Below are 57,671 nucleotides of genomic sequence, written 5' to 3'. Positions count from 1 at the left end.
TGGCCGACTGGTTTCAACGATCGCCGTGGCTGTTCGCGATGCACTACTACGTCAGCGAAACGCTCACCTTCATCGACACTCACAACGCAGTCGGCACATGGCGCTTGTGGCAACTGGCCCTGCGCGACGATGACGCACGCGCCGTGATGCTTGGCGCCGTCACCGAAGAGAAGTACGTGTGCGAAGCGTCGGGTGACTGGCTGGTGCGGGAAATGCGATTTACGCAGCTTCACATGCTAGAGCCCGGCGCCCAACCGTTCCCGCTCGCGAGCGATTTCGCCTCGCTGAATGCGAAGCGTGTGAGCGAGCAAAGGACATTGATTCGACAGGATACGACGGAAGAAACATGACAAGCTTACAGACAGACGCCTGCGCGGCGGAGAGCCTCGCATCGGACAACGACGCGCAAACAACGGGCGGCCGTTGCAGCAGCGAAACGCGAGCAACAGGCAAGGTGGTTCCGCTGTGTGCACATCGCGACGACGCAGCATCCGCTGCGGATCTAACGTACAGCCGGATACCGTCGATCGCGGAGAACCAGTGTGTCGTGCGTTCGAACGAATGGGTGAATCCGGAATACAAGCATCTCGTGTTGAGCGCACCAGACCTCGCGTTGACCGTACGCGCCGGACAGTTTTTCCATCTGGCGTGTCCGCCTTCGAACGACGAAGTGCCGTATTTGCGCCGGCCGATGAGCATCTACCGCGTAGCACCAGAGAATCAGCGCATCGAGTTTCTTTACAAGGTGCAGGGCGTCGGCACGCGCGGCCTCGCGCAACTGAACAGGGGCGACACGCTCGACGCGCTCGGACCGCTAGGCAAAGGCTTCGATCTTCCTGCGACGACCGGCGCGGCTCACGTGCTGCTGCTGGCGCGCGGCGTCGGCCTCGCGACGATGGCGCCGCTTGCGCAAGAAGCGATTGCGGCAGGCGCCCGCGTGACAGCCGTGCTGAGTGCGCGCAGTCCTTCGCTGGTGATGTCGGCGGACTATTTGCGCGACGCAGGGGCCGACATCGTCATCGTCACCGACGACGACCAGACCAGCGACGTGGTTCAGGTCGAGCACCTGATCCGTCGCCTCCACGCGTCCCGGCCTGTCACTTTTGCAACGACGTGCGGGTCGAACCGGTTGCTGTCGATGCTTCAACGCGTTGCTGCGGAATTGCAGATTCCCGGCCAGATCGCACTTGAGCAGCACATGGGCTGCGCGATCGGCGCGTGCTATGCGTGCGTGCGCCCGTTCCGCAAGTCCGCCGGTTCCGACGAACTGACCTATCGCCGCGTGTGCTTGGACGGTCCCGTCTTCGATCTTCAGGAAACGACATCATGGTAGACCTCAGCGTCAAGATCGGCTCGCTCACACTTGCCAATCCGGTCATGCCCGCGTCCGGCACCTTCGCGGAAGGCACGTCTCGGGTGTTCGACCTCGACTGCCTCGGCGCGATCGTCACGAAGACGATCACGCAGGATATCCGCGAAGGCGTGCCGCCGCCGCGCGTCGCCGAGTTTCGCGACGCCACGCTGTTTTCGATCGGCATTCCGAGCAAGGGCAGTGATTACTACATCGAGCAGACTGTGCCGTTCTATCGCCGCTACACCCCACCGCTGGTCGCAAGCATCTCGGCGAACACGATCGAGGAGTTCGGCACGCTGGCCGCGAAAATCGCGGTGCCGGGCGTGGCCGCGATCGAGGCGAATGTGTCGTGCCCGAATCTGAAAAAGGATGGCCGCGCGTTCGGCATGGATCCGGAGGCGACGTATCAGGTCGTCAAGGCAATGAAGGAAGCGTGCGGCCTGCCGGTCTGGGCCAAGATGACGCCGAACGCGGGCAATGTGGTCGAAGTCGCGCTGGCCGCGGAAGAGGCGGGCGCGGATGCGCTTGTCGTCAGCAACGCGATTTTGGCGATGGCGATCGACGTCGAGACGTTCCGGCCGCGCGTCGCGAACGTGATGGGTGGACTGACCGGCGCGGCAACCCGCCCGATCATGCTGCGCATCGCGTACCAGTGCGTGCAGGCCGTCAAGATTCCGGTGATCGGATGCGGTGGCATCGGCACGGCAGCCGATGCGCTGGAATTCCTGCTGGCCGGTTGCCGCGCCGTGCAGGTCGGCACGGCCAACTTCGTGTCCCCCACCGCGATGCCGCGCCTGATCCACGATCTCACTGCTTATTGCGAGCGGCACGGCGTATCGAAACTGTCCGACCTGATCGGCGCTGTACGGATGCACGAACCTGTCAAACTTCAACAGAAGGCGGCCCTATGAACGCGATTCACGAAATCAAGGCGGCGTCCGCAGGCGACTACGTCCGTGAGGACGACGGCTGGTATCGGTTGGGGGCGATGGAGCAGGTGTTCGGCTCGCGCGCGTGTCGCGGGATCGAACTGGAGGGTGTCAAGGTCGGGCTGTTTCTGATCGATGGCGATGTGCACGCGCTCGACGATATCTGTACGCATGGCGCGGCGCTGCTGAGCGACGGCGAATTCGACGGGCATGAAATTGAATGTCCGCTGCATGCAGGTCTTGTCGACGTGCGCACGGGCAAGGCGTTGTCGGCGCCGATCACGCGGGATACGCGCCGCCACGAGGCAAAAATCGTCGGAGACGAACTGTTCGTTCGTCTGCAAGCATGAAGCACGATGACATGGAAACGCGGATTGCGTCGCGCGATCTTGTGCGTCCGCGAATCGCGGTGATAGGCACGGGCGGCACCTTTGCCATGCATGGCCGCCACCGCTTCGACTGGATTGAATATGCCGACAGCGGCGTGATTCATCCGATCGACGATCTGTTGGCGCGGCTCGGTGAACTCGCGCCGGACGTCGACGTCGTGCCGATTCCGTTCCGCAGTCTGGGCAGTGTAGCGATTACGCCGAAGGACTGGCTGGAGCTCGCCGCGCTGATTCGCGATACGGCCGCGGCCGATCCGTTGCTGACAGGCTTTGTCGTCACGCACGGCACGGCGACGCTTGAGGAGACGGCCTGGTTTCTTGACCTTGTACTGGCCGTCGAGCAACCCGTTGTGCTGACTGGCGCGCAGCGCCCCGCGAACACAGACGGCAGCGACGCCGCGGCGAATCTGCGCGGCGCGGTCGCGCTCGCGGCGGCCCCGGCTTCGCGCGGCGCCGGCGTGCTGGTGACAATGGGCGGATTGTTTTTCGCGGCACGAGACGTGACGAAGGCGGCCAGTTTCGAGCTCGCTGCATTCGAAGCGCCCCCATACGGACCGCTTGGCCGGATCGACGCCGACGCCAGCGTGGTGTGGCGTCGTCGCGCGTTTCGTGATGGGCAACGGGGTTCGGCATTTTCTGCGGTGCTCGATCACGCCTCCATGCGTGCGTTCACGCTGCCGAGGGTCGATATCGTGACATCCTACGCAGGCGCCGACGGCACGGCGATCGACGCTTTCGTTTCGGCGGGGGCCCGTGGCATCGTCTGCGCGGGGCTTCCTCCTGGGCGGCCGGCCGCCGGCGAAATGCGCGCGCTCCGGGACGCTGTGCAGGCGGGCGTGGTGGTCGTTCAGGCGACGCGCGCGCCGCGCGGCGTGGTACCGGTGCAGCGTTTTCTCACGGTTGACGGAATACTGGTCGGTGGCGATCTGGCGCCTGCGAAGCTGCGCATTGCGCTGATGCTTGCGCTGGCAGCGGATCATTCGGGCGGGGCTGTGCCTGACCGGGTTGCGAGCGTCGATGTCGAGCGCTTGCAGGCCTTTTTGCTCGACCTATGACGACGCGTTCCTTTTCCTACGTACAACACCTACGTTCAGGCAATCATGCAATTCTCCTACCTCGTAACGTTTACGCACCCAGACGCGAATGCGCGTATTAGCGACGCGGATTTGCAAGCCATCGCCGATTGCATTCGGACTACGCCTGCCATGAGCCGCGCGCGCTTATATACGCCACAAAGCGCGAAAGACTTCTACACCAACGACGGCCCGTCGCCGATTTTCGCGTTCCAGCTCGACTTCGAAAAGCTCGCGGCGCTCGAAGCCGCAATATCCGCCGACGGGCACCTCCAGCAGATCGCTCGCACGGAATTCGAAAGTCTGAAGCCGTCTGCAGTCGAACAGCAGGTCATGGCGCGCCGGCCCTATCCGGTGCTTGACCCTGAGGCCAAGGTGCCGGATGGCGCGCTTCCCTGCCAGTTCCTGGTTCACTATCCGGGGCTCGCTGAAAACTTCGACGAGTGGCTTACTTACTATCTGGCGCGCCACCCGCAAATCATGAAGTTCTTCGACGGTGTGCGTGAGATCGAGATTTTCACGCGGGTCGATTGGGTCGATGCTATGCCGTGGTGCAAGGTTCACTACATGCAACGCAACAAGCTGATGTTCGATAGCGCCGAGGCGATTACCCGTGCTATGAATTCGCCGGTAAGACATCAGATGCGTGCGGATTTCGAGAAATTCCCGCCGTTCGAAGGGAGCAATATCCATCATCCCATGTCGGCGAGAACCTTCTTTGGTGAGACCCGCTAAGGCGACACCGTGAGCGCCGTTGAAAACGCGTGCGATGCATTATTTCAGGTCGTACCGCGTGGTGTGCCGCCGGAATGCGCTTCGATCAGTTCGCGCATCCTCCAGCACACATTGCCGTTGTTTCGAAACCAGGGTCCCTAGAACTTCTTCCGGATCCCGACGAGAGCCATGAACTGACTGTCGTTGCTGGACATTGCCGTTCCATTGAGAATCCACGCATGAGCCGTACCTGCGGCCCGCTGGTAGACAAGGTTGCTGTACAGGTCGACTGTCTTCGACAGGAAGTAGTTGACCCCCAATGCGCCCTGGTTGTAGTGCGTATTCCCACCTGCGGCAACGGTACTTCTCTGTGTGGTGTAGAGATAGGCTGCAGTTAACACCGTAGCGGGCGTGAGCTGATAGCGTAGGCTCGTTTCGTAGTTGCTGAACTTCAGTGTGCCGCCGACGGTCGCGTCGAAGTCCGCATGCGTATAGATGATGCTCGCGAGCAGCGCGCCGAACGTATACGTGCCGCCGGCGCCCCATACCGTGTGCTTCGCAATGCCGCCGGCAGCAATCGTCGGAAGCGCGCCATACGTGTTGTCCGACGCTTCCGCACCGGCTGTGCCGTAGCCTGGTTGATTGACCGTAAAGAAGCCCGCATCGAGGTGGACCGGACCGTTCACATAGTCGGCGCTGCCGCTCCATAGGCGGTTGGTATTGATCTGGCCGGCGAGGTTCGAAAACGCATACAGGACCTTCGCGGTGAAACCGGCGATGGTAGGTGTCGTGTACTTGACTGCATTGTTGGGCCTGAACGTGCAGTTCATGTCGTCGTTGTCATACGGATGGAACGTATAACCCGACATGTAGAGGGCGGCCATTTCGTTGCCCACGTCTTCCTGGAACGGCATGTATTGGCGGCCGGCTGTCACGGCTCCCCAACTGTTGTTGACGAGGCCCACGTACGCGCTGCGGCCGAACATCCGGCCGCCTTGTCCGAGCGCACCGTTCTGAATGTTGAAGCCGTTTTCGAGCCTGAAGGTGGCTTGCGTACCGCCGCCGAGGTCTTCGAAGCCGAGCAGGCCCCACCGGTTCGCCGACATGGCGCCGGGCAGCGCCTGAATGCCGTGATTGATGTGGCCGTTGGTCGAACCCTGGTTGCTCGTGTAGCCAATTGCCGAATCGACGAGCCCGTACAGGGTGACGCTGCTTTGCGCGTGTGCGGTGCCTGCGATGGAGCCGAGCAGGGTAGCGGTGACTAGAACTTTCCTACACATTTTAAACATCCTCTTAAAGTGCTGCGTAGATCGCTCGAAATGTTGTTAGTGGTGTTCGATTTCCCGAGGCGATTCGTTGACGAAGTTGATTTCCAAACGCAATTGGTTATTTTTTAATAAGTATTACTAATATTGAAGCGTGTGATACGAGACAGCGAATGAAAACTTATCTGGTTTGTCTTTCTCCTTTGGTTTCGGCTAAGACTTCTTGTTGTCCGGAGCGATTACGTTGGTGAGCATCGGGTAGTGGCAAGCTCGTCCCGAGAACGCCGGAAACCGTCCATTGTCTTCCCGCATTCGCGCACGAACGGGCGACGTCAGCGCCTCGGCGAGCAGTTGCGACGAAGGGAAGGTCAGCATGTTTCGCTGCATGTAGTTCACGCGCGTCCATGGCATCGACTCACACCAGTCGACCCGGGTGAATACGTTGACCTGCCGTACATGCGGGTAGTCGAGCATGATCTGAGGGTGATGGGCGACGTAGTAGGAAAGCCAGTCGTTGAAATTTTCCGCAGCGCCCGGGTAATGCACGAGATAGCTGCACAACGCCGGCTCTGCGGGCGTCGTCTTGAGCGGGAGAAACGTTCGGGTGAGCATGGCTTGATGCGTGACCAGGCTTGCGCCCGGCGCGAGCCAGTCATCCGACTGAGCAAGCCCCCAGAGATGTCCGCCCGCGGTGACTTGTGACTCGAGTGCCTCGATGCTGGCGAACTCGAGCCGCAGCGCGAGCAGGGGCGAAGGACCGTCGTCGTGATAAGTCGTGATCTGAGCAGGCGTATAGAGCTCGGCCTTCATCAACTCAGGCGTCGCGCGGATGGCTTCCTGAATGAGCTGACAATGTGCCGCGCTTACTCGAGCGTGCGGGTCGTGCTCGTTAGTCGCCGTGATGAAATAGGAAAATGTCATGGATCAGGTCAGGTCAAGTGCGTAAAAGGATTGCGGTTGGGCGCTAGGTAAGGGTTCCCTTTTCCGTCCTTTTCTTTTCCGTCCTTTTACGCAGCGGTGGCGCGAGTACCGATTCGGGAATTGGACAGACATAGGGACGTCCGCCAGTGAGGCACGCATGTTCTGCCTGAGCTGCGTCGATATGTGACGGCTCCGTCAGCAGATCCAGCGCGGTCGCCGCGAGTACCTTTGCCGCGTGCAGCATTCCTTTATGTGCAGCGGGCAGTTTTCCCTGCGACACCAGTTGCCACGTGTGCATGTTGGTCCCCACCGCGTAGCAAGCGCCGAGGTACTGGGTTGTCGGCACGACCCAGCTCACGTCTCCCACATCGCTCGATCCAGTCAACGAGCCCGGTTCCTCGTTCAATGGAAGCGGCGTGTCGGCGAGTCCATGGGCACCAGCGGGCCCGCGATAGGCGTCGAGACATTCCTGCAAATCACCCGCGCTGATGTTTCCGGCGAGCCGCGTGACGAAATCGCGATCGGACTGGTCGAAGGGAGGAGGGCCGAAACGCTCGAGGTTATCCATGATCAAGGCTTCAATCGTTTCGTTGCGCAGCACGTCCGAGCATGCGCGATCGACTTCGACCTCAACGGTTGTTTCGGTCATCAGCGCAGCGCCCGCGCCGATTCGTCGAACGCGCTCGAATAGCGCCCACGCCTGCTCGATGTTCGGCGCGCGGACCACGTACAGCACTTCGGCACGGGCCTGAACAACGTTTGCAGCGAGGCCGCCGGCATCGGTGATCGCGTAATGGACGCGAGCCTCGGCGGGCATATGCTCGCGCAGGAAATTCACCCCGACGTTCATCAGTTCAACCGCATCGAGCGCGCTGCGTCCGAGATGGGGGGAAGCCGCTGCGTGCGAGGCCACGCCGGTGAAGCGGAAAAATGCCTGCATCACCGCCAGCGATTTGTACTTGAAAATCCCCGAGAACGGGCCGGGGTGCCAGGTCAATGCGAAGTCGATATCATCGAATACACCTTCGCGAGCCATGTAGGTCTTGCCGGCGCCACCTTCCTCGGCGGGACATCCGAAGTAACGGACGACCCCAGGCAAATCCTGGGAAAGGAGGTAGTCGCGCGTGGCTACTGCGGCCAGCATCGCACCGACACCAAGCAGATGATGACCGCATCCGTGTCCGCTACCTCCGGCACATACCGGGCACGCTTCTACGGCCGCGGCTTGCTGGCTCATGTTCGACAACGCGTCGTATTCGCCCAGAAACCCGGCGACGGGTCCTTCATTCCCGGCTTCCGCAACGAACGCCGTGGGCAGACCACCCAGGTTTCTCGTGATTCGAAATCCTTCGCGCTCAAATAACTCGATCTGCGCTTCGACTGAGCGAAATTCTTCCCAACGGGTCTCGGCAAGATCCCAGATCCGATCCGCAAGATCAATGAAGTCGTCACGCTTTGCTTCGACGAACTGCTCGACGAGTCTGATCCGTTGGTTATCTTCGCGCTTCATCACGCGTTACCCCCGGCGTATTGGTGCGGAAACGCCCCCCGAACCGAGCCTCTTTGCGTTCGGCCGTCTTTAGCGACGGGAGGAAGCACGTCGTCCGGAATGGGGCAGATGTAGGTTTCACCCGCCGATTGCTCACGCAATTCCGCCTTGGCCTGTTCAAGCAATGAAGGATTCGCGTAGAGCGCTGCGGCGGTGGCAGCCATCACCTTCGCGATCTGCAGCATGCCTTTGTGCGCGATCGACGATTTGCCTTGGGCGACCAACTGCCACGAATGGAACGGCGTGCCCAACGCGAAGCAGGCGCCGAGACAGCGGGCTGTCGGCACGACCCAACTGACATCGCCTACGTCGGTCGACGCGGGCAACAACGATGGCATCGATGCAGCGGGTAGGACCCCGTCATGCAGAACTCCCGTGAGCCGATGGGCGCCGAAAATCGACAAGCTGCCCAGTGCTTCGGCGGGTGAAATGGCGGCGTGCATGCGCGCGGCAAAATCGTGATCGACGGTGTCGAACGGCGTCGGACCGATTGCGAGCATGCGCTCGTACATCAGATCGGACAGGACCTTGTTGGGCCTCATATTCGACATGGCCTTTTCCACCCGGCATACGACGGTGGTGTCGGTCATCATCGCGGCGCCGTCCGCGATCTTGCGCAGCCGGTCGAGTAGCGAATGGATCGTGGAGAGTTCAGGTGCGCGCAATTGATAGACGACCTCGGCACGAGCTTGAACGACGTTGGGCGCCGTCCCACCCGTATCGTGCAGCGCGTAGTGAAGGCGGGCATCGCTCGGAATGTGCTCGCGCAGATAGTTGGCGGCGACATTCATCAGCGTGACGGCGTCGAGTGCGCTGCGCCCCAGGTGAGGCGCGGCCGCCGCGTGTGCGGCGAGACCGTTGAACGTGAAGCGCGCATGGAGGGTCGCAAGGGTGGTCATCGCATCGATGGCGAGGACGCTGGCAGGATGCCAGGTAAGCGCGGTGTCGAGATCGGCAAAAGCGCCGGCTCGCGTCATGAACGTCTTGCCGGCTCCGCCTTCCTCAGCGGGGCAGCCGTAATAGCGAACCCGGCCCGCACGCCCGGACGCGTGAAGCCAATCCTTGATGGCGAAAGCGGACATCAGCGCCGCGCCGCCAAGCAGGTTGTGACCGCAACCGTGTCCGCTGCCGGCATCTGGTGCCGGTTGCCGGGTGGCGGAGTTGGCGACCTGGCTGAGGTGAGGCAACGCGTCGTACTCGCCGAGAAAGCCGATGACCGGGCCGCCGTCGCCGGCTTCGGCGACAAACGCAGTAGGGATACCCGCAACGTCTCGCGTGATCCGGAAGCCATGCCGCTCTAGCTCGCGAATTTGCAATTCCGCCGACTCGTACTCCGCATAGGCCGTTTCAGCGAGATCCCACAGCCGGTCGCTCAGGTGCACGCACACATCACGGTACGATTCGATCCGCGCGGCAATCTCTTGATCGAGTTGATCGAAATTCACGTGCTCTCCGGTTCGATTGACGCACGAAACCCGTTGCCGTTCGACCCGTAATCGAAATGACATGCCAGGCCTCGCAGTCGAATGACGAACATGAATAAATAATTCGGCTGGATCGACGGACTGCTAGATTCCCGCTTTGGCGCGGAATACGCTGTTGCGTCCCATCGTTGCGCGATGTCGCATGTAAAGCGTCAGCACGGCGAGCAGCGAAATAGAGTTTGCGGCGAGCAGATACCAGGCCGGCGACATCGGGTCGGCCGTCCTCGCGGCGAGCCATGCCACTACCACCTGCGCGCTGCCGCCGAAAATCGTGGTCGGCACGCTGAAGCAGACGGACACGCACGTGCTGCGAATCGCGTTAGGAAATATCTCGGGAATGAAGCACAGTTGAAACGGCGCCATCAGCACGCGCAACAATGTCAGCAGCGCAACCATCGAAAGAAAGGTGACGGCCGTGCCGTTCTGGGTGACCCACACGAATGCCGGCACGATCGCCAGTACCGTCAAAACCTGCGGCAGTACCATCCACTTCGTATTGGGAAACCGGTCGTAGATCAGGCCGGCGGCCAGCGATGCGAAAATTCCCACGCCGCCTGTGATGAGGCCGACCAGCATCGAGGTCGACGTGGGCAGGTGCAGTACGCGCAGGCCGTAGGTCGTCATGTAGTACCCGACGACATATACCGTGATCGTCGGTCCGATTATTACGGCACACGAAAGCAGCAAATCGGAAAGGTGCTTGCTGACAATGGTGGATACGAGCTCACCCGTACCTTTGACCGCAGACTCGGTATTGAGGGTTTCGCTCAACTGCGTCCGGATATACAGTCCGATCGGCGCAATCAACAGACCGATGACAAACGGTACGCGCCACCCCCACTCCTCGAGCGCCGCCGGCGACAGCATCGACGACACGACGTAGCCGACCAGCCCGCCCAGCAGCGAAGCCACACCTTGGGTCGCGAGCTGCCAGCTCGTATAGAAGCCGCGCCGGTTCGACGACGCCATTTCGAGCATGTACGTTGTCGCGGGTCCCATTTCGCCGCCGGCAGAAAACCCTTGTAGCAGACGGCCGATGACGACGAGTATGGGCGCCACCACGCCGATCGTCGCGTACGATGGTGTGAACGCGAGGATGGCGGTGCCGAGTGCCATCAAACCGATCGTCAGAGACAGCGCCGCCTTGCGTCCCGAACGGTCCGCGTAGGCGCCGATCACCAGGCCGCCGATCGGGCGTGCGACGAAGCCGACGCCGAACACCGCGACCGATGCGATCACCTGGCTCGCCGGAGAAAACGCCGGGAAAAAAGCCTTGCCGATGAATACCGCAAAAAAGGCGTAGACCGTGAAGTCGAAGAATTCCAGGGCGTTGCCCACGACCACCGCAATGAAGTCGAGGGTCGATGCTGTGCGGACTGTCGGGTGCTCACACCCGTTTGCTTGATTTGACACACCCGTCTCCGAATTGGGTTAGCGCCGGCACGCTTGCCGTGCGATTGAAAAAATAATGACGTTCTTTTTTGGTATCGTCAACGTGTCAAAAATTTGCTTGGCTTTCCTGAACGATTGATGATTCGGAAAGCGCGCACGAAGCAATCTGGCGTCATGCTGTCCGGCATGACGAGAATGGATTGCGTCAAGGAGAAACCACTCGCTGCGCAGCGAGTGATTGCTGCCTACAGCAGGCACTCGACAGAGTGAAAGAGCCGGCGCTTGAAAGGATCTTCGGATGCCATGGAGGTGCGGATCACGCTGGTCAGACACTCCACAAAGTATTTGGCGGCATTGCTGAGTGGTGCGGCGCGCCGGTATATAAGACTGATCTCGGCTTCGGCAATGGAGTCGACCAGCGGAAGGACCGTCAATCGTTCCTTGCTCACGAGCAGTTCAGCGAGCGGCCATGGCATCAGCGTCAACATGTCGGTGCTTGCGACCAGCCCAAGCGCGATCGCACTGGAATGCGATATATGAATGCGTGGTTCGTAGACGCGGCAATATTCGGTGAACGCATTGGTCGCGGCGAGTTCGTCGACGGAGGAGTCGCGGTTCAGAATCCACTCGGCGTCCTTCAATTCATGCAGCGATCGACACCCTGCCAGACGATGTTCCGTCCGGCCGACTACCGCGTAACCGGTGCGAAACAACGGGACATGGGTGAACTCCTCCGTTTGCCTAACAGAGCTAGCCCTTCCAATCGAGATATCGAGCGTTCCGTCACGCAATCTTGGTATCGACACGGTTGCCAATCCTTCGAAGAATTCGATCTTTACCTCGGGCATACGCGTCTGGAACAGGCCGACAACCTCTCCAAGCAACGTTAGACCGACCCACGACACCGCTGCAATCGACAGGGTGCCGTCCCTCTTACCGGATAGCCGCTCCATTTCCTGCCGCGCTCGCGCCAACTGTCCGACTGTCAGCCTTGCATGCCCGAGCAGCGTCTGACCTGCTTCGGTCAGCGTCACACCCGTAGCCTCGCGTACGATCAGCGTGACATTCAGGTCTTCCTCAAGCTCACGTATCGCCTTGGTAATGGCGGCCGGCGAGAGGTCCGTGGCGCGGGCTGCGTTCCGGATACTGCCGGTGTCGGCGATCGCAACAAGTGCGCGGAGTTGATGTAGCTTCATGGTCAATGTATGACACCAAATTTTTTCAGGAGGAGACAACCGGGAGTCAACGGCAACACTTTCATTGAGTTGTTGGCCGCTTATCTGTCGACATACTCTACGCCAGCAGAAAGTGGAAGAATTTGCGCCGGCTTACCGGCGCGAATCTTTCGAAACGACTACCGATCCTGAGAGAATGGAGGCTATGTGGAGCACGCAGCACAGGTGAAGCGTCTCGTCGAGGCAAAGCAGCAGCGATACGTTGAGCTGGCAAATGAAATCTGGTCGTACGCCGAGATGCGCTACAGCGAATATCGCTCTGCCGAACTGCACGCGGCGCTACTTGAAGAAGAAGGGTTTCGCGTGACGCGTGGCGTGGCCGGACTGCCGACGGCGTTTGTGGCGGAGGCGGGCAGCGGCGGCCCGCTGGTCGGATTTCTGGGCGAGTACGATGCTTTGGCCGGGCTGAGCCAGGAAAGCGGCGCGCTGGTCTGCGTACCGGCCGCTGACGGCGTCAACACCAATGGGCACGGCTGCGGCCATCACCTGCTCGGCGCGGGCGCACATCTCGCGGCAGTTGCCGCGAGAGACTATTTTGCTGCCAACAATATCGACGCCACGGTCAGGTTCTACGGTTGCCCCGCCGAAGAAGCTGCTGCCGGCAAGACCTTTATGGCGCGCGCCGGATTGTTCGACGACCTCGACGTCGCGTTGAGCTGGCATCCCTCGGTAGCGAATTCGGTGTTCATGAACGCCACGCTCGCGAACGTACAGGCGTATTTCCGCTTTCACGGCAAGGCCGCGCACGCGGCTCTCGCGCCGCATCTTGGGCGCAGCGCGCTGGACGCCGCAGAACTGATGAACATCGGTGTCAACTATCTGCGCGAGCACATGCCGGATCAGGCACGTGTACATTTCGCTTACATCAATTCCGGTGGCATTTCGACCAACGTGGTGCCGGTACTCGCCGAACTGCTTTATACGGTGCGCGCACCGCGCAGCGAAGAAGCGCGGGATCTGTTCGAGCGTGTCAAACAGATCGCGGCCGGTGCCGCATTGATGACCGGCACGCGTCTCGAGATCGTTTTCGACAAGGCGTGCTCGAACGTGCTGCATAACGACACGCTCGATCAGGTTCTCGACCGGAACATGCGGGCGCTCGGCGGCTTCGACGTCAGCGATCGCGACGTCGAATTCGCGAGGCAGATTCAGCAGACCATTTCGTCTGATGATTTCGAGAACAGCGCTCGTCACTTCGCGGCGGCGCTGCGTGACCCGCGTCCGATCGTTACGGACATCCAGCCGTATCGTGCCGACATGGCGCGCCCGGTGACAGGCTCGACCGATGTTGGCGATGTCACCTGGGTCGTTCCGACCACGCAATGCCTGACGTCCTGCTTCGCATGGGGAACAGGTTTTCATTCGTGGCAAATGGTCTCGCAGGGCAAGGCGACGCTGGCTCACCGAGGCATGTTGCTGGCCGCGCAGACACTGGCTGCCACGGCCGTCGATCTGGTCGGCCAACCGGATGTGCTGCGCGCAGCAAAAGCGGAGCTTGACGAAAAGCGCGGGCGCAAGCCTTATGATTGCCCGATTCCGCCGGAAGTCTTGCCCCCGCCGGCGCGTACCCAAGCGACCGCCTGAACACCGCAGGCCCGGCATATCGACCCAGGATCATCCGTGCGCACTCTCAAGCTTTCCGGGCAAAGCGGGACGCTGCGATTCCATGACATTCCAGGGGTAGGCACGCCGCTAGTGTTTATCCACGGACTTGGCTGCGCGTCCTCGTGCGACTACCCGCAAGTGATCTCGGATCCGGCATTGACGAGGCGGCGCAGCATTCTGGTCGATTTGCTGGGATCCGGGTATAGCGACCGGCCTGAGTGCTTCGGATATCGTGTCGAAGACCATGCTCGAATCGTCGTCGAACTCATTCGGAGTCTCGACACAGACGTCGATCTCTTCGGTCACAGCATGGGTGGGGCGGTCGCGATCGTTGCGGCTACGATGGCGCCTCGCCGGGTACGCCGTCTGGTTCTCGCAGAGCCGAATCTTGACGCGGGCGGAGGATTGTTCAGTCGCGAGATTGCGGCCTACTTTGAATCTGACTATCGGTTGTACGGCCACGCGCAAACGGTCGCGACCGCGTCGAGAGAGGGCGATCCCGTTTGGGCGGGCGCTCTCGCGATCTCCTGTGCCAGAGCAGTCCATCGTGCGGCGACATCGTTGGTAGAAGGCGATTCAGTGGCGTGGCGTGAATTGCTGTTGCGGCTGGAAATGCCGCGTTCAGTGATTTTCGGCGAGCGCTCGCTGCCGCATCCCGACGCGGTTAGCTTATCGAGGATGGGTATCGTGGTCAGTATCGTGCAGAACGCGGGGCACTTCATGATGCGGGACAATCCGGCGGGCCTGGCGTTTGCCATCAATGAGGGCGTGTCTGCCGGGGATTCGGACGATCCTTGCGAATAGCTTTCGAGAGTTTGACGCATTTCTGTCGTTGCAGATTCGCACCTATACTTGGCTGAGCGAGGCTGACGCAACCTCCTTTAGCGCCTCGCCAGGAGTGTGGATCATGAACATGCCTCGGATTGTGGTGTCGGTTGCCGCTGCGCTGGTTCTTCTCCCTGGGGGCGCGTTCGCGCAAACATCGAGCGATAGCGCTGTGGCCCGGACGAAGGTGACGCAGGAACTCAGGGAACTGGTCGCGATTGGATATCAGCCCGACGCAGTACGGTATGACTATCCAAACGACCTCATTGCCGCAGAAAAGCGTCTCGACGCCAAACGCGCAACCCGGGGTATTTCCACCGTTCCAGCGCAGTAGTGGGAATACAGGGTTCGGCACGCATGCGGTGCTTTTGGCGATTGTTTATAAGGATTACAGATTGAATTGGCGAGCTGGAAAATCGGACTTTAATCTGATCGGTTGGACGAGCTGAGCGTGCCACCCAAAATCCGCCAGATTGATAGCGAGAGCAAAATTGATGAATTTGACACATGTCCGTCGCGAAACCTAGACTCGCCTGCATACATTTCAGGCGGGGACGACATGGGCAACATCCACATGCCAGCTGCGATTTGCAGCCAGGCGCCGGGGAGTAACACCACGAGACTTACCCTGCCGGAAATGCTGGCTGCTCGTGCAGCCCGAAACCCGCACGCACCGCTTTTCTCTGATCGCTCGACGCAATGGACCGGCGCCGAGGCACTCGATATCGCTACGCGCCGTGCAGGTTCGCTGGCCGCTCAAGGCGTGGGACGCGGTGACCGTGTGGCGCTGCTTTGCACGAATCGCAGCGAGTTCATGGAAATCATTCTGGGCTGCGCGTGGCTCGGCGCGATCGCAGTTCCGATCAATACGGCTTCGCGCGGCTTGCAACTCGAACACATTCTGCGCAACTCTGGCGCACGGCTGGTCGTTGCCGAAACTCATCTCGTCGACGCCGTTTACGCACTCGATCCCGGCGACCTGGCAGTCGAATCTGTATGGCTGATTGGGCAAGAGCCGACCGCAGCGCCGGCATACAGCGTTCGGTCTGTGCCGTTGCCGCTGCGGAGTGAACCGGTCGCAGCCGCAGAGCTTGCCGATAGCGATCCGCTCGCGATTTTGTACACGTCGGGGACGTCGGGATTGTCAAAGGGCGTGATCTGTTCGCACGCGCAGTTTTATTGGTGGGGCAGGCACACGGCAGATTATCTCGGCGTCACGGCCGGCGATGTGCTCTATACGTGCCTGCCACTCTTCCATACGAATGCACTGAACTTCTTCTTTCAGGCGCTCACGCACGATGCCGAGCTTGTCGTCGATCGTCGCTTTTCGGCGAGTGGTTTCTTCGACGCGCTCGTTGAGACCAAAGCGACCATCACATCCGTGCTGGGTGCGATGGTGCCGATTCTGCTCAGCCGCGCTGTGTCTCCGAACGAACGCGCACATAGGGTGCGCATTGCGCTAGCGCCGGGCGTGCCGGGCCAGTTCCAGCATGAGTTCACCGAGCGTTGTGGAATTGCATTGCTGGACGGTTACGGTTCGACGGAAACGAACTTTGTGATCGGCGCCCACATCGACGCACAGCGTCCCGGCTTCATGGGCAAACTTACGGAGGGTTTCGATGCGCGCGTCGTCGACGAGCACGACCATCCTGTCCCGGACGGCGAGGCTGGCGAGCTGATTGTCCGGGCGGACGAGCCATGCGCGCTCGCGAGTGGCTACTTCGGCATGCCGGAGAAGACAGTCGAAGCGTGGCGCAATCTGTGGTTTCACACCGGGGATCGCGTGGTACGCGAAGCAGACGGCTACTACCGTTTCATCGACCGGCAGAAGGACGCGATCCGGCGGCGTGGTGAGAACATTTCGTCCTATGAAGTTGAGCAGGCTCTGCTGAGCCATCCATCGGTTGAAATCGCCGCGGTATTCGCTGTGCGCTCCGAACTCGCCGAAGATGAAGTGATGGCCTCACTCGTGCTGTGCGATAACGCGACGCTGGAGCCACTGGACCTGATCCAGTACTGCGAGCCACGTCTGCCGTACTTCGCCGTGCCGCGCTTTCTTGACTTCGTGCGCGAGCTGCCGAGAACGGAAAACGGCAAGATCCAGAAATACAAACTGCGCGAGGCCGGTGTGACAGAGAGCACGTGGGACCTCGAAAAATCCGGCTACCGGCTCAAGCGTTCCTAGCGGCATAGCCTGGCGAGCTACTCATCTGCACCATCAGCCTGGCGCGTTCACGCTCAGCTGTTTCGCAGTCAATAAGTCGTCGCACCAGCCCAATATCGTGCCGCGCTGCGGCATACCGGAGGCAGTATGGCAAGCACGCAAACCTTTCCCGCGCCTGACGTACAAGCCGTCAGCGGTGGGATCGATCAGAAGTCGTTGCGGCGCATAGTCATGGCGTCGGTCGCAGGCAACGCGCTCGAATGGTATGACTTCTTTCTCTACAGTACTGCGGCCGCGCTGGTGTTCGGCGAACTGTTTTTTCCGAAAGGCACCGACCCGTTGATCGGAACGCTTGCCGCGTTCGCAGGCTTTGCCGTCGGTTTTGCCGCGCGGCCGTTCGGCGGCGTACTGTTCGGCCACATCGGCGATCGCTACGGACGCAAGGGCGCTCTCGTGTGGACGCTATCGATCATGGGCGGCGCGACGTTTTTGATCGGCCTGTTGCCGACCTATGCCCAGGCCGGGCTGTGGGCGCCGGCGCTCCTTCTCGTGCTGCGCGTGCTGCAAGGTGTCGCGTCAGGCGGTGAATGGGGCGGTGGTGTATTGATGATCAGCGAGTCGGCGCCGCCAGAAAAGCGCGGCATGTACGCCTCCTGGAGCCAGATCGGTGTGGGCGGCGGCTTTGTGTTGTCGGCCGCGGTTTTCTTTCTCGTGCAAAAGCTGCCACACGACACGTTCATGAGCTGGGGCTGGCGCGTGCCGTTTCTGCTATCGATTGTGATCTTCGGTGTCGGCGTCTACATCCGCTCGAGGTTGCCGGAAAGCACTGAATTCGCGAAGGCAGCGGCGGCGGGCAAGACGACGCACACGCCCGTGCTCGAAGCGATCCGCCGCCACCCGAAGGAGTTGCTGATCGCAATGGGCCTGCGCGTGGCCGAGAACGGCGGCTCTTATATCTTCCTTGCTTTCTCACTTGTGTATGGGAAGTTCATCGGCGTGCCGAGTTCGGTCATGCTCGCGGGGGTGATGGTGTCGATGACCGTCGAGCTGGGCATGATGCTGGTGTGGGGTCGGTTATCCGATCGCATCGGCCGCAAGCCCGTGTACATGATCGGCGCGGTGGGGCTAATCGTCATTGCGCTGCCGTTCTTCTGGCTAATCGACACGAAGGTGCCGGGGCTCATCTGGCTCGCTTTCTTGCTTGCCAATGGCGTGTGTCATGGTGCGATGATCGGGACCCAGCCGAGCCTGATGGGCGAACTGTTCAGCACGGAGGTCCGTTATTCAGGCATGGCGCTGGGCCACGAGATCGCCTCCGTATTCGCGGGCGGCCTCTCGCCGCTCGTGGCCACCGCGCTGCTTGCGAAGTACCACGCCGCGTGGCCGGTCGCGCTAATGCTCATGGCGATGGGTGCGATAACCGTCGTGGCGCTTCTCTGTGCGCGGGAAACAGCGCAACGCTCCGCACGCTAAAGGGGAGATCGATCATGCAGTCACGCGACCATGCCGGGGTATTGCTTTGCGGCGGGGTGGAAGTTCCCTATCGCCGCCAGGCGCCGGAAGGCACGACAGGCGATCTGCTCGCGGAGGCGTTCTCCGCGGCGCTGGCGCAATCAGGCTTTGCCGCCCATGAAGTAGACGGGCTGGGAGTGGCATCGTTCACCCTTGCTCCGGATCACGCGATCGACGTTGCCTGGCGCCTTGGGCTCTCGCCACGCTGGTGCATGGACGACTGTCACGGCGGCGCCAGCGCAATCAACCTGCTGCAACATGCAGTGCGCGCGATCCAGTGCGGCGACGCCAACGTGATCGTGCTCGTATCGGGGGATCGCTTCGAGCCGGCAGATTTCAAGCAACTCGTCGACCATTACAACCTGACGACGCGCACCTGGCTGCGACCCCTCGAAAGCGGCGGGCCGAACGCGCTGTTCGCGATGATGACGCAGTTGCATGCGCAACGTTACGACCTGTCGCGCGCGGATTACGGCGCGCTGTGCGTTGCGCAGCGGGCGTGGGCATCGCGCAACCCGCAAGCCGTCTATCGTGCGCCGCTGACCGTCGAGGCGTATCTGGATGCGCCGCTTATAGCTGAACCGCTAGGACGCTTCGACTGCGTGCCGGTCGTCAGCGGCGCGAACGCGATCGTTATCGCGCGAGCCGACCTCGCGAAGCACGACCGGCACGTCGCGGTGCGTGCGCTGCGCTGCAGCTATAACCCCGATCACCAGATGGGCGATGGATTGCAGACGTCGCTTGCCGCACTTGCACCGACTCTGTGGCGCGACGCAGGCATGACGCCCGCCGACATGGATCTCGTGTCCGTGTACGACGATTATCCGGTGATGGTGCTCGTTCAATTGGCGGACCTCGGCTTCGCGCCGGACGGCGACATGCGTGCGCTGATCGCGCGCATTGCGTCGGAAGAATTGCCGGTCAATACGTCGGGTGGACAACTTTCGGCAGGGCAGGCGGGCGCGGCTGGTGGAATGCACGGGCTTGTCGAAGCCCTGACACAGTTGCGCGGTGAGGCCGGCGAGCGGCAGGTAGCGGGTGCCCGGCGGGCGCTCGTCAGCGGCTATGGCATGGTCGAGTATCGCTACGGTATGTGTGCGAATGCGGTGGTGCTTGAAGCTTTCGATCGAGGCGCGCAATGAGCATAAAAGTTTTCCGCTGTACGCACTGCGGCACCACGCTATTTCCGGCTCGCTACCTGTGCCCGTCTTGTGGGGGCGCCGAGTGGTCGGCGCTCGACGCAGAGGGCGGCACAGTGAAGGCGGCGACCGCCGTTCGGCACCGAGTGGGCGCGGATAACAGCGCTGACATCCACCTGGCGAGCGTTGCCACAGAAGCGGGACCGATTGTCATCGCGCGTCTCGACTCTCCTGTGGAAACCGGCGATGCAGTCAGTCTCGCGCTGGATGCACAACACCGGATCGTTGCCCGACGCGGTTGACATGCCGCCGCGCGGCCGCTTTCGCGAGGCGGCGCGGCGTTACTAGCCGTTCAGTTACACCACCCTAAAAAACGCTCACCGGGAATTGGAGAATTCATGAAAAAGCTGCTTGCCTGTTCATTCGGTATCCTATCAATTTGTCAGGTGGCGCATGCGCAGAGCAGCGTCACCATCTACGGCATCATTGACGATGGTCTCACCTGGTCCAGCAACCAGGGCGGGCACAGCGCGTGGCAAATGCAAGGCAGTATCTCGCAAGGCAATCGGTGGGGGATGAAAGGCGTCGAGGACCTCGGCGGCGGCACTTCCGCGCTGTTCCGGCTGGAGAACGGCTTTAACGTCAACAACGGCGCGCTTAGCCAGGGCGGGCGCGAGTTTGGCCGCCTCGCTTACGTGGGACTGTCGAACGACCGTTACGGTACGCTGACGCTCGGTCGCCAGGGTGAGGCGATTGGCGACTATATCGGCGCGCTGTCGGCTAACGGAACCTTGCCCGGCGGGATACTGTTCCCGCATCCGGGGGATCTCGACAACAACGGCATCGACTTTCGTCTGCAAAACGCGGTTAAGTACGTGTCGCCGACCTTCGCGGGTCTCACAGGTGTCGGCATCTACAGTTTCGGCGGCGCGCCGGGCAACTTCGCCAGCAACAGCGCGAAGTCGTTTGCACTGCAATACGCGACCGGCAATCTCCAGCTCGTCGGCGCGTATACGTCGATCGATCATCCGGCTACGGCAGTGCCGGACGGCGTCTGGACAGCCGGAAACACAGTGGACGGCAACTACGGTCTCGCGGCGGGCAGCTACAAGGTGTTCGGTGTCGCGGCGTCCTATGCGATGGGACCTGCGCGCATCACGGCGGACTGGACCCACACACAGTTCGGCAACCTCGACCCCAGTCTGGGTGCGAAGATCGGTGGGCACGTGACCTTCAACATCGCTGAAATCGTGGGCAGCTATATGATCACCCCCGCGTTGCAGCTCGGCGTCGCGTATAGCTATACCGAAGGCAACGTGTCCGCAACCGGGCAAGCCCCGCACTACCACGAGGCGGACGCCAGCGCGGACTATTTCCTGTCGAAGTCGACCGATGTCTATGCGAGCGCGACTTACATGCGAGCGGGGGGCGGCGCGGTTGCCGATCTCGCTCCCGTGCTGGCGGCGTCGAGCTCGGCCAACCAGGTGGCATTGCGGCTCGGGATTCGAAAGAAATTCTGAGTTTCGGGCGGGACTGTATCCGCTCTAGCGGTAACCACGACCGAACGCATATCTTCGGTTGAATGAGCACGAAGCTGGCCTGCGCTTCCAGGTCAGCTCACAATGAAAAAGACAGTGCGACCAGAGCCACAACTCGTCAAGCGTCTGTTTGCAAACAGCGCTCTCGTCGCCCGATCATACGACCCCACCATCACTCGACGCGTCTACTATAATGACCGGCGCCGCCGTTCCGCATTGGCGTGGACGGCGTGGCCCCTGCGCGCGCCAGGCCGCTATTTTCATTTCAGACAGTTCCTGATCGGCGACCGCCCCATGCGTTTGCAAGAAGTACGGGCGTGTAATCGTCACGCCGGTGATCTTTAAGAGCAAGGAATCCATTGTGGTGGACTTCAACGACGTTGACCTGAACCTCCTGCGTGTCTTTCAGGCAATTCTGGAGGAGCGCAGCCTGACGCGTGCCGGGCAGCGGCTGGGTCTGTCACAGCCCGCGGTCAGTTACTCGCTCGGGAGGCTTCGCTCGCTCTTCGACGATCCGCTCTTTGTGCGCACCACCGGGGAGATGCTGCCCACCCCAACCGCCACGGAGCTGTCTGCACCTGTCAATCGGGCGATCTCTTCGCTACGCGAAGTATTCCGTCATGGCGACCGCTTTGACCCGGCTGCCAGCAGCCGGGAATTTCATCTCTCGATGTCCGACGTTGGCGAGCAGGTTTTTCTGCCGATTCTGTGCACCAAGCTTCAGCAAACCGCGCCGTTCGTCAGGCTCTCGGTGCAGCAGATTCCCATCGCTGACGCTGAAGAAAGGCTCAGGCTCGGGCAACTGGATTTTGCAGTCGGCAATATGCCGGCCCTCAAGCTGACGACACAATACGCGCTGCTGTTTCATGAGCCTTATGTTTGCATGACGCGTAAGCGCACAGGCTTGCCTGCCAGACAGATCTCCCGTGAGAAATTTCTTTCCCTGTCGCACATTTCCGTTGGATCGAGCGAGAGCAGCCATCGCAACATAGAACACCTGCTGCAGGCGGAAGGTTTGCACCGGAGAATCGCGTTACGTGTGCCTCACTTCACGGTTGTCCCGCAGATCATCCGGCGCACGGATTGGATGGTCACGTTGCCGCTGAGGGTGGCGCGCCTGTTCAACGAGCGAGGCGAGTTTGTTATCTATCCACTCCCAGTCCAAATCCCGGAAGTGGAAGTTACCGTGCATTGGCACGATGCATTCGAGTCGGAGGAGGGCAATCGCTGGCTCCGCTCGGTGATTATCGATAGCCTTCACGAAGATTGATAGCACACGGTCGTCATAAACGATTTTATGCACGGTTCGAATTTGATTGATTAGGCTGACTCTCCTTCGCCACCTATACTGGGCTGCATTGAAAGACGCACTTCGGTGTCGACTAATCCACGAGTCTGGATGAGTCCACACATGAAGGATTGGGCTGAAAGTCCTTGCGGGCATCTGCATTGCATAAATCTGGAAGGTAGAGAGACGCCATGGCTGAGCGGTCGTTTGTCGAAGAGGTGAAGAAGCTGCGTCTGGGTGCAGGCGAACTATTCAGCGGCGAGGGCATCCTGGCCGTGACCAAGGCGCTGCTGGAATCCGGAGTCGCGTACGTGGGCGGCTATCAGGGGGCGCCCATTTCACACCTGATGGACGTGCTGGCTGACGCGCAAGACATCCTCAGCGATCACGGCATCCGCTTCGAGAATAGTGCGAGCGAGGCCACGGCTGCCGCGTCGCTGGCCGCGTCGGTCAACTATCCGTTGCGCGGGGCCGTGACGTTCAAGGCGACGGTTGGCACCAACGTCGCCTCTGACGCGCTTGCGAACCTGGCGTCGGGTGGCGTGACGGGCGGCGCGCTCATCATCGTTGGCGAAGACTACGGCGAAGGTTCATCGATCATGCAGGAGCGCAGTCACGCGTTCGCGATGAAGTCGCAGATCTGGCTGCTGGACCCGCGGCCGAACTTGCCTTGCATCGTGCAGGCGGTGAAAGACGGTTTTGATTTGTCGGAGGCGAGTCATACACCGGTCATGCTGCAACTGCGCATCCGCGCTTGCCATGTGCATGGCCAGTTCATTGCCTCGGACAATCGCCGCGCGGCGTTCTCGATCAAGGACGCACTCGAAAACCCGAGCCGCGATGTTAACCGTATCGTGCTGCCTCCCGCGAGTTTTATGCATGAACGCGAGAAAATTCATGAGCGCTGGCCGGCCGCGGTCAAGTTCATCGAAGAGCGGCAACTCAACGAGTTCTTCTCGGCGGACGCTGGCGAGATTGGCATCGCAATGCAGGGTGGCAGCTACAACACGGTTATGCGCGCGTTAGAACGCCTCGGCCTCGCTGACGTGTACGGCGATTCGGAAATCCCGCTGTACGTGATGAACGTTGCGTATCCGCTCATCGATTCCGAATGGGAGCGCTTTTGCGAAGGCAAGCGTGCCGTGCTGGTGATCGAAGAAGGCCAGCCGAATTTCGTCGAGCAGAATGCCAGTTCGATTCTGCGGCAGTGCGGTTCGACCGTGGCGTTGCACGGCAAGGACATGCTGCCGCTTGCTGGTGAGTACAACACTGCTACCGTGCTCAAGGGCTTGCGTGCATTCTTCGAGCGCTATGGCGTGCTCGAACCGCAACCTGTTCCCCGAAAAGTCATTCCGGTATTGGCCGTCTCTTCCACGCCTCTCGCGATGGCGGAGCCCGCTGAAGCGGTGGAAGCTGAGCTCACTCTGCTCGATCCCGTCGCGGCGCTCGACGCTAATGTGCATGCGCGTCCACCCGGGTTCTGCACCGGCTGTCCGGAGCGCCCGATCTTTACGGCGATGAAGCTCGTCGAACGTGAACTCGGCGCGCATCATGTGAGCGCCGACATCGGTTGCCATCTGTTTTCGATTCTGCCTCCGTTTAACCTGGGCGCGACGACCATGGGCTATGGTCTCGGCAGCGCGAGTGCTTCCGCGCTCAACGCGAGCGCTGACAAGCGCGCGATCTCTGTGATGGGGGACGGTGGTTTCTGGCATAACGGGCTCACGAGCGGTATTGCGAACGCGGTGTTCAACAGGAGTGACAACCTGACGATTGTGGTCGACAACAGCTACACGTCGGCCACGGGCGGCCAGGACATTCTGTCGTCGACAGCACTCAATCCGACACGCAGCACCGGTCACGAGATAGAGCAGGCGGTACGCGGGGTCGGCGTGAAGTGGGTGAAGACGGTGCGTCGTACTTATGACCTGAAGACGATGATGGCGACGCTGAAGGAAGCGCTTACCACCAGCTCGAAAGGACCCAAGGTACTGATCGCGCAGAGCGAATGCATGCTGAACAAGCAGCGCCGTGAAAAACCGAAGACCCGCAAGGCGATTGCCGCGGGCGAGCGCGTAGTGCGCGAGCGCTTCGGTGTCGACTCTGACACCTGTACTGGCGACCACTCGTGCATCCGCTTATCCGGCTGTCCGTCGCTGTCGATCAAGCCGAATCCCGATCCGCTTCGTACCGATCCGGTTGCGAGCGTGCTTGACAGTTGCGTCGGTTGCGGGCTATGCGGTGAGGTATCGCATGCAGCTGTCTTGTGCCCCTCGTTCTATCGCGCGCAGATCGTCAGCAATCCGACGCGTGTCGACAAGCTGCGTCAACGAGTACGCAATGTGGTGATCGGCTGGCTGCAACGTCGTGATGCTCAGCGTCGCGCACGTCTCGCGTTCTGATTCAGGAAGGAAATAGATGAGCAACGCTCAGCCCATCAAGGTTGCCGTTCTCGCCATGGGTGGCGAAGGCGGTGGGGTGCTGGCCGACTGGATTGTCGATCTCGGCGAGCACAACGGTTACTACGCGCAGACCACGTCGGTGCCGGGCGTCGCGCAACGGACCGGTGCAACGATCTATTATGTCGAACTGTTCCCGCGCGAGTTGAACGACTCGAACAGCCGCGCGCCGGTACTTGCGCTGATGCCGTTGCCCGGAGACGTCGACGTCGTGCTCGCGTCTGAGCTTATGGAGGCTGGGCGCGCGGTGCAGCGTGGTCTCGTAACGGCGGACCGCACGACGCTGGTGACGTCCACGCACCGCGTCTATTCGATCGCTGAAAAGGCTGCAATGGGCGATGGCCGCGTGGACAGCGATACGTTGATCGCCCACGCGAAGCAGGCGGCAAAGCGCTTCGTCCGCTTCGACATGGCAGAGGCCGCCGAGACGACTGGCAGTGTGATCAGCGCGGTGCTGTTCGGCGCGCTGGCCGGAACGGGCGTGCTGCCCTTTAGCCGCAAGCAGTTCGAGGAAACGATCGAGCGTGGCGGTGTCGGTGTGAAGCCGAGTTTGCGCGCGTTCGACCTGGCCTATCTTCGCGGTGGGGCTGATGAAGCAACAGAAGGCGCGAAGGCCGAGGTTGTACCGCCGGCTGTGCCCAGCCATCCGGTGGCCGTGAAACTGCTCGCACGCGTGCTGGCCGAATTGCCGCCCGAGGCGCAGACCTTCGCGATCGAAGGGGTGCGTCGCCTGATCGACTACCAGGACTCCACTTACGCAGCGTTCTATCTGGATCGTCTCTCCGAACTGCGCCGTGCGCTGCCCGTCGACGACGCGACGCTGCTGCGCGAAACCGCGCGTTATCTCGCGCTGTGGATGTCGTACGAAGACACCATCCGTGTCGCTGACCTCAAGACGCGCGGCTCGCGCTTCGAACGGGTGCGCGGCGAAGTGCGCGCCGGGGAGAATCAGCTGCTCGCGATCAACGAGTTCATGCACCCGCGTATCGAGGAAATCTGCGAAACGCTGCCGGCTGCCCTTGGCCGTTGGCTCACCCGGCCGCATTGGGTACATCGTTTGGTGCGACGGTTTGCACGGTCGGGACGCGTCGTGACAACGAGTTCGTTGCGCGGCTATCTGACGCTGTATGCGGTTTCGCGTCTGCGCGGCATGCGCCGCAGCACGCTACGCTACCAGCTGGAGAACGCGCGCATTGAAGATTGGCTGGAGCGAATCATCGAGACAGCGAAGCTGAATCCGGCGCTCGCCATCGAGGTCGCGCAGTGCCAGCGTCTCGTGAAGGGCTACAGCGACACGCACGCGCGCGGCCTGAAGAACTACCAGACGGTGATGGCGGCGGTCGTCAAGGCGGGCGCGAGAATTGCGCCTGCCACGCTGCGCGAATTGCGCGACGCCGCTCTCGCCGATGAACACGGCAACCGGCTGCGTGAAACGCTGCGCCGGTACGCTCTTGCATAAGTGCGACTGGAACGAGCGAAGTGCTTGCTCCGTATGCGTGTAATAGCTTCTCAGCCAAGGAGATTAACCGATGCATTCCGCTCTTAGTGAACTAGCTTCCGGCCTTGCTCGTGGAGATGTGCGAGTGGTCGACCTCACGCAGATACTGTCACCGGAGTTTCCCGCGCTTCAACTCCCTCCGCAGTTCGGGCAGGTGTGGGCGTTCAAGATGGAAACGATCAGCCACTATGACGAGAAGGGGCCGGGCTGGTACTGGAACAATTTCTCCTGTGGCGAGCATACGGGAACGCATTTCGATGCGCCTGTGCACTGGGTAACTGGAAAGGATCATCCGCATAACTCGGTCGATACGATCGATGCACACAACTTCGTGGCGCCGGCGGTCGTAGTCGATGCGAGCGCGGAGGTCGCTGGGAATTCGGACTGGCTGCTGACTTCCGACTATCTCAGGAGGTGGGAAGAGCAACACGGCCGGATACCTGCGGGCGCGTGGGTTCTATTCCGTACCGACTGGTCAAAGCGTACCGATCCGGCTGAATTTCTAAGTCTGAGAGACGATGGGGCGCACACGCCGGGTCCAACGCAGGAAGCGGTGGAGTGGATGATTCACGAACGCGACGTTCATGGTTTTGGCGTGGAGACAATCAACACCGACGCGGGGCAGGCTTATGCCTGGCCAATCCCTTACCCGTGCCATACGTTAATGCACGGCGCAAATCGCTACGGTCTTCAATGCTTGACCAACCTCGATCTTCTGCCGCCGGTCGGCGCGATCATCGTTTCGGCTCCGCTTAAGATTAAGGATGGCTCAGGCAGTCCGCTTCGAGTACTTGCTTTGGTGGCGAGTTAGGTTGATGAGGTAAATCCGTTCCGAACGGCGACGCGGTTGCTGCCTTCCCGCGTCACGCCTCGTTCAGTGAAGTAACCGTCGGCCTTTGTAACGGAGCGCTCCGCTGTACCACCGGTTGCGGGCCCGCAGCGTCAATCGCGATCGCGTTCCGCCTGCAGCATCTTGAGTCGTGTCTGGCCGTCCGGCGTGAAGTGCGTGCCAAAGCGCACCAGTCCGCTCTGATGCAACTGGCAACTCAACGTGAAGCTCAGCAGCATGCCCGGCTCGGTATCCTCGATATCGATAGCGATCGATTCAAGGCGCGGCTCGTATTTCAACAGCGTCACTTCGATTGCATGTTTGAGCTTGTGCGCGGACGATGGCAGATGCCGATAGATCTCCGACAGATCGTCGAGTCCGTAGTCAGGTAAATGTGCGAGTCCATTGCGGCGGCTGTTCAGGATGCGTTGGATGTTGTCCTGTACGGAGAAGAAGGTCTGTGTTTGCGCATCGAAGTCGTCGACGACCGTGCCGTTTGCGAAGTGCCCGGTCACCAACTCGAAGAGCCCTGGTCCCCCACGCGTCATGTCAGCGCCTCCGCTGCGTCATCGAACTCCACGGTGATGCCGTCGTCATCCGAGAGCGACAGCCGGATCGCCCGCGGAAGCTTCCCACCAGATGTCGCGCGCGGCAGACGATGTCTTGCGATCCGCACCAGCAATTCCCGCGAGAGCACAGGCAGGATCTGCTGATCGAGCAGGCTGTCGATGTTGCGTGCGCCGGAGTCAGGCAACTGGCACGCGTGCGCGAGTTCGCTCACCAGTGCATCGTTGCAGACGAGTGGCACGCCGAAGCGGCGCTCGATGCGCCGTGCTACCTTGTCGAGTTTCATCCGCACGATTGACGCTAACGCCGCGTCCGACAGCGGCCGGTACACGACCGTCTGGAAGCGCGCGAGCAGTGCCGGCTGGAAGTGCTCGATCAGCAGCGGGCGGATTGCGTCCATCAACATGCCGGTGCTCAGTTCGCCGCCGGCTTCGGCGACAGCGTCTCTGGCCGCCATGATCTGCTCGCTGCCGAGATTCGACGTCATCAGGATCACCGTATTGCGGAAGTCGATGATGCGGCCTTCACCGTCGCGCATGAAGCCGCGGTCGAACACCTGATAAAAGAGGTTCAACACGTCGCGATGGGCTTTCTCGACTTCATCGAGCAGGATCACGCTATATGGGCGTTGTCGGACGGCTTCCGTGAGTACGCCACCCTGGCCATACCCGACGTATCCCGGCGGAGAGCCTTTGAGCTGTGAGACGGTATGGGCTTCCTGGTACTCGGACAGGTTGATCGTGATCAGCGCTCGCTCGCCGCCGAACATCAGGTCGGCCAATGCACGAGCCGTTTCGGTTTTGCCGACGCCGGACGGCCCGACCAGCAGGAACACGCCAAGCGGCGCTTCGTCGGATTTGAGACCGGCCTTGGCGGCACGCAAGCTCTTGCCAAGTGCGGCGAGGGCGTCGTCCTGGCCGACCACGACCCGCGAGAGCCGTGTTTCCATATCGAGCAGGGTGGCGAGTTCGTCTTCGAGCAGACTGCCTACCGGTACGCCCGTCCAGTCGGCGATGACGCGTGCGATCGCGGCGTCGTCTACTTCCGCGTGAATCAGCGCGTCGGCACCGTGTTTCGCCAGCGTTTCGTGTGCTGCGCGGATCGATTGCTGTAGGTCGCTGCGGATGGATTCGTCCGTTGCCGCGTGCCATTGTCGCCGCAGCGTCTGCAGCACGGTAGCGGCGTCTTTCTGTTCGGCGAACGCCGCTTCCAGTGCGCCGAGTTCACTAGCGAGTGAGGCGAGGCGGGTTTCGATGGCGTTCAATCGTTCGCCGACTTCTGCGGAGGTCGCGCCCTGGTCCTCGATTAACGCCGCACGTTCCACTTCGAGCGCGGCGCGCTCCGCGAGGCGCGCCGAAATTACCACCGGGGTAGCTTCAGTGCTCATGCTCACGCGTGCCGCTGCGGTGTCGAGCAGGTCGACTGCCTTATCCGGCAACTGGCGGCCGGTCAGATAGCGGCGCGATAGCCGCACGGCCGCGGCCACTGCCGCGTCGGTGATATGCACGCCGTGGTGCAGTGCGTAGCGCTCCTTCAGGCCGCGCAGCATCAAGCAGGCGTTGTCGTCGTCGGGTTCGTCGACCTTGACCATCTGGAAACGCCGCTCGAGTGCGGCGTCGCGTTCGAAGTACTGTTTGTATTCGGACCACGTGGTTGCCGCGATCGTGCGCAGTTCGCCGCGCGCGAGCGCGGGCTTGAGCAGGTTCGCGGCGTCGGCGCCGCCGGCGCTATTGCCTGCGCCGATCAGCGTGTGCGCTTCGTTGATGAACAACAGGATCGGCGTGGGCGACTGCTGGACGGCTTCGATCACATTCTTCAGGCGTTGCTCGAATTCGCCTTTGACGCCTGCACCGGCCTGCAGCAGGCCGAGATCGAGCGTCAATACGCTGACGTCGCGGATCACCGCCGGCACGTCGCCTTCGGCAATCTTTAGCGCGAGTCCTTCGACCAACGCGGTTTTGCCGACACCAGGCTCGCCCACAAGGATCGGATTGTTTTTGCGCCGCCTGGTCAGAATGTCGACCATCTGCCGAATTTCTACTTCGCGGCCGAACACCGGGTCGACCCTGCCGTCGCGCGCTTTTTGTGTGATGTCGATGGTGAAGCGTTGCAATGCATCGGTTCCGGGGCGCTCAGGGAGGCTTGCGCGCGGTGAATCTATCGTGGGAGACGAGTGCGTCGGCGTAGCGGTTGCTCCGACGGCGGCGCGCATGCCGGAAGGTGAGTGTTCATTGTTGCTGGTGTCCGACGTGGACGGAACGTTTCCATCCGTGTGCACAACGGCAGTTGGCGCTTCGACCGAAACCCTGTCCAGTTCCGGCCTCAGGCGTTCGATCTGCGCGGCGGACACCGAGAGCAGCGGCCACGCATCCGGCGCACGCAGCAGATGCGGCGCATCGGCAAGCGCCGCCAACAGATGCGCCGATCGGATCGACGTGGCGCCCGCTTCGAGCGACGCACCCATCCACGCCGCTTCGAGCAGTTGACCCAGCCGGTGAGACAGACCCGGTTTGCCGCGCAACTCGTGCGGCAAGCGGTCGATGGCGCTCAACAGCCCGTTCCAGATGCTATCGACGTCGAGGTCATAGCGGCGCACGATCGCGACCAGATCGCCTTCGCCCAGTTCAAGTAGCTTGATCAGCCAGTGCTCGACTTCGATATCCCGGTGGGCGCGCGTTTCGCACAGGTTCGCGGCTTCGGCGAGGGCGCGGGCGCAATGGTCGTTGAGGCGGCGCAGGAACGGGGAGAGGTCACGGGCGGTCATGGCAGGAGATCGGAAGGAAGAAACGCGCGGACCGGATTGACGGCGGTTCGCGCAAGAAAACGGCACCCCGGAGAGAACGACCAAGGGTGCCGGACCAGCTACATTTACGAGCGTTCGTTCCAGCTATCGGCGTGAATGATGTTGCCGTCCTTGTACGACCACGTGATTTTCTCGTAGCGCAGTTCGATCTCTTCCAGGTGATTGTGCTTCTCGTAGGCCGGATTCTTGATGTCCAACATCTTCGGCTTGACGGCGACAACCTTCACGTTGTCGAGTTTCGTATTGAAGTACTCTTTCTCTTTGCCTGCGTCGTCGATCTTGTACCATTTGATCTCGACCGACTTGAGCGTCTGGCCGCTCGTCACCGCTTTGTAGAGGTACCAGTTGTTGCTCGAGTACTTCACGTTTCCAGAAAAGTTCATGTTTGTGGACCTGCTCGGTCTGGACATGCAGGCGATTCCACAAGACGCACCGTATTTCGATGTCGAGGTCGCACTGCAGAAGCCCTATCCCGACGACTTGCGCTTCTCAGCCGAAAATGTGCGCCTCTTCTGCACACCAATCATCAATCTGTTCGAGCTGGAAGCTGACCCAATCATAGCGACCCAGTTCGAAACCGAATATCGTGTCCACTCGATCGAGCAACGCGGGGACAAAGTCGATGTGTATTCGGTCGACACCGTGCAGGGCTTCGAGGCGGGATCCGGCCAGCGCTTCGAATACGCGCCGTTCGCTTCGTTCCGTCATCGCGGCGGCATGCTGCGCCACGAAATGCCCGAACGGTATTTCCATACGCGCGTGCGGCGCGGGCCATCGGGACGGTTCGACACATGGGTGGTCCTCGGCGGCCACGCCTGGGAGAATCAGGTGACGTTGCCGAAGGAAACGCTGTCACTGTCGGTGACGGGCACTAACGGGCTGTTGCCGCGCAAGGGCCTTCGCGAAGCGGGTATCACCCGCATGCGCAGCGGCTTCACGAACATTGGCTCGGTGCGCAATCTGACTGCGCCGACGTTACCGGTTTACCCGCCAACCGGCGACCGCTTCCAGTGGCGCGTGCTGTCGCATCTCGCGCCGAACTATCTGTCGCTGCTGAACCCGGAAATTCTGCGCGGCGCGCTCGCGTTGTACGACTGGACCGAGGGCGAGATGAACAAACGCCGCATCGATGCCATCACCGACGTGCAGCACCGGCTGTTGCAGAAGCTCGTGAAGGGCGGGCTGCAGCGTGGCGTTGAAATCGAGGTGACGCTCGACAGCAACCGGTTTGCCGGCGAGGGCGACATCGAACTGTTTGGTGGGATGCTCAACCGTTTTCTTGGGCTGTACGCGACGTTGAACCTGTTCACAAAGCTCGTGATTGTGTCGCAGCCCACTGGCCGCCGCATTGAATGGCCGGATACGAAGGGCGAAGGAGCACCGTTTTGAACGCACCGAGCAAGGAGTTTCCGTCATACGCGGACCGGCAGTTGCTGCCGGCGCTGCTCGACGATGCGACGCGGATGAACTTCTTCCGCTTCTGCGAGCTGATCGAACTTGCCGCTCCCGACAAGCCGCCGCTGGGTGCGAGCGATTCGCCCGCTACAGAGCCAGTGCGGTTTCGATCGCGGGCGCGGATCGGATTTCCGAACCGTGAAATCGACGCGGTCGAATACGATCTGGACAACCCGTCGGCGCCACCGGCCGTTCGCACGACGTTTCTTGGCCTGTACGGGGTCGACGCGCGCATGCCGTCGTATTTCGTCGAAGAAGTCGCGCAGAACCGCGACGGCGCCGACCCGATGTCGAGTTTTCTTGATCTTTTCCATCACCGGGTCGTTACGCAGTACTACCGCGTGTGGCGAAAGTATCGTTACCCGGCCGGCTTCAGGAGCGGGGGCACCGACGAGATTTCGCGCTATCTGCTGAGCTTCGCGGGACTCGGCATTGGCACATCGGAGATCGCACAGGCGGTCGGCCCGCGCAAACTGTTGTCGATGCTCGGGCTTGCGGGTCAGAAGACGCGCACGGCTGAAGGACTGAAGGGTGTGCTGCAGCATGCCGTGCCTGATGCACGCATCACGGTGGAGGAGTTCCATCCTGTATGGATCCGCGTAGACGATTACTCGCCGGGAGCGTTGGGTGAGGGCTGTCTGCTTGGCCGCGGTTTTTATGACCGGGCCAATGCTGTGCGCGTGATCATCACACCCCAGACGCGTGAATCGGTGCTCGGACTGATGCCGGGGCGGACCAATTACCAGGAACTCATGGCGCTGCTGCGATTTTACCTGGGCTATGAGGCAAGGGCGCATCTGGAAATGCACGTCAGTACGGAGCTCATGCCGGCTCAGCAACTGAACTCAGATCAGGTCAGCCTGGGCTACACCACCCAATTGGTGCAGCCCCGCAGGCACGATTCTGTCGCTGCAGTCACGCGCGTGCAGCTTGGCGAATGGACAGGGGGCACCGAACGACGTGCCAACGAGGAGCGTGCGACGCACGGGCGCGGTATTTAACGGATATGGAACACAAAAGGATCAACAGAATGAAGCGACAGCTTCGAATCGGCGCAGCAGCGTTAATCGTGCTTACCGTTGCAGGTTGCGGCGTTGGACAGGCAATGAAGGACAGTACAGTGGACGCGGCGAAATGGGCGTTCACGACGCAAGTCAAGACCATGAACATGGACCTCGTCAGCCGGTCGTCACTAAACGTAAACGGCGCGGGGCAATCATTGTCGACGGTAGTGCGGATCTATCAATTGAAAACGCCGCAGGCATTCCAGCAACTCGACTACACGCAGTTGCAGACCAATGACCTTGCGGCGCTGAAGGCCGATCTGCTCGCGACCAAAGATGTCGTGCTGCGTCCGGACGCGAGCGCGAGCATCAGCGAGCCGATGAGCAACGATGCGGCGTATGTCGGCGTGGTCGCGTTCTTCCGCGACGCCGGCAAAGACTCGTCGTGGAAGCTGGTGATTCCGAAAAAGCAGTGGAAGAAGACGGACCCGGTGAAGATCGAGGCGCGCGACAACACGCTAAATCTCGTTGGTGCGACGGATGACACGATCAAGCGTAACGCGCCGCAGCAGAGCGTGCCGAATCCACCGAAGCCGAAACCGGCGGTAATCACGGAGTATGGAACGCAGGCGGGGTGAGCGAACACATGCCGTTTGTGTTAGTGCGGAGCGTACGCGACGGCAGGCTACCTGTTCAACCTGGGCGGCGCGCATCGGCGCACGGTCGAGGGTAAATCCAGCCATCACCCCTATGCCCAGCAGGAATGACAGTTATGCATCCGCGCTGTCTTCTCCACCGGTTTGCATTGCCGGACGATCCCTCCTACGCACTGTGCGTTCAACATCATCAGGAAGGAGATTGTCATGTCACTTCAAGCCAGGCTCGACGCATTCAAGGCCGATTTCAAAGGCGGCAAAGCCCCATTCTTTGCACCGCCGGAAATCCATCCGATCATGGAACGCGCGACGGCCGAACTCGTGGCGTCCGGACAGGCCGCACGCGCTCTCAAAGCAGGCGACGTAGCACCGGAATTCACCCTCAATGACCCAGACGGCAAACCTGTGTCGTCTGTCGACCTGCTGAAGCAGGGGCCACTCGTGATCAGCTTCTACCGTGGCGTATGGTGTCCGTATTGCAATCTTGAACTGACGGCCCTTGAAGAAGCGCTGCCGTCGTTCAAGGCCGAGGGTGCAAGTCTGGTTGCGATCTCACCGCAGAATGCCGTGAACAGCCGCAAATCTGTCCGCACCAACAAGCTGAATTTCCCGATCCTGAGCGACACGCACAACGATGTCGCCGCCGCATTCGGCATCCGCTTTGCTTTGCCCGACTATCTCGTGGATCTGTACAAGAACCTCAAGAACGATCTGCCGGCGTTCAACGGGGACGACAGTTGGACGTTGCCGATGCCGGCGCGCTACGTGGTCGGGCAAGACGGAACGATCCTGTACTCGGAAGTCAACCCGGACTATACGCATCGTCCTGAGCCTCAGGATATGTTGCCGGTTCTCCGCAAGAAGGTTGTTTCGGCATCCTGATTCGATCCTGCTTCGTTCCCGGCCGGAGAACCACCGGGAACGATTGAACAGGCAAGCCGGACCATCAACATCGAGGCAATATGAAATCACGCACTTTTCTTGTAACCGGTGCCAGCAAAGGCATCGGCAGAGCCGTCGCAGCGCGGCTGAATGCAGACGGGCACCGGGTTGTGGGACTGGCGCGTCAGGCAGACGATCCTGGCTTCCCAGGAACGCTCGTGTCTGTCGACCTGTCCGACCGCGTGAAAACGCAGGCTGTGCTCGATAGGCTTGTGGCGGAATACAAGTTCGACGGCCTGGTCAATAACGTTGGCCTCGTCAAACCGCAGAGGCTGGGCGCCATCGATCTGGACACGCTTGACTCCGTCATGTCGCTCAATCTGCATCCCGCTATACAGGCGGCGCAGGCACTGCTGCCCAATATGAGCAACCAGGGCTGGGGGCGGATCGTCAACATTACGAGCCTCACTGTCCTTGGCATCGTGGAACGTACCGCTTATGCCGCCGCCAAGTCTGCCCTGGTGAGTTTTTCGCGCTCCTGGGCGCTCGAGTTGGCGACCACCGGCATCACGGTCAATTCCGTCGCGCCCGGCCCGACGGAAACCGAACTGTTCAGAGCCAACAACGCGCCGGGAAGCGAAGGGGAGCAGCGCTATCTCTCCGCCGTCCCAATGAAACGCTTCGGCAAGCCAGACGAGATTGCCGCAGCGATCACTTTCCTGCTGTCCGACGATGCTGCTTTCATTACGGGTCAAACGTTGTTTGTCGACGGCGGCGCCTCGATCGGCAAGGCTTCAATCTGAGGGCCGAATATCTCCTCGATCCAGGCGACGAAAGCGCGTGCCTTTGCACTGACCATGCGCCCACTGGGAAAAACTGCCCACAGGTCGATACCCGGCAATTCCCAGTCGGGCAGCACGCGTTTGACGGCACCACTTGCGAGTTCCGGCGTGAACATCCATTCCGAAGCGATCGCGACGCCCATGTCGGCGAGCACGGCCGCGCGCACGCCTTCCGCTGCGTTCACGCGAACGCGCCCGGTCACGACAATGGCCGTTTCCGAATTGCCTTGCCTGAACGACCACACGCTTCCGCCGCCGCCTTGCTCATACACGATCGCCTGATGCGATAGCAGATCCGCAGGGGCCCGCGGTTCGCCGGCCTTTGCGAACCATGCCGGCGTGCCGACGACGCAACGCCGACCGTGACTGACCTTGCGTGCAGTCATGTTCGAGTCGCCAAGCACTCCCATCCTGAGCGCTACGTCGATGCCGCGTTCCAGCAGATCGATGTTCTCATCGTCGAGCACAATGTCGATGTTGAGTTCAGGGTGTCGATCAAGAAATGTCTGGAGCTGCGGAAGGATATGAATCCGCGCAAAGGTCACCGCTGCTGAAATCCTGAGACGACCCGAAATGGCGCCGGCCGATCCTCTTGCCGCAACCTCGGCCTCGTCCGCCTCTTCGATCGCCCGTTTTGCGCGCTCGTAAAATGCGTGGCCCGCTTCGGTCGGCGTCAACCCGCGCGTCGAGCGGAGCAGTAGTCGAACCGCAAGCCGCTCTTCGAGTTGCGCGATGGACTTGGAAACGGCGGGCTGCCCAACGTTCAGCAGCCGCGCTGCCGCCGAGAAAGAGCCGGACTCCACCACGCACACAAACGTTTCCATCGCTGTCAGTCGGTCCACGGTCGTCCCTCCTGGAACAGATGTTTGGGGCTCGTGCGTCGCACCATCAAACACGCGCGACGAAACCTGCTTGCCCGAAGATACACCACCGCGCCACGTTGTTTTCCGTAGCGGCGGCATAGCACTCATTCCGCACAGGCATACGGTAACGCGTTCTTATCCTCAGCGCCTTCCCTTGCGCGGTAGGTCGTTCATCGATCGAGACGAAGTTCACCCGATATGCCCCAAGGGAATGACTGTTATGCGGTCGCGCTGCCTACCCTGGCTCGTTCAATTCAACGACGATGCTTCTGTGTCTGGCGAACCGCTACCAGAAGCTCGTCTGACAGCAAATCGACGTTGTGGCTCGCTGCCGCAGTTGCAGGAGCCATCGAACGTGTTACCGCACTCGTACCGCAAGGCGGTGCTAACTGATCCGCAAGGAGTAACTCCATGAGCAAGCTGTTTTCAGCCGTCAAAGTAGGTCCTTACACGCTATCCCATCGCGTCGCGATGGCGCCATTGACACGCATGCGTTCGGAGCCCGGCGACGTGCCGGGCGATCTGATGGTTGAGTACTACACGCAGCGCGCAACCGAAGGTGGTCTCATCGTCACGGAGGCAACCCCCGTCTCGGTGCAGGGCTACGGCTATGCAATGGCGCCGGGAATATACTCCGACGATCAGATCGCAGGGTGGCGCCGGATCACGGATGCCGTGCACGCCAAAGGCGCTCGCATCTTCCTCCAGTTGTGGCATGTAGGCCGTCAGTCTCACCCGGATCTTCAGCCAGGTGGCGCGGCGCCCGTCGCTCCGTCTGCGCTGAAAGCCGAAGGCCATGCGTATTCGGTGAACGGCGAAGTCGAATTCGCGATGCCCCGTGCGCTTGAACTGCACGAAATCCCCGCCATTATCGAGGACTTCCGCAGGGGTGCCGAGCGGGCACTGCGCGCGGGCTTCGACGGTGTCGAACTGCACGGCGCAAACGGCTACCTGCCGGACCAGTTTCTCCAGGACGGTTCGAATGCTCGCACCGACGAGTACGGTGGGCCGATTGAAAATCGCGCCCGCTTCTTCCTCGAAGTGACGGACGCACTGATTTCGGTGTGGGGCGCGAAGCGGGTTGGCGTGCGCATTGCACCGAGTGGCACCTATGGCTCGATGTATGACAGCGATCCGGAAACCACCTTCGGTTACGTGACCGAGCAGTTGGACAAGCACGGCATCGGCTATCTCCACGTGGTCGAGCCACGCATCAAGGGCACGGAGACGATCGGCGAAGTTCATGACCCGGTCGCGTCGCGCCATCTGCGCCCGAAGTTCAGCGGCACGCTAATCGCTGCAGGCGGTTTCACGAAAGAGACTGCGGACGCGATCATCGAAGCGGGTCACGCGGACATCGTAGCGTTTGGTCGCCACTTCATCGCCAACCCCGATCTGCCCGAGCGTCTGCGGTTGAATCTGCCGCTCAACCGGTATGACCGTAGTACTTTTTATGGCGGCGACGCGCGCGGTTACACCGACTACCCGTTCCATGCTGAAACGCAGGCGGCGTAATTCTTCGCGCTACCATCTGGGTTCGGAAGGGTGGATTCCGGTACCTGACTCCCTTCACGCAAGTACGGCCTGAACGATGCAGCGACCGGTGCCAACGTGGTGCCGGTCGTTGCGCGATCCACTTAGCGCATGGCAAGGGGAAAGGTTCCAATCGACCTTGCGATTTTCATGAAAAGCTGACGGGCGTATTCTCCTGACGCGAAAGCGCGCACCCGGCGCTTTCACAATCGCGAAGCCGATTGCGTCGCCGCAGCGATATCCTTCGCTACGGACAACAGGGCTCGGCTGTGTGCCTTCACCAAACCATCGTAACCTGACCCGACGGCGCTCTGACGAACGACAGAACGTCCCGCAATCTGCTTTCCTCCGTTTGGAGGACGCACCGACCAGATGACGACCAGCGTCACCGTACCGTCCGCCAATGAATCGAAGTTCTGCACGTCAACCGTTATTCGGTAGGCGATGTCGTTTGCGCGCTGTGGAACAGTCGATACGATTGCTCCCGGAATGATCTCCGCCAGATCCGCGGCGAGTACGCGGGGAATCTGACTCTTCAATGGATCGGCCCAGCGCGCAAACTCGTCGATACGGACGCGGTTCGCATCGAGCCTCGTGACTATTTGCGACCGATCGACTAGTTCGGGAACCGTAACCAGATCAATCGCGATTGCAATCGGACTCGCGCCCGGCGGCTGCTCAATATGCTGGACAGCGCTCAATGTGTAGAACGCTGGCGTCGGTGACATTGCGCAGCCGGTGGCAAGAACAAGCGCGATCATCGATACAGGGAATGCTGAACGTAGGCTCATGGCTTGTCCTCGGTTTTGCCACGGATCAGCGCTTCGGGATGGCGTTCGAGATATTCCGCAAGCGAACGGATCGAGGCGGCAGCACGCGAGACTTCGCGCATGGTGTCGGCGGTGCTTTGCTGTAAGGGCGAATCGCTTTGCATCGTGCGATTCACAGACGCGAGTGCTTCACGGGCTGCAGCCATCGTCGTTTTTGCGTCTGGCGCAATGTCCGTATTGATCGTATTCAACAGCGTGTCCGCGTCGCCAAGTGTCTTGCGCAGGTCCGTGGCTATTCCTTCAAACGGGATACGGTTCAGCTTCGCGACGAGATCGGTAATGGATTCCTGAAGCCCTTGCAGATTGCCTGGCACGGTGGGCAGTTGCGGCGTCTTTTTACTCCAGTCCATGGTCACTTTCGGTGCGGAGGGGAAGAAATCGATCGCGATGTACAGCTGTCCGGTCAGCAGGCTCGCTGTTCTCAGTTGTGCTCGTAGCCCCTTTGAGACCAGGTAGTCCGCAAACTCCTTTCGCGCGGAGGATATTTGACCACCTTGGTCTTTCCATTCGTCGCGTGGGATGAGGCGCTCCGGGAAGATGTTGACTTCGACCGGGATACTGAACTCCCGGGTAGCCGGATCGAAATGTGTGTTGATCGCCGATACCTCGCCGATGACGATCCCGCGAAAGTCGATGGGTGCGCCCACGGTAAGCCCACGCACAGACTCCTTGAAGTTCAATACGTACTTGTCGGTGATTGTGTCGTGCCGCTTCATCGCCTCGGTTCGATTGAGGAAAAGCGGGTACTGGTGCAGGGCATCGGCTTCAACTCTACTATTTGTGTCGGGCGGACTCTCGAATGCCAGGCCACCAATCAGGATCGATACCAATGATTCGGTGTCCACCTTCACGCCCGTCGTATCCACGGTCACATCGACGCCGCTTGCATGCCAGAAGCGGGTGTCGTTCGTCACGTACTTGTCGTAAGGCGCATTGACAAAGACGTGGACGATCATGCCCGCGCCTTCGGGATCGAGTGCGTAGGAGACGATCTGGCCAACCTGAAGCCTTCTGAAGAACACCGGCGAACCGACATCGAGCGAGCCGAGGTTTTCACTCTTAAGCACGAACTCCCGCCCCGGTGCGCCGGAAGCGAGTACTGGCGGTGACTCGAGTCCGACAAAATCGCGTCGCGCCTTTTGCGATGTACCGATATCCATTCCGACGTGGGAGCCGGACAACAACGTGCCGATGCCCGATACCGTGCCGCCCGATATACGCGGCCGAACGACCCAGAAGCGGGTATCGTCGACGAGCATGCTGGAAGCGTTGCGGGACATTTCAGCGCTTGCCAGCACCGTCTTGTGATCGTCGGAGAGTTCAACGTTCCTGATTACGCCAACATCGACGTTCTTGAACTTGATCTTCGTCTTGCCGGCCTCAATACCCTCGCCAGTGGAAAACCTGATTGTGATAGTTGGGCCTGTTTGCATGACGGACTTCACGGCCAGCCAACCGGCGATCAGCACGGCGACAATGGGCACCAGCCACACGAGCTGCATGCGCCACTTCGAATGTTTGACAGCAACGGCGCTCGGAAAACCGGACGTATCCTGATTATCTTTCGGTCCGGACAATTCATTCACGTTCTGACTCCACTGCGTCCCAGATGAGCCGCGGGTCGAATGACAACGCCGCGAACATGGTCAGCACGACTACCGCGCCGAAAGCGATCGATCCGGGACCTGCGTCGATCGTTGCGAGCGAACCGAATTGCACGAACGCGACAAGGATAGTGATCACGTAGATATCAAGCATCGACCAGCGACCGACAAACTCAATGACTCGATAAATACGTGTACGTTGGTGGGGAATTTGCGGAGAGCGCAACTGGGTACTCCAGGCGAGATAGGCCAACGAAAGAATTTTGAGCACGGGCACCACGATGCTTGCGATGAAAACGATTGTTGCCAGCAACCACGACCCGGAGGTCCAGAGCAACACGACGCCGCTCAGGATCGTGTCGGAGCGGGCGCCAAATAAGGTACTGGTGACCATCACCGGCAGCAGAATGGCGGGGATGTAAAGGACCATGGCGGCGAACAGGAATGCCCACGTGCGAACCAGGCTATTGGGCTTGCGCGAGTGCAGCACTGCGCCACAACGTGGGCAGATTCCGGCGTGGACATCGGGGAAAAGCGGCTTTGAGAGCAGGCCGCAATCGTGGCAGGCGAACAGGCCAGCACGTGCGGCAGTTGCTGCTGTGATGCGTGCATTCTGTGCGTGTGAGATGCCGACGTCGCGACGCAACGTGTCGATGCGAGCCCATAGTTCACGGGGGTCAAACGCAACCGTCGTAGCGGCAAGCAGAACCATCACGGCTCCGAACGTCCACGCGCCTACCCCGGGGACGACTGTCGCGATGTGCTGGAGTTTGACGAGCGCGATCAGCATCCCCATCATCAGCACCTCAATCATTCCCCATGGTGCAACGTGCCGCAGCACACGAAGAACAATTTCAGGCTTGTGGGGAAATCCGCCTGTATGCAACGGCAGGAGAAGATAGATCACCGCTGCGATGTTCAATGAAGGCATCAGAAGTGTGGTCACGAACACAAGGCCCGCGATCGGCCACATGCCATCGGCGTAAAGCGCGGACGCTGCGCCGAAAAGAGTAGTTTCGACAGATGCCCCATTGACCCAGAGTTCAAAGATCGGAAAGCGGTTGGCAACAGCGAAAAGGATTGCCGCGGCTAAGGTGAACGCCAGTGCCCAATCGTGCGACATTGATACGTTTCGATATCGATAGAGCGCAGCACCACATCGTTGACATCGCGCAGTACCGCGTTCAACGAGCGGCGCTTCTCGCTGAAGGAAGTCACATTCGTGACAGGCGATCAAGTTGTCTCTGTTCATCTTCTGCATCCGCTCGTGGAAACACGATCGAGAAACGCCCCGGTCTGGCTTTCGGGGTGAGGGTCGTAAGGGAGTAGGCATCGGCTAACTCGACGGGGTTGGGGCCGATTGGCCGTTGCCTTCGAACGTGTCTTTCTGGGAGGTCCCAGAGCGGACGATTCAGGTGAGGCCTCAGCGTAGCATTGCAAATACTCGATGTAAACCGGATAGACGGTTTGTATTGTTCGCGGAGTTTCACTGCGATCAGGGCAATACGCACGTGTTAGAAGTGTTGCGCTCCCGACGTAAAGGGTCGAGGCAGCACACGACCTGGGGCGTGTGAAAACGCCCCGATCGCCTAAAGGGATTTAATGGCGGTTAGCGCGCCGACCGCTTACGAGGCTTGGGTTGTGGAACCTGCGCCGGCCAACTTTCTTCGTCAAGAAGACGGTCGAATAGTCTGTTCCGCGCCGAATTGCTCAATTGCGAGAGTCCCATCAAGGAATGAAATGCGAGACCGCTAGCCGCAAAGTATCGCAACAATGACAAGTCGAGGTCAGGCGCCTCATCCTGCAACGCCTTCATTTTCGCCGTGTCAGACGCCTTGAGGCTTTCGAGCAATTCAGGACTCTCGACGAGCGCTGCGAGAATGGCCCGTGCCACAGAATGCGGCTGATTCGAGGATTCCCGATACATTGCAATCTGGGCTGCAAGCGTTGGCTCCGCCTTTGATGCGCCTTCCTTTGCGATGTATTCGCGTCCGATTTGCTCGAACTGAATCTGATGCTGTTCCAGCAGCGCGCACAGCACGCCGTGCTTGGTGCGGAACTGGTGAAGCAGTCCACCCTTACTGATACCACTTTCACGCGACAGCGAATCGAACGTAAGCCCGCCCACACCGTCTCGGGTGAGGATGGTGAAAGCGGCAGCAATCGCTTTTTTGCGGGAAATCTCCGAGCGGGTCTGGTTATCCATTATCGATATTGATGACGTTGCGACGATTGCAGCGCGCACCGAATCCGCTGGCGCGCCTCTCTTCTGTTGGTGGACAAATAGCCGGCTGCGACGCACTGCTGGCGAACGGCCTTATGTGCCGCCCACGGAGCAGGCGGTCTCCTGACCAGGCGTAATTGTACGCGCTCATTTTTTTATGTACAGACCGTCTGGACGGTTTACATCTTATTCTGCCGATGCTACTGTGGCGACCTGATCAGTTCTCGCCTGAACTGAGCGCCATCTGGCACTTAACTGGGCTTTCGAGGAAACCTAAATGTTCAAGAACAAACTAGTACCGCTTCTTTTCACCGGAGTCGCGGTGCTAACCCTGACAGCGTGTGCCGGCGTGCAACCGGTGGCCTACACGGGTATCGCATCGTCATCGCAGTTGAAGCAGAACCGGGATGACGACTCAGGCAAGGTTCCCTACAAGTACGCCACTTCAGTTGCCTGGCCCCAATACACGCAGGTGATAGTGGACCCGGTTACCGTGTACCAAGGCAACGACAACCAGTTCGGCGACCTGAAAGAGGCCGACAAGGCGGCGCTCGCCGATTACATGGGGAGGACGTTCTCGGAGAAACTCGCGAAACGGTTCAGCGTTGCGAACCAGGCCGGCCCGAATACGCTAAGGATCAAGCTGACACTCACTGGCGCCGAAAAAACGACGTTACTCGTCGGGCAGTTCATGCATTTCGACCTTGCGGGCAATCTTTATAACGGCGTACAGGCAGTCCGCGGGGGGCAGGGCGCATTCAGCGGCTCGGTGACCTACTCCGTGGAGGTCTTTGACGGCACCAGCGGCCGTCTGCTGAAGGCATACGTTTCGAAGCAGTATCCGAATGCCATGAATCTGCCGGCAGCTTTTGGTTCGTTGGGTGCCGCGAAGACCGGCCTCGACAAGGGCGCTGATGCGCTGGTGGAACAGCTTCGTTAACTGGTCCGTCTGTTACCCGGGTACCGGAACTCGCCGCAGCGATAGCGCGGCCGTTTCGGACTTCTATGAGGTTTGCGAATGCGGCCCTTTGCCGAAGTGGTTGTTTCGTTCGCGCCCCCGCCCTTGATGGTTGCGATCGTTTTCTCAGTCGCGTATCTGCTAGTGGGGATTCCGGTCCATTTCACGCGTGGCGCGACCGCCAGGGACTGGCTCGGCACCCTGGCCGGCATTTTTGCTGCACTCGCATACATCGTGCTGGTTGTGGGCTTTTATCCGGGTGTTCAAACTGCGGCACGATAGACACGCTTCTCGGACGGCCGCGAGCGCTAGCGTGATTTTCGCAAATTGGCCATGATGGTATTGATCTGCGTGTCGAAGTGTTCGAACCACACCTGCGTCGCTTCCAACTGTGCGATGACCTCCCGAAAGTGGGCTTCACTCGCTTCGACGGCGCACTCGGCATCGATGATCGTCTCGGGGGCCGTCTGCGTGCCAAGCGCAAGCGTGGCGAACGACTCGATCTCGCCGCGGGCGCTATGAGTCTGAGCCGTGAGTTCAGTCAGTAGCGTTCTCAACATTTGCAACTGATCGTGCCAACCGTTCTCTGAACGACGCAACTCTTCTATAAAAAGACCGATGTCGGCGCCAGGGGAAATGTTTGCCAGGGCGGAGGTGCTCTGTCGCAGATGATCCAGCACGGCGAGACAACCCTCAGCGCGCTCGATCAGCCCCTTCGCCTGATCATGCGCTTCAGTCATCCGCGCTTTAAGCGACGTGGCGCGAGCGCAAAGCCGCGCCTGTAGGACAAACGTCTGCGGATTCACCTGTAAGTGTCCATCTGAAGGAGTTCGTGGATCGCGATGGATAACGCGTCTATGGGGTTGCTCAACGCGCCGCCATCGCGAGATCGCGACGGACGGTCAACGCATTGTTTCCGACGGCGCGCGTAGGCGTTCGTGTGGACTCCGTGTCCGACGTACTGAACACCAGAACGGCATCCAGCAGCTTCGAAGACTGCTCCTCGAGGGATTGCGCTGCTGCCGCGGCCTGCTCGACAAGTGCGGCGTTCTGCTGGGTCACGTCATCCATTTGTGTCACGGCCTGGTTGACCTGCTCGATGCCCCGGCTCTGTTCCTCGGAAGCGGCGGCGATTTCCCCCACGATGTCGGCGACTTGCCTGATCGCCTGCCTCACCTGTCCGATGGTGACGCCCACATCAGTTGCCTGCTTTGAGCCGCCCTGAATCATCGCAACGGACGTGCTGATCAACTCCTTGATTTCCCGTGCAGCAGTGGCCGAACGTTGCGCAAGACTGCGAACCTCGCTGGCGACGACCGCAAAACCACGGCCCTGCTCACCGGCACGCGCTGCCTCGACTGCCGCATTCAGCGCGAGGATATTGGTCTGAAATGCGATCCCCTCGATGACGCTCGTGATATCGCGGATCTTGCTGGAGCTTTCGCTGATCCGGCCAATGCTTGCCACCATGTCCTGCACCGCCTGGTTGCCGGCGTGCGCCATGTCCGTTGCTCCCGAGGCCAGAGTATTCGCCTGACGGGCATTGTCCGCGTTCTGTCTGACGGTCTCGGTCAACTGCGTCATGCTGGCTGCGGTTTCCTCCAGCGACGCTGCCTGCTCCTCCGTCCGCGCCGACAGATCGAGATTGCCACTCGCGATTTCGCGTGAAGCGACTGTGACCGACTCGGCCGAGGCCTTGATGCCGCGAACGGTATTGCTGAGTTTGCCGTCCATGGTTTTCAACGCGTCGAGCAGCAGCCCGAATTCGCCGCGTATATCGACGGTAATCCGGTTTTCGAGCTTGCCCTCAGCGATCCGGTTGGCGATGTTGACTGCCCGGTCAAGTGGCCGGGTAATCACGCGCATAAGGTAAATCGACATGCCGCCCGCAATCAGTACGCCCGTGCTGAGGAGCGCGACAGTCACCATGAGCAGCGTTTTGTAGGTCGATTCACCGTCGTCGGCAAACTGCTTTGCCTCGAGTACATTTATTTTCGTGTCGTCGCTCAATGCCAGATTCAATGCGTCGGAAAGACTCGCCGTGCTGTTGATCAGGTCCGATGCCGCATCGAATTTCCCGGCTTTCAGAAGCGTAATGATGTTGCCTGTCTGCGTCATTAACTCCTTGAGCGCGCGGTCCGCCCGGTCGGCGGCCTCCCGTTCGGTCGGGTTCGATACCGCTGCGGGATAGTATTGCGGCCAGACCTTATCGATTGTTGCGAGCTCGCTCTGAACAATCGGCAACATTTTGTCGAGTGTGGCGGGCGTTTTTTCGATCTGAATGCGCCTGAGCTTGACCCTGATGTTCAGTTGCGCCGCACGTACCTCGGAGATCTGAGCAAGCGGAACTACGGTGCCCCCGTACGTCTCGCTCATGTTCGAGTTCAGTCTTGCGAGCCCAACGATCGCCATCACGCCCATCGCGGCCATCAGTGTGATGCAGGCCCCGAGGACGACAATGATCTTGAACCGGATGGTGTAGATGAATTTATTCATTTTGTTATCCTTCAGGACGCTTTCAGGGGACATAGTGTTGCGCCAAAGGAATTGAGGGCGCCTCCTCAGTAGGTATACGGCGACGTTGAGATACGGCTTGATGTCAGGATTTCCTGATTTTTGCCTAGGCATATCCTGCAGGTCCGCGGCGCGGTTGGATCGCAGCGCGTTGACGTAAGAGTCTGTAATGTTTGGATTTTTCGTTCCAGGCTGCTTGCACAGCTAGCTGCCGATGGAAGCGATGGTGGTTGCCACATTGAAGGGATTCATTTCGTAAATCCTGGCACGCAAAACCCGATAGTAACTATCGGTTGTATTGATCAGTACATCGACATTTCGACCTCTATCGAGTGTGATCAGGCTGACTATAATCAGCTGGTCCAATAAGACGTCGAGACCCGCTGGCCGGACTGGTTGGTGCAGTGCACTCTCCGCTTACTTGACACGCGTGCACCGTTAGCCTTTCATGAATGGACAGCCAATGTTGGGCTGACAGAACAGGCAGGGAGCCAGCCGTGACATCCACCCGCCATACCATGATGTGGGAAGCCGCCGTCGATACGCTACGTGAGTTACTCGAGACCAAGGCGGTAAAGCGCTGATAGTGCCGCAGATTACTCACTCTTCAATGGGGACCCAATAATGAAACTCGAACATTTTCCCAATCAGCGACTCAAGGAACGCGAAAAAACTGGACCGCACCTGACCGCTCAGGAGCACTTAGGCCTGAACGGTAGGATCGCTCTCGTTATCACCAACGCGGTTGGCACGATGTGGTGTGCCTATGTCTTTGCGGCGATCGCGCTTATCAGCTTGCCATCCGCCGTTCAGGGCGGCGTGTCGACGCTGATCGCCTGGATCGCACAGACTTTTTTGCAGTTGGTGCTGCTGTCAGTCATCATGGTGGGCCAGAAGGTTGCGGCCGCAGCCTCAGACAAGCAGGCGCTACAGACCTACAAGGACGCTGAGGCGCTCCTGAATATCCAGGATGAGATGCACCGGCTCATCGAGATCAATAATTCGCTAACCGAAGCAATCCACCGCGCGGTGATGGCAAAGGGAACATTAACGGTCGAGCAGCCGAACGTTTCCGGCGACTCGAGCAAGCCAGCGTGATTCCAGGCGGCTCGCGGCAGCACAGGCGCGTGACGAGAAGCGCATCCAGCGCTTCTCGTCCTCACATCACACTCACCACGGCAGCGAGTAGGTCTTCGTATTGGTAAAGCTCTTCATGGCTTCCTGCACCCCTTCCTTGTAGCCGAGTCCCGAGTCCTTCACGCCGCCGAACGGCGTGAGTTCCAACCGATACCCCGGCACTTCGCGCACATTCACGCTGCCCACTTCCAGTTCGGTAATGAACCGCGTGATGTAGTCGAAGCGATTCGTGCAGACCGACGATGACAATGCATAGTCCGTGCAGTTCGACATGCGGATCGCTTCGTCGATATTGGCAAAGCGCATGATCGGCGACACCGGTCCGAACGTCTCGTACTTGACGAGCGGCATGTCGGGCGTGACACGGTCGACAACCGTCGGCGAGTAAAGCGCGCCGTCGCGCAGATTGCCCGCAAGCAGACGGGCGCCGCGCGACAACGCGTCGTTGACCTGACGTTCGCAGAACTGCGCGGCCGCTTCGTCGATGACCGTTCCCATGTCGACCGAACTATCCGCCGGATTGCCGTACTTCCACGCGCGTGTCTTGTCCACGACGAGATCCGTGAAGCGGTCGGCGACCGACTCGTGTACCAGCATGCGCTTGATGGCGGTACAACGCTGGCCCGAATTCTTGTACGAGCCCGACACCGCGAGCGAACTGGCTTCGTCGAGATCGGCGTCCTCCATCACGATGATCGGGTCATTGCCGCCCAGTTCGAGCACGGCGCGCCGGTAGCCCATGCGCGAGGCAATCGATTTGCCGATCGAGACGCCACCGGTGAAGGTGATGAGATCGATCGCGGGGTTCGTGATCAACTCGTCGGCAATCACGCTCGGGTCGCCCGTCAACACCTGCAGCATCTGCACCGGCAAGCCTGCCTCATAGAGAATGTCGGCAAGCAGATAGCATGACAGCGGCACTTTCTCCGACGGTTTCACCACGATGCGATTGTTCGTGGCAATCGCCGGCACGATCTTGTGCGCGACCTGATTCATCGGATGGTTGAATGGCGTAATAGCGGAGATCACGCCCAGCAGCGGATCGCGTTGCGTATAGACGCGCCGCTTCTTGCCGTGAGGCGTGAGGTCACACGAGAAAATCTGGCCGTCGTCTTTCAGCACCTCGCCCGCGCCGAACACCAGCACGTCCGCGACGCGGCCGGCTTCATAGATCGAATCCTTCTTGCACAAGCCCGCTTCCGCCGTGATGACGGCGGCGATTTCCTCGGTGCGTGCCCGTACTGCATCGGCCGCACGGCGCAGGATCGCGGCGCGTTCGTAGCGGGTGAGTGCCGGGCGATACGCGCGTGCGAATTCGAACGCGCGGCGCACGTCTTCGAGCGTCGCTTTCGGCACGGTGCCGACGAGCGTGCCATCGTAAGGATTGCGCACTTCGATCACTTCGTCGCGGAAGATTTTCTCGCCGCCGATACGCAGCGCTTCATGACGCACCTGCAATTGAGCCTTGATTTCAGCAACAGCGTTCATGTCTGATCCCCGATCATTGAAGATGGTTGAGTGCGATATCGATGATGTCGAAGTTGCGCAACCGTGCGCGCTCGCCGACCGACTTCGCGACCGGCTGATTGAACAGAAGCGGCACGATCTGTTCAGCAAGACCACCATGCGAGCGCAGCGGCACGTCGAGGCCGGACAGATCGTGCTTGATGCGTCGCGTGCCGAGCACCACGTCCTGCGTTGAAATCACGATGAGGTCGCCCATGCGCGCAGGCGGAAGTTCGAAGCGCGCGCAGCCTTCGGCACCCGTCAGCACCAGTTCGATGCCGGGTTCCGCGGCGAGCCGGCGGCGCGTTGCTTCGAGATCGGCCGAGGCGGGAAGATAGACCGTCGCGAACGATCCGAGCGCGCCGTGATGCACGACGTAGGGGTCCGTGATCGGCAGGATCACGCGGGCAGCGTCCTCGCCGAGCCACTCGTCGAAGCGCTCCTGCAGATAGATCACGTTGGGTTCGCCGTCTTCGTTGTGCTTCGCATTCATGCCGTGATCGGCCGTGACCGCGACGATCGCACCCAGCTCGTCGAGCCGCTGCAGATAGCCGTCCATCATCTGATAGAACGCGTTGGCGCCAGGGGTGCCCGGGGCGCACTTGTGCTGTACGTAGTCGGTCGTCGACAGGTACATCAGGTCGATATCGCGAGTTTCGAGCAGGCGCACGCCGGCCGCGAATACGAACTCGGACAGCTCCGCGCTGTAGACGCTCGGCACCGGCTGACCGACCAGTTCGAGCAGGTTGTTGATGCCGTTTTCCTCGAGCGTCGCTTCGTCGGCTTTCTCCGCCGAGAAGCAGATGCCCTTCAGGCCTTTGCCGAGCAGCCGGCGCAGTTTGTCCTTTGCCGTGACCACCGCAACATGCGCGCCCTGCTCGGCGAAACCGGCGAGCACGGTAGGGGCGACCAGGTACTTCGGATCGTTCATCAGCACCTCGGTGCCGCTGTCGCGATCGAAAAAGTAGTTGCCGCTAATGCCGTGCACCGCGGGCGGCACGCCGGTCACGATCGACAGGTTGTTGGGGTTCGTGAAGCTCGGCACCACGCATTCGCCCTTGAGCGACGTGCCGGGCCGCAGCAGCGTGGCCAAAAAGGGCGCGACTCCCGCCGCGGCCGCCATCTCCAGATATTCATACGCGCAGCCGTCCACGCAGACCACGACGACGGGTCTGCGCATCCAGTTGTAGCTGCGGCCGTTCACTTCAATGGAAACCGGTGCTTCGCTCATGACATGTCCTCTTGGCTAGGGGTAAGTCGGGTAATGGCGATGTGGCGTTATGTGGCAAAGTGAGGCAATACTTGACATTAAAATTGATGCTTTGTAGATTGTCAACAACAGACAACAAATCGCAAATCATCAACCGCAGTCATCAGCAGTTGCTTAAGAGGGTTGCAACACGCAGTCGTCCCGTAGCACCGGTCGTTTTCGTCGCTGGCCGCGACGCCACTTTCTCAAGGGGTCTGGAAATGAAGGAACAGTCGGGGTTTAAAGCTTGTAGAGGTCGTCTGAATATGGCGTTGCGCTGTCTGGTCGCCGCCACCGTCACGCTCGGCGCGGTCCAGTTCGCGCAGGCAAAAACGCAGTTGCTCGTCTACACGGCGCTCGAAGACGAAGCGATGAAGCCCTATAAAGACGCGTTCGAAAAGGCCAACCCGGATATCGAAATCCGCTGGGTGCGCGATTCGACTGGCGCGGTCACGGCCAAGCTGCTCGCCGAAAAGAACAATCCGCGTGCCGACGTGGTGCTTGGACTCGCGGCATCGAGCCTGACGCTGCTCGATCTGCAGGGCATGCTGATGCCGTACGCACCGAAGGGCTTCGACAGTCTGACGCGCAAGTACAGCGACACGAACACGCCGCCGCACTGGGTCGGCATGGACGTGTGGGGCGCGACGGTCTGCTACAACCGCGTCGAAGCGGAGAAGCGCCATTTGCCTAAGCCCACGTCATGGGAAGACCTGACCAAGCCTGTCTATAAAGGCATGATCGTGATGCCGAGTCCGGTGTCGTCCGGTACCGGCTATCTGGACGTGACGTCCTGGCTGCAAACCTTCGGCAAGGACAAGGGCTGGCAGTACATGGACGCGTTGGACAAGAACGTCGCGCAATACGTGCACTCGGGTTCGAAGCCCTGCACGCTGGCGGGCACCGGCGAATTTCCGATCGGTATCTCATTCGAATTCCGCGGGCATGAGTTGCAGGCGCAAGGCGCGCCCATCGACCTGATCTTCCCGAAAGAGGGCTTGGGCTGGGACATGGAAGCGACCGGCATCATGAAAACGACAAAGCAGCCGGACGCGGCCAAAAAACTCGCGGACTTTATGGCCAGCAAGGAGGCCAATGAAATCACCGCGCAGTGGTGGGCGATCGTTGCGTACCCGGGTGTCGCGAAGAAACTCTCCGGTATCCCCGACAACTATTCGGAACTGCTCGTGAAGAACGATTTCACATGGTCCGCAAAGAACCGCGACGCAATTCTCGAAGACTGGCAAAAGCGCTACGGCAACAAGGAACAAAAGTAAGGCCAGGTTCAACCAGGTCTTGACGAGGAGCGCCGGGGCGCGCGCTGCGTGACCCCCGAACGACGCAGCGACCCAGCGTTACAGCGCACGGCAGTGCGTCACGCCACGTCGACATGCAAGCGGAAGCGGAGGAGCAGATGACAACGTATTTGAGCGTAGAGCGGGTCTACAAGCGGTTCAACGACACGCCGGTTCTGGAGGACATCAATCTTGGCGTGAAGAAGGGAGAAATGCTCTGCTTCCTCGGCCCGTCGGGATGCGGCAAGACTACTTTGCTGCGCATCATTGCCGGGCTCGAAACACAGAGCGCCGGCCAGATCACGCAGGACGGCCGCGATATTTCGCGGCTGCCGCCTCAGCTTCGCGATTACGGCATCGTGTTCCAGTCGTACGCGCTGTTTCCGAATCTGACCATCTTCGACAACGTGGCCTATGGTCTCGTGAATCGCAAGATGAAGCGCGCGGCGATCGCCGATCGTGTGAACGAACTACTCGCCCTGGTCGGCTTGCCGGATGCGCAGAAGAAGCATCCGAACCAGTTATCCGGTGGGCAGCAGCAGCGTATCGCGCTGGCGCGTGCGCTCGCAACGTCGCCGGGTTTGCTGTTGCTCGATGAGCCGCTGTCTGCGCTGGATGCGCGTGTTCGTGTGCGGCTGCGCCAGGAAATCCGCCAGTTGCAGCAGCGCCTCGGCGTGACCACGATCATGGTGACGCATGACCAGGAAGAAGCGCTATCCATGGCCGACCGCATCGTGGTGATGAATCAGGGTGTGATCGAGCAGATCGGCACGCCGCACGAAATCTATCGCGAGCCGGCCTCGCCGTTCGTTGCGGATTTCATCGGCAAGGTCAATCTGATTCCGGCCGAGGTGGCACGCGACGGCAGTCTCAAGGCGGGCTCCATCGCGCTGCGCTACGGGTGCGGATCGGAGCGCGCGGTGCTTGGTTCGAAAGTGTCGGCGTTCGTGCGGCCGGAAGACATTCACCTCAGTGCGCCGGGCAACGAGGCGGACAACCTGTTGCCCGCCTCAGTCGAAAAGCTGGAATTCCTCGGTGCGTTTTGCCGGGTCAGCTTCAAGGTGGATGGGCTCGGCGAGCAGGAGATCGTCGCCGATCTGTCGTTTCATGAAATGCATCGCACCCGCCTGCAGCCGGGATCGCGCTTCAATCTGGCTATCAACCGCGAACATGTGTGCGTCTTTTCCGCCGCGAAGGAGCGACTCCAATGAGCGCCGTTCTGATCGAGCGCCGCAGCGGCGAGGAAGGTCATGCCGAGGTGCGCCAGAAGAGCCATTGGCATGACCGGATCGCGCAGTTGGCGCTTGTGTTGATGTCCGCGTTTCTCGGTGTGTTTCTGCTTTTGCCGCTGGCCTTGGTGATCGGCAAATGTTTCGTCGATGCGGATGGCCATTTCGTCGGACTCGCCAATTTCACCGGCTATCTGGTGAATTCCGGCGTGTGGACGTCGACGCTGCATTCGGTCACGGTGGCCTGCCTCGTGACGGCGATCGTGATTCCGATGGCCTTTACGTTTGCGTATGCACTGACCCGCTCGTGCATGCCGATGAAGAACGCCGTTCGCACGGTCGCGCTGCTTCCGCTGCTCGCGCCGACGTTGCTGTCCGCTGTGTCGTTCATCTACTGGTTCGGCAACTCGGGCATCCTGAAGCCCTTGCTTCACGGGCATTCGATCTACGGGCTGCCGGGCATCGTATGCAGTCTGGTGTACGCCGCGTTTCCGCATGTGCTGATGATTCTCGTGACGGCGCTGTCGCTATCCGACGGACGTTTATACGAGGCGGCCGAAGCGATGGGCACACGCCGCGCGCGCAAATTCTTCACGATCACGCTGCCGGGCGCGAAGTATGGCCTGATCAGCGCGACGATGGTGTCGTTCACGATCTGCATCAACGACTTCGGCGTGCCGGTCGTGATCGGCGGCCCTTATTCGGTGCTCTCCACGGACATCTATAAGCTCATCATCGGCTTGCAGGATTTCAACCGGAGTGCGGTGGTCAGCCTGCTGCTGCTCTGTCCGGCGCTGGTTGCGTTCGCCGTCGACTTCTTCATTCGCCGCAAGCAGCAATCGCAACTCGGCGCGCGTTCGACGCCTTATCAACCGAAACCGGCACGCGGCTTCGACATCGCGATGCTCGGGTACTGCGGCTCCGTTTGCATGTTGCTGTTGGCGGTGGTCGGCATTTCGGTGTTCGCTTCGTTCGTGAAGTTCTGGCCGTATCAGATGAGCCTCGGCTTGCAGCACTACAAAATGGGACTGATCGGCGCGGGGATTTTCGATGCGTACAAGAACAGCCTGAAAATGGCCGCATGCGTGGCGATCGGCGGCACCATCATCGTGTTCGGCGGCGCGTATCTGGTGGAGAAGACACGTGGACCGCGCTGGTTGCGCGGCTTTATCAATCTGTGCGCGATCCTGCCGATGGGTGTGCCAGGTCTCGTGCTCGGCATCAGCTACATCTTTCTGTTCAATTCGCCCGCCAATCCTTTGAACGGTCTTTACGGCACGCTCGCGCTGCTCGCGATCGTGACGGTGGTGCATTACTACTCGTCAAGCCACTTGACTGCGGTCACCGCGCTTCGTCAGATCGACAACGAGTTCGAAGCGGTCTCGGCTTCGCTGAAAGTGCCTTTCTACAAGACGTTTTTGCGCGTCACCGTGCCTGTATGCCTGCCGTCGATCCTGCAGATCGCGCGTTATCTGTTCGTCAACGGCATGACGACGGTGTCGGCGGTCGCGTTTCTCTATTCACCCGACACGCAACCGGCCTCCGTCGCCATTCTCAATCTCGACGACGCCGGCCAGATTGGACCCGCCGCGGCGATGGCCACGCTGGTCCTCGTGACGGCGGCGTTCGCCTGCGTACTGTTTGCCTGCGTATCGCATGGCGTATTGCGTAGAACCCAGGCATGGCGCACCACGCGCCGTGGCTGAAACAAGTCTTCATCAAGATCGATAAGGAGCTACTGTGAATCTGCCTTCCCAGCCCATTCTGCTCACTCCCGGTCCGCTCACGACCTCAGACCGCACGCGTCAGGCGATGCTGCGCGACTGGGGATCGTGGGACGGCGATTTCAATCAGATCACCGCCCGTGTCCGCCAGCAGACGCTGCGCATCGTGCATGGCGAAGACACCCATGAATGCGTGCCCTTGCAAGGCAGCGGCACGTTCTCGGTGGAAGCTGCGATCGGTACGCTGGTGCCGCGCGATGGGCACGTGCTGATACCGAACAACGGCGCGTATTGCCAGCGCATCGCGAAGATTTGCCGGGCGCTCGGCCGCCGTCATCAGACACTCGATTATCCCGAAGACACGCAGGTCAAAGCGGCTGACGTCGATCGTGCGTTAGCGGCTGACCCAAGCATCACGCACGTCGCGCTCGTGCATTGCGAAACCGGTGCCGGGGTGCTCAACCCGCTGCATGAGATTGCCATGGTTGTCGCAAAGCACGGCCGCAGTCTGATCATCGACGCGATGAGTTCATTCGGCGCCATCGACATCGACGCGCGCCAAACGCCGTTCGACGCGGTCGTGGCCGCCTCTGGAAAATGTCTGGAAGGCGTGCCCGGCATGGGCTTCGTGATCATCCGCCGCAGCACGTTGGAGCAATGCGAGGGCAACAGCCCCTCGCTTGCCATGGATCTGTACGATCAATGGGTCTACATGAGCCGCACCACGCAGTGGCGTTTCACGCCGCCCACTCACGTCGTCGCGGCACTCGATCAGGCGATCGCGCAATACGTGGAAGAGGGCGGTCTCGAAGCGCGCGGCGCACGCTATGCGAGTAATTGCCGCGCGCTGATCGAAGGCATGGCCGCGCTCGGATTTCGAACCTTTCTCGACCCTGCGATTCAGGCGCCGATCATCGTCACGTTCCATGCGCCCGATGATCCCAACTACGACTTCAAGACGTTCTATACCGAGGTGAAAAAGCGCGGCTACATCCTGTATCCGGGCAAGCTGACCCAGGTAGAAACATTCCGTGTCGGCTGTATCGGGCACTTTGGCGATAGTGGCATCCCCGGCGCGGTCGCCGCGATCGCCGATACGTTGAAGGCCATGGGAATCAGGCAGGTGTCGGCGAAAGCGTTAGCCTGAGTTGGCTTAAGCATATCCACGGGCGAAGGCTTCTTTCCGTTGGCGCCGAGAGAAGTCTTTCCTTTTGCCGCGTGGCGTTAAACCGTTGTATCAATGTGAGCAATTCATGCGTCCGTTCTGGATTGAACAAGCACTCTTCGCCGATGGTTCACTGGCGCCCGCACTGCAAGGTGCGACGACGGCCGATGTCTGCATCGTCGGTGGTGGTTTCACCGGTTTGTGGACCGCCATCCAGGCGAAGCAGAAGAAACCTGATCTCGACATCGTGATCATCGAGAGCGATCTGTGCGGCGCGGGCGCGAGCGGCCGCAATGGTGGCTGCCTGCTGACATGGTCGACGAAGTTCTTCACGCTGCGGCGTCTGTTTGGCGAGGCCGAAGCGATCCGATTGGTGAAAGCGTCCGAAGCAGCCGTGGGACGGATTCGCGATTTCTGTGTCGAGCACGCGATCGATGCCGAGCTTCGGCTCGACGGCACGCTCTACACGGCGACATCACGTGCGCAAATCGGCCTGCTCGATCCGGTGATCGCAGCACTGAGTGAACACGGCATCAATTCGTATCAACATCTCGCACCGGGCGAAGTGGCGAGCCGCTCCGGTTCGGCGCGTAATCTCGGTGGCGTGTATTCGCCGGTCGCGGCAACGGTGCATCCGGGCAAGCTTGTGCGCGGATTGCGGCGTGTCGCGATTGAAATGGGCATTCGTATTTATGAACGTACGCCGATGCTCGACTTCACGTCAGGCGATCGCGTAACCGTGCGCACGCCGGCTGGCAGCGTCACGGCGCCCAAACTGGTGCTCGCGATCAATGCGTGGATGGCGAGCCGCTTCAAGCAGTTCGAACGCACGCTTGCCGTCGTTTCCAGCGACATGATCGTCACCGAGAAATGTCCGGAGTTGCTGCAACAAATCGGCTTGAAAGACGGCGTGTCGGTGCTCGACTCGCGCATCTTCGTTTACTACTATCGCAGCACGGCGGACGGCCGGTTGATGCTCGGCAAGGGCGGCAATACTTTTGCATGGCGCGGCCGGATCGCGCCCGTGTTCGATCAGCGCTCCCCGTATGAAGCGGATCTGACGCGCAGCCTGCACGATTTCTTCCCCGCGTTGCGCGATGTGCCGGTCACTGCGAGCTGGAACGGTCCGTCGGATCGCTCGGTCACGGGCTTTCCGTTTTTCGGCAGACTCGACGACGCGCCGAACGTGCTCTATGGCTTTGGTTATTCAGGCAACGGCGTTGGACCGACCTATATGGGTGGGCAGATTCTGTCATCGCTGTTGCTCGATCTCGACAACGAATGGACGCGCAGTCCGTTGACGAAGGGACCGTTGGGCTATTTCCCGCCCGAGCCGATCCGGTACGTGGGTTCGATTACTGTGCGCGACGCGATTCGGCGCAAGGAGCGCGCGGAAGACGAAGACCGGCAGCCCTGGCTGGTCGATCGCTTGCTTAGCAAGCTCGCCAATGCCGCGGGGAAGTCGGATAAAGCCTAGTGTAATGACGGCCCCGCAGCGCCGAGCGCGGGGCCGCGTACTCAGCGGTCCGGCCCTGCTTCAGGCGTTGCCTGTATTGCCGCTATTACCAGCAGACGCGGCCCAGTGCTCGTGGGCACGCCGCATTCTCGCGAGGCCATGCGCGACGTGTTCGCGCACGAGCGCGACGGCGCTTTCCGTATCGCCCTTGGCGAGCGCGTTGACGATTTTCTCGTGTTCCGTCACCGACGTCGCCAGCGCGCTCTTTTCCGATTCGATCGCAGCCTGACGCAGCAAACCAAGCTGGCGAACGAGATGCCGATAGGTTTCGATCAGGTGCTGGTTGCCGACGCCCGTTACCATCGCATCGTGCAACTGGACGTTCAATGCCGTGTAGCGCGTGAGGTCGTGATCCTTCTTCGCCGCTTTCATCGACGTAATGATGCCTTTGAGCGTGGCGAGCGTTTCAGGCGTCATTCGATTGGCCAACGAGCGGGCGACCGATTCGTCCAGCATGGCGCGAACTTCATAGATTTCTTCGGCCTCGCGTAACGACAGCGCGCGCACCGTGACGCCGCGGTTTTTCTCCGTTTTCAGCAAACCTGCCTGTTCCAATGCGCGGAACGCCTCGCGCAGTGGCCCGCGAGACACATTTAATCGCGTGGAGACTTCGACTTCGTTCAATTTCTCTCCCGGGGCGAATTCCCCCGAGACGATGCTGCGTTCGAGCATTTCCTGCACTAGCGTCGCAAGGGAATGCCGCTGCAGCAGTTCGATGGCGCTAGACGTGGTTGACGTGGTCATGATCGGCGATTAGAACAAAGGATGGGATAACAGACCGTGGGCTTCTTTGACCATAGCCTGCCAGCTTGTCTATTGTCAACAATCGTCAACACGCGGAGAAATCCATGTCCAGTCTCGCAGCCGACAACGGCATCGTCACCGTACCCACGCAGCGCACGGTCGACCAGGCCGCCGACGCGCTTGCCTCACTGATCGAAGCGAAAAACATC

General features: G+C 60.5%; 50 protein-coding genes and 2 pseudogenes (2 of these 52 running past the window's edge). 33 read left to right on the top strand and 19 right to left on the bottom strand.

The features are described 5' to 3' along the window. The 6 genes in view from BM438_RS29135 to BM438_RS29110 are tightly spaced (at most 45 nt apart) and all read left to right on the top strand, a layout consistent with a single transcriptional unit that may run on beyond the window. A protein-coding gene (locus BM438_RS29135; protein WP_093641530.1) for a nuclear transport factor 2 family protein crosses the window boundary here: on the top strand, positions 1-350 show its 3' portion. 265 nt of this gene lie to the left of the window's left edge; the window shows 350 of its 615 coding nt (coding positions 266-615); its start codon lies off the left edge, out of view; the stop codon is at positions 348-350. Further along, on the top strand, positions 347-1,333 hold the full coding sequence (locus BM438_RS29130; RefSeq protein ID WP_093641527.1) for a dihydroorotate dehydrogenase electron transfer subunit: 987 nt from the start codon (positions 347-349) through the stop codon (positions 1,331-1,333). The genes BM438_RS29135 and BM438_RS29130 overlap by 4 nt, the downstream gene beginning before the upstream one ends. After that, a complete protein-coding gene (locus BM438_RS29125; RefSeq protein WP_093641524.1) occupies positions 1,327-2,265 on the top strand; it encodes a dihydroorotate dehydrogenase in 939 nt (312 codons plus the stop codon). Before BM438_RS29130 ends, BM438_RS29125 begins: the two co-directional genes overlap by 7 nt. Further along, complete coding sequence (locus tag BM438_RS29120; RefSeq protein ID WP_093641521.1) at positions 2,262-2,633, top strand: non-heme iron oxygenase ferredoxin subunit; 372 nt, start codon at positions 2,262-2,264, stop codon at positions 2,631-2,633. Before BM438_RS29125 ends, BM438_RS29120 begins: the two co-directional genes overlap by 4 nt. Beyond that, positions 2,630-3,727: an asparaginase gene (locus BM438_RS29115; protein WP_093641518.1), complete on the top strand. Its 1,098-nt coding sequence runs from the start codon at positions 2,630-2,632 to the stop codon at positions 3,725-3,727. The genes BM438_RS29120 and BM438_RS29115 overlap by 4 nt, the downstream gene beginning before the upstream one ends. A 45-nt stretch (positions 3,728-3,772) precedes the next feature. Further along, positions 3,773-4,480, top strand: coding sequence for a hypothetical protein (locus BM438_RS29110; protein ID WP_093641515.1), 708 nt, complete (start codon positions 3,773-3,775; stop codon positions 4,478-4,480). A gap of 137 nt (positions 4,481-4,617) precedes the next feature. On the opposite strand, the gene BM438_RS29105 is transcribed toward BM438_RS29110, so the two are convergent. The 6 genes from BM438_RS29105 to BM438_RS29080 all read right to left on the bottom strand — a co-directional run bounded on the left by BM438_RS29105 (position 4,618) and on the right by BM438_RS29080 (position 12,266). After that, positions 4,618-5,739, bottom strand: coding sequence for a porin (locus tag BM438_RS29105; protein WP_093641512.1), 1,122 nt, complete (start codon positions 5,737-5,739; stop codon positions 4,618-4,620). A gap of 198 nt (positions 5,740-5,937) precedes the next feature. Beyond that, positions 5,938-6,645: an ethyl tert-butyl ether degradation protein EthD gene (locus tag BM438_RS29100; protein ID WP_143131766.1), complete on the bottom strand. Its 708-nt coding sequence runs from the start codon at positions 6,643-6,645 to the stop codon at positions 5,938-5,940. Between the two features lie 43 nt (positions 6,646-6,688). Continuing rightward, a complete protein-coding gene (locus BM438_RS29095; RefSeq protein ID WP_093641507.1) occupies positions 6,689-8,155 on the bottom strand; it encodes an amidohydrolase in 1,467 nt (488 codons plus the stop codon). Then, a complete protein-coding gene (locus BM438_RS29090) occupies positions 8,155-9,639 on the bottom strand; it encodes an amidohydrolase (RefSeq protein ID WP_244179474.1) in 1,485 nt (494 codons plus the stop codon). The genes BM438_RS29095 and BM438_RS29090 overlap by 1 nt, the downstream gene beginning before the upstream one ends. Before the next feature lie 123 nt (positions 9,640-9,762). Continuing rightward, complete coding sequence (locus BM438_RS29085) at positions 9,763-11,091, bottom strand: MFS transporter (protein ID WP_093641502.1); 1,329 nt, start codon at positions 11,089-11,091, stop codon at positions 9,763-9,765. 224 nt (positions 11,092-11,315) lie between these two features. Further along, positions 11,316-12,266 carry a LysR family transcriptional regulator gene (locus tag BM438_RS29080; RefSeq protein ID WP_093641499.1) on the bottom strand — a complete coding sequence of 317 codons (951 nt, stop codon included), beginning with the start codon at positions 12,264-12,266 and terminating at the stop codon, positions 11,316-11,318. A gap of 186 nt (positions 12,267-12,452) precedes the next feature. Here BM438_RS29080 and BM438_RS29075 point away from each other — a divergent pair, with 186 nt between their 5' ends. From BM438_RS29075 to BM438_RS29015, 12 genes are all read left to right on the top strand, one after another. Further along, on the top strand, positions 12,453-13,889 hold the full coding sequence (locus BM438_RS29075) for an amidohydrolase (protein WP_093641497.1): 1,437 nt from the start codon (positions 12,453-12,455) through the stop codon (positions 13,887-13,889). A 36-nt stretch (positions 13,890-13,925) separates the two neighbouring features. Further along, positions 13,926-14,714: an alpha/beta fold hydrolase gene (locus tag BM438_RS29070; protein ID WP_093641494.1), complete on the top strand. Its 789-nt coding sequence runs from the start codon at positions 13,926-13,928 to the stop codon at positions 14,712-14,714. A 103-nt stretch (positions 14,715-14,817) separates the two neighbouring features. Further along, positions 14,818-15,069 (top strand): DUF4148 domain-containing protein, encoded by a 252-nt coding sequence (locus BM438_RS45640; RefSeq protein WP_167378475.1) that lies wholly within the window; start codon positions 14,818-14,820, stop codon positions 15,067-15,069. Positions 15,070-15,309: 240 nt separating this feature from the next. Continuing rightward, positions 15,310-16,920 carry an ATP-dependent acyl-CoA ligase gene (locus tag BM438_RS29060; RefSeq protein WP_093641595.1) on the top strand — a complete coding sequence of 537 codons (1,611 nt, stop codon included), beginning with the start codon at positions 15,310-15,312 and terminating at the stop codon, positions 16,918-16,920. A gap of 126 nt (positions 16,921-17,046) precedes the next feature. Next, complete coding sequence (locus BM438_RS29055; RefSeq protein ID WP_093641488.1) at positions 17,047-18,372, top strand: MFS transporter; 1,326 nt, start codon at positions 17,047-17,049, stop codon at positions 18,370-18,372. Between the two features lie 14 nt (positions 18,373-18,386). Further along, positions 18,387-19,553, top strand: coding sequence for a thiolase family protein (locus tag BM438_RS29050; RefSeq protein WP_093641485.1), 1,167 nt, complete (start codon positions 18,387-18,389; stop codon positions 19,551-19,553). Then, positions 19,550-19,852 (top strand): Zn-ribbon domain-containing OB-fold protein, encoded by a 303-nt coding sequence (locus tag BM438_RS29045; RefSeq protein ID WP_093641482.1) that lies wholly within the window; start codon positions 19,550-19,552, stop codon positions 19,850-19,852. The genes BM438_RS29050 and BM438_RS29045 overlap by 4 nt, the downstream gene beginning before the upstream one ends. 96 nt (positions 19,853-19,948) lie before the next feature. After that, positions 19,949-21,070 (top strand): porin, encoded by a 1,122-nt coding sequence (locus BM438_RS29040; RefSeq protein WP_244179473.1) that lies wholly within the window; start codon positions 19,949-19,951, stop codon positions 21,068-21,070. Positions 21,071-21,449: 379 nt separating this feature from the next. Continuing rightward, a complete protein-coding gene (locus tag BM438_RS29030) occupies positions 21,450-22,358 on the top strand; it encodes a LysR family transcriptional regulator (protein WP_093641477.1) in 909 nt (302 codons plus the stop codon). Positions 22,359-22,567: 209 nt separating this feature from the next. Further along, positions 22,568-24,778, top strand: a complete 2,211-nt coding sequence (locus BM438_RS29025) for a thiamine pyrophosphate-dependent enzyme (protein ID WP_093641474.1) — start codon at positions 22,568-22,570, stop codon at positions 24,776-24,778. A 16-nt stretch (positions 24,779-24,794) separates the two neighbouring features. Further along, entirely contained in the window at positions 24,795-26,294 is a 1,500-nt protein-coding gene (locus tag BM438_RS29020; RefSeq protein WP_093641471.1) for an indolepyruvate oxidoreductase subunit beta family protein, read from the top strand. 70 nt (positions 26,295-26,364) lie between these two features. After that, the gene (locus tag BM438_RS29015; protein ID WP_093641468.1) at positions 26,365-27,144 is read left to right on the top strand and encodes a cyclase family protein; all 780 of its coding nucleotides are present in this window, start codon (positions 26,365-26,367) and stop codon (positions 27,142-27,144) included. A 131-nt stretch (positions 27,145-27,275) separates the two neighbouring features. On the opposite strand, the gene tssE is transcribed toward BM438_RS29015, so the two are convergent. The 3 genes and pseudogenes from tssE to tssD form a co-directional block, all read right to left on the bottom strand. Beyond that, a complete protein-coding gene (gene tssE, locus BM438_RS29010; RefSeq protein WP_093641465.1) occupies positions 27,276-27,710 on the bottom strand; it encodes a type VI secretion system baseplate subunit TssE in 435 nt (144 codons plus the stop codon). Continuing rightward, positions 27,707-30,493, bottom strand: a complete 2,787-nt coding sequence (gene tssH / locus BM438_RS29005) for a type VI secretion system ATPase TssH (protein ID WP_093641462.1) — start codon at positions 30,491-30,493, stop codon at positions 27,707-27,709. Before tssH ends, tssE begins: the two co-directional genes overlap by 4 nt. Positions 30,494-30,597: 104 nt before the next feature. Further along, positions 30,598-30,873 (bottom strand): annotated as a pseudogene (gene tssD, locus BM438_RS29000) (type VI secretion system tube protein TssD); the annotation flags it as partial. Here tssD and tssF point away from each other — a divergent pair. From tssF to BM438_RS28975, 5 genes and pseudogenes are all read left to right on the top strand, one after another. Next, positions 30,872-31,921: pseudogene (gene tssF / locus BM438_RS28995) on the top strand (type VI secretion system baseplate subunit TssF); the annotation flags it as partial. The pseudogenes tssD and tssF sit on opposite strands and share 2 nt — an antisense overlap. A 74-nt stretch (positions 31,922-31,995) precedes the next feature. Then, positions 31,996-32,988, top strand: a complete 993-nt coding sequence (gene tssG, locus BM438_RS28990; protein ID WP_093641589.1) for a type VI secretion system baseplate subunit TssG — start codon at positions 31,996-31,998, stop codon at positions 32,986-32,988. 5 nt (positions 32,989-32,993) lie between these two features. Further along, positions 32,994-33,629 carry a type VI secretion system lipoprotein TssJ gene (gene tssJ / locus BM438_RS28985; protein ID WP_093641456.1) on the top strand — a complete coding sequence of 212 codons (636 nt, stop codon included), beginning with the start codon at positions 32,994-32,996 and terminating at the stop codon, positions 33,627-33,629. Positions 33,630-33,854: 225 nt separating this feature from the next. Then, complete coding sequence (locus BM438_RS28980) at positions 33,855-34,529, top strand: peroxiredoxin-like family protein (RefSeq protein ID WP_093641453.1); 675 nt, start codon at positions 33,855-33,857, stop codon at positions 34,527-34,529. Positions 34,530-34,609: 80 nt separating this feature from the next. Further along, a complete protein-coding gene (locus BM438_RS28975; RefSeq protein WP_093641450.1) occupies positions 34,610-35,332 on the top strand; it encodes an SDR family oxidoreductase in 723 nt (240 codons plus the stop codon). Here BM438_RS28975 and BM438_RS28970 read toward each other — a convergent pair. Beyond that, the gene (locus BM438_RS28970) at positions 35,281-36,213 is read right to left on the bottom strand and encodes a LysR family transcriptional regulator (RefSeq protein WP_093641448.1); all 933 of its coding nucleotides are present in this window, start codon (positions 36,211-36,213) and stop codon (positions 35,281-35,283) included. The genes BM438_RS28975 and BM438_RS28970 overlap by 52 nt on opposite strands. 432 nt (positions 36,214-36,645) lie before the next feature. On the opposite strand from BM438_RS28970, the gene BM438_RS28965 reads away from it, so the two are divergent. After that, the gene (locus BM438_RS28965; protein ID WP_093641445.1) at positions 36,646-37,749 is read left to right on the top strand and encodes an alkene reductase; all 1,104 of its coding nucleotides are present in this window, start codon (positions 36,646-36,648) and stop codon (positions 37,747-37,749) included. Positions 37,750-37,970: 221 nt separating this feature from the next. Here BM438_RS28965 and BM438_RS28960 read toward each other — a convergent pair whose 3' ends face one another. The 4 genes from BM438_RS28960 to BM438_RS28945 all read right to left on the bottom strand — a co-directional run bounded on the left by BM438_RS28960 (position 37,971) and on the right by BM438_RS28945 (position 42,407). Further along, entirely contained in the window at positions 37,971-38,558 is a 588-nt protein-coding gene (locus BM438_RS28960; protein WP_093641442.1) for a PqiC family protein, read from the bottom strand. Then, positions 38,555-40,174 (bottom strand): PqiB family protein, encoded by a 1,620-nt coding sequence (locus BM438_RS28955; protein WP_425270750.1) that lies wholly within the window; start codon positions 40,172-40,174, stop codon positions 38,555-38,557. Before BM438_RS28955 ends, BM438_RS28960 begins: the two co-directional genes overlap by 4 nt. A 1-nt stretch (position 40,175) precedes the next feature. Beyond that, positions 40,176-41,453 (bottom strand): paraquat-inducible protein A, encoded by a 1,278-nt coding sequence (locus BM438_RS28950; protein WP_093641583.1) that lies wholly within the window; start codon positions 41,451-41,453, stop codon positions 40,176-40,178. A 357-nt stretch (positions 41,454-41,810) separates the two neighbouring features. Further along, the gene (locus tag BM438_RS28945) at positions 41,811-42,407 is read right to left on the bottom strand and encodes a TetR/AcrR family transcriptional regulator (RefSeq protein WP_093641439.1); all 597 of its coding nucleotides are present in this window, start codon (positions 42,405-42,407) and stop codon (positions 41,811-41,813) included. A 295-nt stretch (positions 42,408-42,702) separates the two neighbouring features. Here BM438_RS28945 and BM438_RS28940 point away from each other — a divergent pair, with 295 nt between their 5' ends. Both BM438_RS28940 and BM438_RS28935 read left to right on the top strand, forming a co-directional pair. Continuing rightward, entirely contained in the window at positions 42,703-43,365 is a 663-nt protein-coding gene (locus BM438_RS28940; RefSeq protein WP_093641437.1) for a DUF3313 domain-containing protein, read from the top strand. A gap of 78 nt (positions 43,366-43,443) precedes the next feature. Further along, positions 43,444-43,665, top strand: coding sequence for a hypothetical protein (locus tag BM438_RS28935; RefSeq protein WP_093641434.1), 222 nt, complete (start codon positions 43,444-43,446; stop codon positions 43,663-43,665). A 26-nt stretch (positions 43,666-43,691) separates the two neighbouring features. On the opposite strand, the gene BM438_RS28930 is transcribed toward BM438_RS28935, so the two are convergent. Further along, positions 43,692-44,189: a hypothetical protein gene (locus BM438_RS28930; RefSeq protein WP_143131765.1), complete on the bottom strand. Its 498-nt coding sequence runs from the start codon at positions 44,187-44,189 to the stop codon at positions 43,692-43,694. A 61-nt stretch (positions 44,190-44,250) separates the two neighbouring features. Further along, positions 44,251-45,879 carry a methyl-accepting chemotaxis protein gene (locus tag BM438_RS28925; protein ID WP_093641429.1) on the bottom strand — a complete coding sequence of 543 codons (1,629 nt, stop codon included), beginning with the start codon at positions 45,877-45,879 and terminating at the stop codon, positions 44,251-44,253. Positions 45,880-46,521: 642 nt separating this feature from the next. Between BM438_RS28925 and BM438_RS28920 the strand changes: the two genes are divergently transcribed. Further along, positions 46,522-46,995 carry a hypothetical protein gene (locus BM438_RS28920; RefSeq protein ID WP_093641426.1) on the top strand — a complete coding sequence of 158 codons (474 nt, stop codon included), beginning with the start codon at positions 46,522-46,524 and terminating at the stop codon, positions 46,993-46,995. Between the two features lie 72 nt (positions 46,996-47,067). On the opposite strand, the gene phnY is transcribed toward BM438_RS28920, so the two are convergent. After that, on the bottom strand, positions 47,068-48,522 hold the full coding sequence (phnY, locus tag BM438_RS28915; RefSeq protein WP_093641423.1) for a phosphonoacetaldehyde dehydrogenase: 1,455 nt from the start codon (positions 48,520-48,522) through the stop codon (positions 47,068-47,070). A 13-nt stretch (positions 48,523-48,535) separates the two neighbouring features. Further along, positions 48,536-49,771 carry a phosphonoacetate hydrolase gene (phnA, locus tag BM438_RS28910; RefSeq protein WP_093641421.1) on the bottom strand — a complete coding sequence of 412 codons (1,236 nt, stop codon included), beginning with the start codon at positions 49,769-49,771 and terminating at the stop codon, positions 48,536-48,538. A gap of 284 nt (positions 49,772-50,055) precedes the next feature. Here phnA and BM438_RS28905 point away from each other — a divergent pair, with 284 nt between their 5' ends. The 5 genes from BM438_RS28905 (at position 50,056) to BM438_RS28885 (ending at position 56,679) form a co-directional block, all read left to right on the top strand. After that, positions 50,056-51,066, top strand: coding sequence for a putative 2-aminoethylphosphonate ABC transporter substrate-binding protein (locus tag BM438_RS28905; RefSeq protein WP_244179471.1), 1,011 nt, complete (start codon positions 50,056-50,058; stop codon positions 51,064-51,066). 137 nt (positions 51,067-51,203) lie between these two features. After that, the gene (locus tag BM438_RS28900; RefSeq protein ID WP_093641579.1) at positions 51,204-52,295 is read left to right on the top strand and encodes a putative 2-aminoethylphosphonate ABC transporter ATP-binding protein; all 1,092 of its coding nucleotides are present in this window, start codon (positions 51,204-51,206) and stop codon (positions 52,293-52,295) included. Further along, positions 52,292-54,019: a putative 2-aminoethylphosphonate ABC transporter permease subunit gene (locus BM438_RS28895; RefSeq protein WP_093641417.1), complete on the top strand. Its 1,728-nt coding sequence runs from the start codon at positions 52,292-52,294 to the stop codon at positions 54,017-54,019. The genes BM438_RS28900 and BM438_RS28895 overlap by 4 nt, the downstream gene beginning before the upstream one ends. A 34-nt stretch (positions 54,020-54,053) precedes the next feature. After that, entirely contained in the window at positions 54,054-55,184 is a 1,131-nt protein-coding gene (locus tag BM438_RS28890; protein WP_093641415.1) for a 2-aminoethylphosphonate--pyruvate transaminase, read from the top strand. Between the two features lie 106 nt (positions 55,185-55,290). Next, positions 55,291-56,679 (top strand): FAD-dependent oxidoreductase, encoded by a 1,389-nt coding sequence (locus BM438_RS28885; RefSeq protein ID WP_093641413.1) that lies wholly within the window; start codon positions 55,291-55,293, stop codon positions 56,677-56,679. A 60-nt stretch (positions 56,680-56,739) separates the two neighbouring features. On the opposite strand, the gene BM438_RS28880 is transcribed toward BM438_RS28885, so the two are convergent. After that, positions 56,740-57,462, bottom strand: a complete 723-nt coding sequence (locus BM438_RS28880) for a phosphonate utilization associated transcriptional regulator (RefSeq protein WP_093641411.1) — start codon at positions 57,460-57,462, stop codon at positions 56,740-56,742. Between the two features lie 104 nt (positions 57,463-57,566). Here BM438_RS28880 and BM438_RS28875 point away from each other — a divergent pair, with 104 nt between their 5' ends. Next, on the top strand, positions 57,567-57,671 hold the start of the coding sequence (locus BM438_RS28875) for a DUF302 domain-containing protein (protein ID WP_093641408.1). The gene runs 297 nt beyond the window's last position; 105 of the gene's 402 nt are visible here — the first part of the coding sequence; it begins with the start codon at positions 57,567-57,569; the stop codon falls past the right edge of the window.

The sequence above is a fragment of the Paraburkholderia aspalathi genome (assembly GCF_900116445.1).
GTDB lineage: Bacteria > Pseudomonadota > Gammaproteobacteria > Burkholderiales > Burkholderiaceae > Paraburkholderia > Paraburkholderia aspalathi.
This window is presented reverse-complemented; position numbering and strand designations above follow the sequence as displayed.

Bases quoted from the DNA above. Each gene is read 5' to 3' on its own strand.
- BM438_RS29050 (WP_093641485.1), top strand. From the start codon at position 18,387: ATGCAGTCACGCGACCATGCCGGGGTATTGCTTTGCGGCGGGGTGGAA.
- BM438_RS28950 (WP_093641583.1), bottom strand. From the start codon at position 41,453: ATGAACAGAGACAACTTGATCGCCTGTCACGAATGTGACTTCCTTCAG.
- BM438_RS45640 (WP_167378475.1), top strand. From the start codon at position 14,818: ATGAACATGCCTCGGATTGTGGTGTCGGTTGCCGCTGCGCTGGTTCTT.
- BM438_RS29100 (WP_143131766.1), bottom strand. From the start codon at position 6,645: ATGACATTTTCCTATTTCATCACGGCGACTAACGAGCACGACCCGCAC.
- phnA (WP_093641421.1), bottom strand. From the start codon at position 49,771: ATGAGCGAAGCACCGGTTTCCATTGAAGTGAACGGCCGCAGCTACAAC.
- phnY (WP_093641423.1), bottom strand. From the start codon at position 48,522: ATGAACGCTGTTGCTGAAATCAAGGCTCAATTGCAGGTGCGTCATGAA.
- BM438_RS29130 (WP_093641527.1), top strand. From the start codon at position 347: ATGACAAGCTTACAGACAGACGCCTGCGCGGCGGAGAGCCTCGCATCG.
- BM438_RS29125 (WP_093641524.1), top strand. From the start codon at position 1,327: ATGGTAGACCTCAGCGTCAAGATCGGCTCGCTCACACTTGCCAATCCG.
- BM438_RS29020 (WP_093641471.1), top strand. From the start codon at position 24,795: ATGAGCAACGCTCAGCCCATCAAGGTTGCCGTTCTCGCCATGGGTGGC.
- BM438_RS29110 (WP_093641515.1), top strand. From the start codon at position 3,773: ATGCAATTCTCCTACCTCGTAACGTTTACGCACCCAGACGCGAATGCG.
- BM438_RS29095 (WP_093641507.1), bottom strand. From the start codon at position 8,155: ATGAAGCGCGAAGATAACCAACGGATCAGACTCGTCGAGCAGTTCGTC.
- BM438_RS28940 (WP_093641437.1), top strand. From the start codon at position 42,703: ATGTTCAAGAACAAACTAGTACCGCTTCTTTTCACCGGAGTCGCGGTG.
- BM438_RS29055 (WP_093641488.1), top strand. From the start codon at position 17,047: ATGGCAAGCACGCAAACCTTTCCCGCGCCTGACGTACAAGCCGTCAGC.
- BM438_RS28965 (WP_093641445.1), top strand. From the start codon at position 36,646: ATGAGCAAGCTGTTTTCAGCCGTCAAAGTAGGTCCTTACACGCTATCC.
- tssJ (WP_093641456.1), top strand. From the start codon at position 32,994: ATGGAACACAAAAGGATCAACAGAATGAAGCGACAGCTTCGAATCGGC.
- BM438_RS28880 (WP_093641411.1), bottom strand. From the start codon at position 57,462: ATGACCACGTCAACCACGTCTAGCGCCATCGAACTGCTGCAGCGGCAT.
- BM438_RS29115 (WP_093641518.1), top strand. From the start codon at position 2,630: ATGAAGCACGATGACATGGAAACGCGGATTGCGTCGCGCGATCTTGTG.
- BM438_RS28960 (WP_093641442.1), bottom strand. From the start codon at position 38,558: ATGAGCCTACGTTCAGCATTCCCTGTATCGATGATCGCGCTTGTTCTT.
- BM438_RS28980 (WP_093641453.1), top strand. From the start codon at position 33,855: ATGTCACTTCAAGCCAGGCTCGACGCATTCAAGGCCGATTTCAAAGGC.
- tssE (WP_093641465.1), bottom strand. From the start codon at position 27,710: ATGACGCGTGGGGGACCAGGGCTCTTCGAGTTGGTGACCGGGCACTTC.
- BM438_RS28900 (WP_093641579.1), top strand. From the start codon at position 51,204: ATGACAACGTATTTGAGCGTAGAGCGGGTCTACAAGCGGTTCAACGAC.
- BM438_RS29045 (WP_093641482.1), top strand. From the start codon at position 19,550: ATGAGCATAAAAGTTTTCCGCTGTACGCACTGCGGCACCACGCTATTT.
- BM438_RS28905 (WP_244179471.1), top strand. From the start codon at position 50,056: ATGGCGTTGCGCTGTCTGGTCGCCGCCACCGTCACGCTCGGCGCGGTC.
- tssH (WP_093641462.1), bottom strand. From the start codon at position 30,493: ATGACCGCCCGTGACCTCTCCCCGTTCCTGCGCCGCCTCAACGACCAT.
- BM438_RS29025 (WP_093641474.1), top strand. From the start codon at position 22,568: ATGGCTGAGCGGTCGTTTGTCGAAGAGGTGAAGAAGCTGCGTCTGGGT.
- BM438_RS29015 (WP_093641468.1), top strand. From the start codon at position 26,365: ATGCATTCCGCTCTTAGTGAACTAGCTTCCGGCCTTGCTCGTGGAGAT.
- BM438_RS28945 (WP_093641439.1), bottom strand. From the start codon at position 42,407: ATGGATAACCAGACCCGCTCGGAGATTTCCCGCAAAAAAGCGATTGCT.
- tssG (WP_093641589.1), top strand. From the start codon at position 31,996: ATGAACTTCTTCCGCTTCTGCGAGCTGATCGAACTTGCCGCTCCCGAC.
- BM438_RS28935 (WP_093641434.1), top strand. From the start codon at position 43,444: ATGCGGCCCTTTGCCGAAGTGGTTGTTTCGTTCGCGCCCCCGCCCTTG.
- BM438_RS28920 (WP_093641426.1), top strand. From the start codon at position 46,522: ATGAAACTCGAACATTTTCCCAATCAGCGACTCAAGGAACGCGAAAAA.
- BM438_RS29105 (WP_093641512.1), bottom strand. From the start codon at position 5,739: ATGTGTAGGAAAGTTCTAGTCACCGCTACCCTGCTCGGCTCCATCGCA.
- BM438_RS28895 (WP_093641417.1), top strand. From the start codon at position 52,292: ATGAGCGCCGTTCTGATCGAGCGCCGCAGCGGCGAGGAAGGTCATGCC.
- BM438_RS29060 (WP_093641595.1), top strand. From the start codon at position 15,310: ATGCCAGCTGCGATTTGCAGCCAGGCGCCGGGGAGTAACACCACGAGA.
- BM438_RS29080 (WP_093641499.1), bottom strand. From the start codon at position 12,266: ATGAAGCTACATCAACTCCGCGCACTTGTTGCGATCGCCGACACCGGC.
- BM438_RS29120 (WP_093641521.1), top strand. From the start codon at position 2,262: ATGAACGCGATTCACGAAATCAAGGCGGCGTCCGCAGGCGACTACGTC.
- BM438_RS28925 (WP_093641429.1), bottom strand. From the start codon at position 45,879: ATGAATAAATTCATCTACACCATCCGGTTCAAGATCATTGTCGTCCTC.
- BM438_RS28975 (WP_093641450.1), top strand. From the start codon at position 34,610: ATGAAATCACGCACTTTTCTTGTAACCGGTGCCAGCAAAGGCATCGGC.
- BM438_RS29040 (WP_244179473.1), top strand. From the start codon at position 19,949: ATGAAAAAGCTGCTTGCCTGTTCATTCGGTATCCTATCAATTTGTCAG.
- BM438_RS28885 (WP_093641413.1), top strand. From the start codon at position 55,291: ATGCGTCCGTTCTGGATTGAACAAGCACTCTTCGCCGATGGTTCACTG.